General features: G+C 71.9%; 50 protein-coding genes and 1 tRNA gene (2 of these 51 running past the window's edge). 17 read left to right on the top strand and 34 right to left on the bottom strand.

From position 1 onward, the window contains the following. The 3 genes from meaB to POL72_RS30785 form a co-directional block, all read right to left on the bottom strand. On the bottom strand, positions 1-115 hold the start of the coding sequence (meaB, locus tag POL72_RS30775) for a methylmalonyl Co-A mutase-associated GTPase MeaB (protein WP_272099787.1). 962 nt of this gene lie to the left of the window's left edge; only the first 115 of its 1077 coding nucleotides appear in the window; it begins with the start codon at positions 113-115; the stop codon falls past the left edge of the window. 66 nt (positions 116-181) lie between these two features. Beyond that, positions 182-499 carry a hypothetical protein gene (locus tag POL72_RS30780; RefSeq protein WP_272099789.1) on the bottom strand — a complete coding sequence of 106 codons (318 nt, stop codon included), beginning with the start codon at positions 497-499 and terminating at the stop codon, positions 182-184. A gap of 62 nt (positions 500-561) precedes the next feature. Continuing rightward, entirely contained in the window at positions 562-1356 is a 795-nt protein-coding gene (locus POL72_RS30785) for an arginyltransferase (protein WP_272099791.1), read from the bottom strand. 385 nt (positions 1357-1741) lie between these two features. On the opposite strand from POL72_RS30785, the gene yhbY reads away from it, so the two are divergent. Then, on the top strand, positions 1742-2044 hold the full coding sequence (gene yhbY, locus POL72_RS30790; RefSeq protein WP_272099793.1) for a ribosome assembly RNA-binding protein YhbY: 303 nt from the start codon (positions 1742-1744) through the stop codon (positions 2042-2044). Between the two features lie 144 nt (positions 2045-2188). Here the strand turns inward: yhbY and POL72_RS30795 are convergent, their stop codons facing one another. The 5 genes from POL72_RS30795 to POL72_RS30815 form a co-directional block, all read right to left on the bottom strand. Then, complete coding sequence (locus tag POL72_RS30795; protein ID WP_272099795.1) at positions 2189-6028, bottom strand: FAD-dependent oxidoreductase; 3840 nt, start codon at positions 6026-6028, stop codon at positions 2189-2191. A 210-nt stretch (positions 6029-6238) separates the two neighbouring features. Further along, complete coding sequence (gene accC, locus POL72_RS30800; protein ID WP_272099797.1) at positions 6239-7585, bottom strand: acetyl-CoA carboxylase biotin carboxylase subunit; 1347 nt, start codon at positions 7583-7585, stop codon at positions 6239-6241. Between the two features lie 21 nt (positions 7586-7606). Then, complete coding sequence (accB, locus tag POL72_RS30805; protein ID WP_272099799.1) at positions 7607-8134, bottom strand: acetyl-CoA carboxylase biotin carboxyl carrier protein; 528 nt, start codon at positions 8132-8134, stop codon at positions 7607-7609. 39 nt (positions 8135-8173) lie between these two features. Then, the gene (locus tag POL72_RS30810) at positions 8174-8641 is read right to left on the bottom strand and encodes a type II 3-dehydroquinate dehydratase (protein ID WP_272100043.1); all 468 of its coding nucleotides are present in this window, start codon (positions 8639-8641) and stop codon (positions 8174-8176) included. Next, positions 8638-8985: a roadblock/LC7 domain-containing protein gene (locus POL72_RS30815; protein WP_272099801.1), complete on the bottom strand. Its 348-nt coding sequence runs from the start codon at positions 8983-8985 to the stop codon at positions 8638-8640. Before POL72_RS30815 ends, POL72_RS30810 begins: the two co-directional genes overlap by 4 nt. Positions 8986-9633: 648 nt before the next feature. Here POL72_RS30815 and POL72_RS30820 point away from each other — a divergent pair. Continuing rightward, a complete protein-coding gene (locus tag POL72_RS30820; RefSeq protein ID WP_272099803.1) occupies positions 9634-11520 on the top strand; it encodes an aconitase family protein in 1887 nt (628 codons plus the stop codon). A gap of 84 nt (positions 11521-11604) precedes the next feature. Here POL72_RS30820 and POL72_RS30825 read toward each other — a convergent pair whose 3' ends face one another. Both POL72_RS30825 and POL72_RS30830 read right to left on the bottom strand, forming a co-directional pair. Next, on the bottom strand, positions 11605-13698 hold the full coding sequence (locus POL72_RS30825; protein ID WP_272099805.1) for a hypothetical protein: 2094 nt from the start codon (positions 13696-13698) through the stop codon (positions 11605-11607). Positions 13699-13723: 25 nt separating this feature from the next. Next, positions 13724-14821, bottom strand: coding sequence for a hypothetical protein (locus POL72_RS30830; RefSeq protein ID WP_272099807.1), 1098 nt, complete (start codon positions 14819-14821; stop codon positions 13724-13726). 155 nt (positions 14822-14976) lie between these two features. Here POL72_RS30830 and POL72_RS30835 point away from each other — a divergent pair, with 155 nt between their 5' ends. Next, entirely contained in the window at positions 14977-16389 is a 1413-nt protein-coding gene (locus POL72_RS30835; RefSeq protein WP_272099809.1) for a sulfatase, read from the top strand. Positions 16390-16426: 37 nt separating this feature from the next. On the opposite strand, the gene POL72_RS30840 is transcribed toward POL72_RS30835, so the two are convergent. From POL72_RS30840 to POL72_RS30850, 3 genes are read right to left on the bottom strand one after another with little or no spacing between them, the layout of a single operon-like run. Continuing rightward, positions 16427-17461 carry a hypothetical protein gene (locus tag POL72_RS30840; RefSeq protein WP_272099811.1) on the bottom strand — a complete coding sequence of 345 codons (1035 nt, stop codon included), beginning with the start codon at positions 17459-17461 and terminating at the stop codon, positions 16427-16429. After that, positions 17458-17868 carry a hypothetical protein gene (locus POL72_RS30845; protein WP_272099813.1) on the bottom strand — a complete coding sequence of 137 codons (411 nt, stop codon included), beginning with the start codon at positions 17866-17868 and terminating at the stop codon, positions 17458-17460. Before POL72_RS30845 ends, POL72_RS30840 begins: the two co-directional genes overlap by 4 nt. Further along, positions 17865-18542: a hypothetical protein gene (locus POL72_RS30850; protein WP_272100044.1), complete on the bottom strand. Its 678-nt coding sequence runs from the start codon at positions 18540-18542 to the stop codon at positions 17865-17867. Before POL72_RS30850 ends, POL72_RS30845 begins: the two co-directional genes overlap by 4 nt. 191 nt (positions 18543-18733) lie before the next feature. Here POL72_RS30850 and POL72_RS30855 point away from each other — a divergent pair, with 191 nt between their 5' ends. Further along, positions 18734-19294: a hypothetical protein gene (locus POL72_RS30855; protein WP_272099814.1), complete on the top strand. Its 561-nt coding sequence runs from the start codon at positions 18734-18736 to the stop codon at positions 19292-19294. A 69-nt stretch (positions 19295-19363) separates the two neighbouring features. On the opposite strand, the gene POL72_RS30860 is transcribed toward POL72_RS30855, so the two are convergent. Both POL72_RS30860 and mutY read right to left on the bottom strand, forming a co-directional pair. Next, a complete protein-coding gene (locus tag POL72_RS30860; protein ID WP_020736650.1) occupies positions 19364-19519 on the bottom strand; it encodes a hypothetical protein in 156 nt (51 codons plus the stop codon). Between the two features lie 381 nt (positions 19520-19900). Continuing rightward, positions 19901-21253, bottom strand: coding sequence for an A/G-specific adenine glycosylase (gene mutY / locus POL72_RS30865; RefSeq protein ID WP_272099819.1), 1353 nt, complete (start codon positions 21251-21253; stop codon positions 19901-19903). A 136-nt stretch (positions 21254-21389) separates the two neighbouring features. Between mutY and POL72_RS30870 the strand changes: the two genes are divergently transcribed. From POL72_RS30870 to POL72_RS30885, 4 genes are all read left to right on the top strand, one after another. Continuing rightward, positions 21390-22172 carry a hypothetical protein gene (locus POL72_RS30870; protein WP_272099821.1) on the top strand — a complete coding sequence of 261 codons (783 nt, stop codon included), beginning with the start codon at positions 21390-21392 and terminating at the stop codon, positions 22170-22172. A gap of 244 nt (positions 22173-22416) precedes the next feature. Then, a complete protein-coding gene (locus POL72_RS30875; protein WP_012236567.1) occupies positions 22417-22923 on the top strand; it encodes a hypothetical protein in 507 nt (168 codons plus the stop codon). Next, positions 22920-23408 carry a hypothetical protein gene (locus POL72_RS30880; RefSeq protein ID WP_272099823.1) on the top strand — a complete coding sequence of 163 codons (489 nt, stop codon included), beginning with the start codon at positions 22920-22922 and terminating at the stop codon, positions 23406-23408. The genes POL72_RS30875 and POL72_RS30880 overlap by 4 nt, the downstream gene beginning before the upstream one ends. 135 nt (positions 23409-23543) lie before the next feature. Further along, complete coding sequence (locus tag POL72_RS30885) at positions 23544-24761, top strand: phosphodiester glycosidase family protein (protein WP_272099825.1); 1218 nt, start codon at positions 23544-23546, stop codon at positions 24759-24761. Between the two features lie 19 nt (positions 24762-24780). On the opposite strand, the gene POL72_RS30890 is transcribed toward POL72_RS30885, so the two are convergent. Further along, the gene (locus tag POL72_RS30890) at positions 24781-26979 is read right to left on the bottom strand and encodes an ATP-binding protein (RefSeq protein WP_272099826.1); all 2199 of its coding nucleotides are present in this window, start codon (positions 26977-26979) and stop codon (positions 24781-24783) included. A 25-nt stretch (positions 26980-27004) separates the two neighbouring features. Next, positions 27005-29533, bottom strand: coding sequence for a hypothetical protein (locus tag POL72_RS30895; RefSeq protein WP_272099828.1), 2529 nt, complete (start codon positions 29531-29533; stop codon positions 27005-27007). A gap of 257 nt (positions 29534-29790) precedes the next feature. Here POL72_RS30895 and POL72_RS30900 point away from each other — a divergent pair, with 257 nt between their 5' ends. After that, positions 29791-31296: a serine/threonine-protein kinase gene (locus POL72_RS30900; protein ID WP_272099830.1), complete on the top strand. Its 1506-nt coding sequence runs from the start codon at positions 29791-29793 to the stop codon at positions 31294-31296. A 26-nt stretch (positions 31297-31322) separates the two neighbouring features. Here the strand turns inward: POL72_RS30900 and POL72_RS30905 are convergent, their stop codons facing one another. Beyond that, positions 31323-32402, bottom strand: coding sequence for a peptidase associated/transthyretin-like domain-containing protein (locus POL72_RS30905; protein WP_272099832.1), 1080 nt, complete (start codon positions 32400-32402; stop codon positions 31323-31325). A gap of 252 nt (positions 32403-32654) precedes the next feature. Here POL72_RS30905 and POL72_RS30910 point away from each other — a divergent pair, with 252 nt between their 5' ends. Both POL72_RS30910 and POL72_RS30915 read left to right on the top strand, forming a co-directional pair. After that, positions 32655-34511 carry a serine/threonine-protein kinase gene (locus POL72_RS30910; RefSeq protein ID WP_272099834.1) on the top strand — a complete coding sequence of 619 codons (1857 nt, stop codon included), beginning with the start codon at positions 32655-32657 and terminating at the stop codon, positions 34509-34511. Between the two features lie 463 nt (positions 34512-34974). Beyond that, positions 34975-35238 (top strand): GlsB/YeaQ/YmgE family stress response membrane protein, encoded by a 264-nt coding sequence (locus POL72_RS30915; RefSeq protein WP_272099836.1) that lies wholly within the window; start codon positions 34975-34977, stop codon positions 35236-35238. Here the strand turns inward: POL72_RS30915 and POL72_RS30920 are convergent. From POL72_RS30920 to POL72_RS30940, 5 genes are all read right to left on the bottom strand, one after another. Next, on the bottom strand, positions 35199-36008 hold the full coding sequence (locus tag POL72_RS30920; protein ID WP_272099838.1) for a hypothetical protein: 810 nt from the start codon (positions 36006-36008) through the stop codon (positions 35199-35201). The two genes, POL72_RS30915 and POL72_RS30920, sit on opposite strands and share 40 nt — an antisense overlap. Before the next feature lie 146 nt (positions 36009-36154). Continuing rightward, positions 36155-37531, bottom strand: coding sequence for a serine/threonine-protein kinase (locus tag POL72_RS30925; RefSeq protein ID WP_272099840.1), 1377 nt, complete (start codon positions 37529-37531; stop codon positions 36155-36157). Between the two features lie 388 nt (positions 37532-37919). Next, entirely contained in the window at positions 37920-39368 is a 1449-nt protein-coding gene (locus POL72_RS30930; protein ID WP_272099842.1) for a flippase, read from the bottom strand. A gap of 305 nt (positions 39369-39673) precedes the next feature. Next, positions 39674-39746, bottom strand: a tRNA-Gly gene (locus POL72_RS30935). Positions 39747-39952: 206 nt separating this feature from the next. Next, positions 39953-40495, bottom strand: coding sequence for a hypothetical protein (locus tag POL72_RS30940; RefSeq protein WP_272099844.1), 543 nt, complete (start codon positions 40493-40495; stop codon positions 39953-39955). A 216-nt stretch (positions 40496-40711) separates the two neighbouring features. On the opposite strand from POL72_RS30940, the gene POL72_RS30945 reads away from it, so the two are divergent. Next, positions 40712-41032, top strand: a complete 321-nt coding sequence (locus POL72_RS30945) for a hypothetical protein (protein ID WP_012236580.1) — start codon at positions 40712-40714, stop codon at positions 41030-41032. 242 nt (positions 41033-41274) lie between these two features. Here the strand turns inward: POL72_RS30945 and POL72_RS30950 are convergent, their stop codons facing one another. The 6 genes from POL72_RS30950 to POL72_RS30975 form a co-directional block, all read right to left on the bottom strand. Next, the gene (locus POL72_RS30950; protein WP_272099846.1) at positions 41275-41913 is read right to left on the bottom strand and encodes a sterol desaturase family protein; all 639 of its coding nucleotides are present in this window, start codon (positions 41911-41913) and stop codon (positions 41275-41277) included. Positions 41914-42112: 199 nt separating this feature from the next. Next, positions 42113-43261, bottom strand: a complete 1149-nt coding sequence (locus POL72_RS30955; RefSeq protein WP_276597290.1) for an iron-containing alcohol dehydrogenase — start codon at positions 43259-43261, stop codon at positions 42113-42115. 2 nt (positions 43262-43263) lie between these two features. Beyond that, entirely contained in the window at positions 43264-44625 is a 1362-nt protein-coding gene (locus tag POL72_RS30960; RefSeq protein WP_272099850.1) for a glutamine synthetase family protein, read from the bottom strand. A gap of 108 nt (positions 44626-44733) precedes the next feature. After that, a complete protein-coding gene (locus POL72_RS30965; protein WP_272099852.1) occupies positions 44734-45348 on the bottom strand; it encodes a hypothetical protein in 615 nt (204 codons plus the stop codon). Next, positions 45341-47113, bottom strand: a complete 1773-nt coding sequence (locus POL72_RS30970; protein ID WP_272099854.1) for a serine/threonine protein kinase — start codon at positions 47111-47113, stop codon at positions 45341-45343. The genes POL72_RS30965 and POL72_RS30970 overlap by 8 nt, the downstream gene beginning before the upstream one ends. 207 nt (positions 47114-47320) lie before the next feature. Further along, positions 47321-47548, bottom strand: coding sequence for a hypothetical protein (locus POL72_RS30975; protein WP_272099857.1), 228 nt, complete (start codon positions 47546-47548; stop codon positions 47321-47323). 441 nt (positions 47549-47989) lie between these two features. Between POL72_RS30975 and POL72_RS30980 the strand changes: the two genes are divergently transcribed. Next, positions 47990-48463, top strand: coding sequence for a metallophosphoesterase (locus POL72_RS30980; RefSeq protein WP_272099859.1), 474 nt, complete (start codon positions 47990-47992; stop codon positions 48461-48463). On the opposite strand, the gene POL72_RS51905 is transcribed toward POL72_RS30980, so the two are convergent. Together POL72_RS51905 and POL72_RS51910 are read right to left on the bottom strand one after the other, a co-directional pair. After that, entirely contained in the window at positions 48415-48831 is a 417-nt protein-coding gene (locus POL72_RS51905; protein ID WP_373372252.1) for a type II toxin-antitoxin system RelE/ParE family toxin, read from the bottom strand. The two genes, POL72_RS30980 and POL72_RS51905, sit on opposite strands and share 49 nt — an antisense overlap. Further along, positions 48720-49007: an addiction module protein gene (locus POL72_RS51910; protein WP_373372253.1), complete on the bottom strand. Its 288-nt coding sequence runs from the start codon at positions 49005-49007 to the stop codon at positions 48720-48722. The genes POL72_RS51905 and POL72_RS51910 overlap by 112 nt, the downstream gene beginning before the upstream one ends. Positions 49008-49051: 44 nt before the next feature. Here POL72_RS51910 and POL72_RS51350 point away from each other — a divergent pair, with 44 nt between their 5' ends. The 3 genes from POL72_RS51350 (at position 49052) to POL72_RS30995 (ending at position 52968) form a co-directional block, all read left to right on the top strand. Then, on the top strand, positions 49052-50254 hold the full coding sequence (locus tag POL72_RS51350) for a prolyl oligopeptidase family serine peptidase (RefSeq protein WP_272099860.1): 1203 nt from the start codon (positions 49052-49054) through the stop codon (positions 50252-50254). Between the two features lie 348 nt (positions 50255-50602). Continuing rightward, positions 50603-52153, top strand: a complete 1551-nt coding sequence (locus POL72_RS30990) for a serine/threonine-protein kinase (RefSeq protein WP_272099861.1) — start codon at positions 50603-50605, stop codon at positions 52151-52153. Positions 52154-52230: 77 nt separating this feature from the next. Beyond that, positions 52231-52968 carry an ABC transporter ATP-binding protein gene (locus POL72_RS30995; RefSeq protein WP_272099862.1) on the top strand — a complete coding sequence of 246 codons (738 nt, stop codon included), beginning with the start codon at positions 52231-52233 and terminating at the stop codon, positions 52966-52968. 175 nt (positions 52969-53143) lie between these two features. On the opposite strand, the gene POL72_RS31000 is transcribed toward POL72_RS30995, so the two are convergent. Next, on the bottom strand, positions 53144-54070 hold the full coding sequence (locus POL72_RS31000; RefSeq protein ID WP_272099864.1) for a lysophospholipid acyltransferase family protein: 927 nt from the start codon (positions 54068-54070) through the stop codon (positions 53144-53146). Positions 54071-54433: 363 nt separating this feature from the next. Between POL72_RS31000 and POL72_RS31005 the strand changes: the two genes are divergently transcribed. Continuing rightward, positions 54434-55072: a response regulator gene (locus tag POL72_RS31005; RefSeq protein ID WP_272099866.1), complete on the top strand. Its 639-nt coding sequence runs from the start codon at positions 54434-54436 to the stop codon at positions 55070-55072. An 87-nt stretch (positions 55073-55159) separates the two neighbouring features. On the opposite strand, the gene POL72_RS31010 is transcribed toward POL72_RS31005, so the two are convergent. Both POL72_RS31010 and POL72_RS31015 read right to left on the bottom strand, forming a co-directional pair. After that, complete coding sequence (locus POL72_RS31010) at positions 55160-55387, bottom strand: hypothetical protein (protein ID WP_272099868.1); 228 nt, start codon at positions 55385-55387, stop codon at positions 55160-55162. A 364-nt stretch (positions 55388-55751) separates the two neighbouring features. Continuing rightward, on the bottom strand, positions 55752-56911 hold the 3' portion of the coding sequence (locus tag POL72_RS31015) for a pre-peptidase C-terminal domain-containing protein (RefSeq protein ID WP_276597293.1). It continues 436 nt past the right edge of the window; 1160 of the gene's 1596 nt are visible here — the last part of the coding sequence; its start codon lies off the right edge, out of view; its stop codon occupies positions 55752-55754.

Below are 56911 nucleotides of genomic sequence, written 5' to 3' on the forward strand. Positions count from 1 at the left end.
GGAAGAGATCCTTCAGGATCGCGGCATAGTCGCCGACGCGGTCGTCGACGAGCCGGCAGGCCCGCGCCGTCGCGCGCGTCTCGCGGGCGAGGACCTTGTCTGCGAGCGGATGCACGCGAGCGGCTTAGGCCCGGCGATGCCGGAACACAACCGGCCCGCGGCCAACGCCGCGCCGGCCTACCTACCCTGCCCCGCCGCCGGCCGTGCCGCCGCCGCCCGCCGTGCCATCACCGCCGGCCGTGCCGCCGCCGCCGCCCGCCGTGCCACCACCGCCGGCCGTGCCGCCGCCGGCCGTGCCATCACCGCCGGCCTCACCGCCGCCGGCCTCACCGCCGCCGCCGGACGATCCGGCGCCTGCTCCGCCCTCCCCGCCCGCCGACGAGCCGGCGCCCCCGGCGCCCCCGACGGCGTCGAAGATCGGCCTCGTGTCGCCGCACGCGACGACGAGCAGAGCCCAGAGCACAGCGCACGAGGTGAAAGCGAGAGCGCGATTCCACATGGGTACGTCCTTGCCACGAGACGCCGGGCGGCACGCTCGCAAAATTCAGCGACGTGCTCCTGTCATGGCGCCGCGCGCGGCTGCCGCTCGAAGCGCCGCCAGCGGCCATCGATGAGCCGCTCGTGCGGCAGGTACTGCGCCTTGTAGACAAGCCGCGAGCAGCGCTCGACGTACAGGCCGAGGTACAGGTAGCGGAGGCCCCAGGAGCGGCACAGCTCGAGCTGCTTCAGGATCGAGAAGACACCGGGGCTCAGCGGCTCCAGCTCGGGCTCATAGAAAGAGTAGACCGCGGACAGGGAATCCTGCCCCCGATCCACGACGGCGACCCCGACGAGACGGCCGCCGACGCGATAGCGCATCTCGAACGTCTCGCAGCAGCTGTCCACGAGGAACGCCTCGTACCCCGCGGCGCCGAGCGGGCCGTCGTCGCGCATCAACCCCCGGCCGTGCTTGTGCCGGTTGTACAGGATGATCTTCTCTCGCGTGGTCACGGGCGGGCCGATCTCCACGTCCACCACGCGCTCTCCACGGCGGAGCACCCGGCGCTGCGTGCGGCCGGGGACGAACTCACGAACGACGATCCGGATCGGCTCGCACGCGCGGCACGAGGGGCACTGGGTGCGGTAGAGCAGCTTGCCATGGCGACGGTTGCCCGCGACGAGCCTCTGGTCGAACTCCGCACGGGTGAGCGGGCGGATGGGCACGCGCAGCGGCATCCGGGCTTCGGCTTCGGGCAGGTACGGACAGGGGCTCACCTCGTCATGGACCGTGAGCTCGATAGGGTTCGCTCCCTCGTCCAGCCGAGGGAGCTCGGCGTCCTGCCCCGCTACCGAATCTCGCTCGCTCGATGAGCCCATGTCGGTGTCGATCCGAGCGCTCGATCCCCCCATCGAGCTCCCGGCCGCTAGATCAAGGGGATGCCTGTTGCACTGCCACGTCAAGCAAAACCCAGAGCGGCCCTGGCCCGCTGAGAGCTCCGCCCGCTTGCGCCCCGCTGGTCCGTGTCGCACATCTACCCACGCAAACCCACGTGCTACCCACGCAGGCTGCATCCTCCGGTTTTCCGGCTCCGGGCCTGGGCGATCCGGGCGTTGCGCGAAGAGCCCGAGCCCGAGCCCGCGCGGCGCGCCCTTTTCGCTCGGCCCGGAGGCCAGTATGACCGCGCGCGCGACCGCGACAGGGACGTCCCATCGACCATCGAGCGCCCGAGTCGCGCGAGCGCCTCAAGAAAGGCCGAACGCTTTGGATCTGACAGGAAAGCAGCGCCGCCACCTCCGCGCGCTGGGGCATCACCTCGACCCGGTCGTGCAGCTCGGCAAGGCCGGCTTGACCGACGGCGTCGTCGCGGCCGTCGACGCCGCCCTGGAGCGGCACGAGCTCGTGAAGATACGCCTGGGCACCGAGTGCCCGGACGAGCTGGACGACGTCGCGGACTCCCTCTCCGAGAAGCTCCGCGCCGCGGTCGCGCAGACGCTGGGGCGGACGATCCTGCTGTACCGGCGCCACCCCAAGGAGCCGAAGATCAAGCTGCCCGCGGGCAGCTGAGCGCAAGCGCCCGCCGCGCGCGCCCACCCCATGCGCGGCCTCGGGCGCATCGAGTCGACGAGACGTCGACGAGACGCCGCCGAGGCCGCCTTCCCACGTGCCGCGGCGGCGAGGCCTCGGATCGCCGAGGCCCCGGAGCCGACGTCACACGTGCCGGAGCGTGGGGCGCTCGGCCAGCAGGTGATCGAGCCAGGCGTTCGACAGCTTCTCCTGCACCGTGTTGGCCCGGAGCCTCGCGGCGAGGTTCTTGAAGTCGACGTGGTCGATGAGCTGGTCCTGGTTGAAGCACGAGAAGACCAGCGTCTCCTTGCCCGTCTCCGGGTCCACGTGCCGCTGGAGGCACTGCGCGCAGACCTCCTTCATCATGCACTGCATCGGCGAGTTGATGCTCGCGATGCCCACGTGCTTCGGATCCAGGTGCGGCGCCAGCACGCCGTGCCGCGCCTCGCGCACGGCGTTCATCATCTTGTCCGAGCCGATCGCGATGATGCGCCGGACCTCCGAGAGGGCCGCCAGCTCACCGCCGAACTGGCGCTCGGCGTAGGCCCGCATCGCCTGGACGATGTTGCCGCGGAAGTGGCGGTCGGTCGCGCGCCGCGGGGTGACCTCGGCGCCGCCGTCCGTGCACCAGATGACCTGGTCGGTCGCCACCTCGATCTCGTCCTGCTTGAAGAGATCCTCGCCCCGCCTGTAGCCGGCGAAGTAGATCACGCGGGCGCCGCGCGCCTTGAGCGCCTTCGCGATCGAGAACAGGACGGCGTTGCCGAGCCCGCCGCCGGCGAGCAGCACCGTCTCTCCCTCGGGGATGTCCGTGGGCGTCCCGGTCGGCCCCATCACGACGACCTCCTCGCCCGGGCGCAGCGCGGCGAGCAGGCGCGAGGACGCGCCCATCTCGAGCGCGATGAGCGACAGCAGCCCCTTCTCCTTGTCGACCCACGCGCCCGTGAGCGCGAGGCCCTCCATCGCGAGCCGCGTGCCGCGGATCACGGGCGAGCGCACCTCGTAGTTCTGCAGCCGGTAGAACTGCCCGGGCTCGAACTTCCGCGCCGCCGCGGGCGCGCGCACGACCACCTCGACGATCGTCGGCGTGAGCCGCTGGACCCGCTCGACCACCGCGCCGAGGTCGTGATCGAGGCGGGCGAAGAGGTCGCGCCGCCGCGCGTCGCGCGCGGCCTGCGGCTCCTCGCCGAGCCGGGCGATGTCGTGGCGGAACAGCGCGACGACGGACGGGTACGCGTCCTTGGCGCTCGCCATCGCCTTCACGACGCTCCCCGCGTAGTGGGGGTGGTTGTCGCCGTAGAAGCTCACCGCGTGCTCGCCGTCGTTGTAGCTCGTGAAGAAGCCCTCCCGCGGCTTGGCCGGCTCCACCTTGAGCGCGCCGCCCTCGTCGACGTAGGCGCGGTGCGGCTGGAAGAACTGCCGCCACTTGTCGAACACGAACGAGCCCGGGCGCTCCTTCTCGTACGTGACGTTGGGGCTCGTCCCGGCCGCGACGCACACGGTGCGGGCGGGGATCGAGACCGCCTGCCCCGCGCTCCGCCACTTGCCGTCCACGATCTCCTGCCGATCGAAGACGAGCGAGGAGACGCACCCGCGCTCGTCGAGCACCGCCTCGACCGGGGCGAGGTTCTCGACGTAGCGGATCCCCTCCTCGAGCGACTTGGCGACCTCCTCGTGGTTCAGCCGGTACGCCGGCGAATCGATGAGCCGCTTCCGGTAGACCAGCGAGACGCCTCCCCACGCGTCGATCAGGCCCTGGAAGCGCGGCGGGCGCCCCTCGCGCGCGGCGCGCGCGCGCTCGTCGCGGATCTCCTCCGCGTGGCGCCGCTGCTCGGCCAGGAACTCCCGCTCCTCCTCGTCGAACATCGCGAGGACGGCCGCCTCTCCGCGCTCCGCGACCAGCGCATCGAGCCGATCGGCCGTCTTCTCGGCCTGCACGACGTAGTACGCGGCGAGCTCCGTCGCGGTGTCGATCGCCGTGAGGCCGCCGCCGATCACCACCGCCGGCAGGCGCACCTGGAGGTTCGCGAGCGCCGAGCGCTTGTAGGCCCCGGCCAGCTGGAGCGCCATCAGGAAGTCCGACGCCTTGCGGATGCCGCGCGCGAGGTTGTTCTTGAGCGGGATGATCGTCGGACGCCCCGCGCCCGCCGCGATCGCGACGTGGTGGAACCCGAGCCGGAAGGCGTCGTCGAGATCGATCGTCCCGCCGAACCGCACGCCGCCGTAGATCCGCAGCAGCCGCTGTCGGGCGAGCGTAACGTACAGGACGGTGAGGAAGTTCTTGTCCCATCGCACCGTGATCCCGTACTCGCTCACCCCGCCGAAGCCGAGGAGGACGCGCTCGTCGAGCTCCGTGTAGAGCCGCTTGAAATCCTTGACCGGGCGCGGCGGGCGCGACTCGTCGCCCGTGAGCTCGACGGGCAGCGGCTCGATCTTCAGCCCGTCGATCGCCACGCATGCGAAGCCCTGCCGCGTGAGGTGGTGCGACAGCGTGTAGCCGGCCGGGCCGAGGCCGACGACGAGCACGTTCTTGCCGTTGTACGGCAGCGCGTGCGGCCGCAGCGCGTCGAGCGGGTTCCAGCGCGTGAGGAGCCCGTAGATCTCGAGGCCCCACGGGAGCGACAGCACGTCCGTGAGCACCGCGGTCTCGATCTGCGGGATGTCCACCGGCTCCTGCTTCTGGAAGACGCACGCCTTCATGCAGTCGTTGCAGATGCGGTGACCGGTGCCGGGGCACATCGGGTTGTCGACGCAGACGAGCGCGAGCCCGGCGATCGACTCGCCCCGCCCCCGCATGGTGTGCATCTCGCTGATCTTCTCGTCGAGCGGGCAGCCGTTCAGCTCGACGCCGAGCGGGTTCGCCTTGATCGCCCCGGTCTTGTTGTCGCGCAGGCCCTTCGAGCACGAGTCCTTGTCGCGATCGTGGCAGAAGAGGCAATAGTCGACCTGGCTCTCGACCTCGCGCGGCGGCGCGCGGCGGTCGGTCAGCGCGAAGCCGTCGCGATCCCTCCGCTCGTGCTCGGGGCCGACGAGGAGCTCGGCCGAGCCCGGGCTGCCGTTCGCGCCCTTTCTCTGCAGCTGGACGAGCTCCTGGTAGTCCAGCGTGCGCGGCGCCTTCAGCGTCGGCCACCGCCGCGCCGGATCGTGCTCGTCCGCGCGACGCGCCGCGAGCCACGCCTCGACGGCGTCGAGCGCGAGCGCCACGACCGCCCCGTCCTCGGCCTCCGTCGGCTCCGCGCCGGCGACCGCCACCGCCGGCGCCACGCTCTCGGCGAGCGCCTGGTCCTCCCGCAGCGCCGCGCGCACCTTCGCCGCCCGCTCGCGCAGCTCGTCCGTCCACTTCGCGCCGCCGGCCTTGGCGGCCTTGCGGGCGATCTCGTCGACCTCGATCAGGGCGAGCGTCGCGCGCGCGATCGCGAGCTCCTCCGCGGCGGAGCCGCCGTCGAGCGCGCTCGCAGGCGCGCCCACGGCCGCGAGCGACCGCCGCGCCGCGTGCGCCGCCTCGACGTGCGTGCCCCGCCACGCCTTCCCCGGGTTCGGCTTGAACAGGCGCTTCTTCGAGAACTCGCGCTTGAAGTCCCAGAGCGCGCTCCGCTCGAGGGTCGCGTCGATCTGCGCCTGCGTCTCCCGCTCGACCCGGAAGAGCATCGCCACGAAGCGGCCGACGTGGGGCGCCGCCGCGAGGAGCGCCTCCGAGACCTGCTCCGGCGTGAGCGCGGGCCGTCCCGCGCCGCCGCCCTCCGCGCCGGAGGCCTCCGCCTGCGCCGCGCGCAGCGAGGCCCGGTACGCGTCGAAGCGCGCGTAGGCGCCCTCGTCCGCCGCGTGGAAATACTCCTCGAAGCGCTCCGTCAGCTCGGCGAGCTTCGCGGGGTCGAAGAGGTCGGCGTAGCCGAAACCAGGGAGCCCGAGCTCGAGCTCGGAGGCATCCGAGGTCGCCTGCACCCACGAAGAGAAGTCAGCCTGCACTCCAGCGTTCGCTTCCATACCCGCGGCAAATGCTTTCTATTTCAAGGAGGGTTCGCTCACCCGACGATGGCCTGCCCACGCGGCCTCGAGAGCGACGTAAGGTAGCACCTGGCCGCACCTTCGACCTGTCGCTCGGGCAACAATCATCGCAATCGGATTGCGTCTGTCAGCTCGACGAACGCGCAACGGCTGCGCGCTCATCGACGCGGCTGCCGGCAGCGCGGAGCGTCAGAACCCCTGTGAGACGACGCGCTCGATCGTATGCGTCGAGATGTTGCCCGCGACGACCTCTGGATCGCGCAGCAGCGCCTGGTGCAGCGGGATGTTCGTGCGGATGCCGCCGATGATGAACTCGTCGAGCGCGCACCGGAGCCTGGCGATCGCCTCGGCCCGGTTCGCGCCGTGCGCGATCACCTTGGCCACCAGCGAGTCGTAGGAGCTCGGCACGCGGAAACCGCCGTACACGCCGGAGTCGACGCGGATCCCGACGCCGCCGGGCGAGTGGTACTCGGTGATGAGGCCCGGCCACGGCACGAACGAGCGCGCGTCCTCGGCGTTGATCCGGCACTCGATGGCGTGGCCACGGAAGCTCCAGGGCCGCGTGTCGGGCAGCGAGAGCCGCTCGCCAGCAGCGGCGAGGATCTGCTGCGCGACCAGATCGACGCCGGTCACCATCTCGGTGACCGGGTGCTCGACCTGGACGCGGGTGTTCATCTCCATGAAGAAGAGCTCGCCCCGCTCATCCATCAGGAACTCGAGCGTGCCCAGGCCGGTGTAGCCGGTCTCGAGGATCGCGCCCCTGATGATGTCGCCCATCCGGGAGCGCTTCTCGTTGTCCATCGCCGGGCTGGGCGACTCCTCCATCACCTTCTGGTGCCGGCGCTGGAGCGAGCACTCGCGCTCGCCGAGCGTCCACACGCCCCCGTGCTGATCCGCGAGCACCTGGAACTCGATGTGGCGCGGCGCCTCGACGTAGCGCTCGAGGTAGACGTCCGGGTTCTTGAAGCCGCTCAGGGCCTCCTGCGTCGCGATCTCGAACGAGCGCTGCACCTCGCCGGCCTCGCGGACGATGCGCATGCCCCTGCCGCCGCCGCCGCCGGAGGCCTTCAGGATCACCGGATAGCCGACGCGCTCGGCCTGCTCGGCCGCGTCCGCCGCGCTCTTGAGCACGCCCGTGCCGCTGAGCATGGGGATGCCGAAGCGCTTGGCGACCTCGCGCGCGGACACCTTGTCGCCCCAGGTCCGCATCGCCTCCGCGGTCGGCCCGATGAAGGTGAGGCGGCACTTCTTGCAAAGCTCGGCGAACTTCGCGTTCTCCGAGAGGAACCCGTAGCCCGGATGGATCGCGTCGGCGCCCGTGACCTCCGCGGCCGCGATGATCTGCGGGATGTTGAGGTAGCTCTTCGACGCCTCGGCAGGGCCGACGCACACGGCCTCGTCCGCGAACCGGACGTGCAGCGCCGCGGCGTCCGCCTCGGAGTGGATGGCGACCGTGCGGATGCCGAGCAGGCGGCAGGCGCGGATGACACGCATCGCGATCTCGCCGCGATTGGCGATCAGGATCTTCTGGAACACGGCACCCTCGCCCGGGCAGCGCTAGCTGCTCCGCACCTTGAAGAGACGCTGCCCGAACTCGACCGGCTTGCCGTTGTCGACGAGGATCTCGACGATCGTGCCCGGAGAGTCCGCCTCGATCTCGTTCATCAGCTTCATCGCCTCGATGATGCAGAGCGCCTGACCCACGCGGATCGCGCTGCCCACATCGACGAACGGGGGCGCGTCGGGCGACGGCGACCGGTAGAACGTGCCGACGAACGGCGACGTCACATACGAGATCCCCTCGTCGCTCGCCGCCGCGGGCGCGGCCGGGGCCGCCGGCGCTGCAGCCGGCGCAGGCGCCGCCGCGGGCGGCGCAGCCGGCGCGGCGACCGGCGCGCTGTGGATCTGGAAGGCGGCGGGCGCGAGGTGCTGCGCCGCGCCCTGCGGGATGACGCCTCCGCGCGTGAGGCGAATGCGAACGTGTTCGTCCTCGAACTCGAAGTCGCTCACGTTGCGCTTCTCTAAGATGCGTACCAGCGCCCGCAACTGCTTGAGGTTGATGTTCATGGAAGGACGTTCGGCCATCGATGTTTGCCGCCTTTCAACCAGAGTGACGGCGCATGTTCAACCTCTTTCGTCGGATCGCAGCTTCTCCAGATGCCCGAGCAGGCCGATCAGCCCAAGGACGTACGAGCTCGCACCGAAGCCCGCGACGCGCGCCATGCACGCAGGCGCGATGCGGGAGCGACGGCGGAACGGCTCTCGGCCGTCCGGGTTGGAGATGTGCACTTCGACGGTAGGAAGCGCGCTCGCGCGGATCGCGTCATAGAGCGCGATGGAGGTGTGCGTGTAGGCACCGGCGTTGAGGAGGATGCCGTGGAAGCCGCGATCGCCAGCGTGGCTGATCGCGGTCACGAGCTCCCCCTCGCAGTTCGATTGCATGCACGACACCGAGGCGCCGTGGCCCTTCGCGGCCTCCTCGACGGCGCGGTGGATGTCATCCAGCGTGGCCTTGCCGTAGATCGCTGGCTCGCGCTTGCCCAGTCGATCGAGGTTCGGCCCGGAGATGACCGAGATGCTGAAGCCGCTCAGGCGAGCTCCTTCAGCAGCACCGGCACCTTGGTGCGCAGGAGGTACCGGGCCTTGCCGATGTTCGCGTCGGGCGTCATCGAGAAGGCCACGAAGTACGAGTTGTTCACGACGCGGATCAGGGTCGTGACCTTCTCCGCCTGGATCGCGATCTCGGCGGCATTGCCCGCGTCGAGCATCTCGGCGGCGCGCTGGATCGACTTCAACACGACGCTGAACTCCGCGCCGATGGTGGTGATGTCGAACGCGGCCCCCGGCTTGGAATAGCTGTCGACCGGGATCCCCTCGAAATCCATGAGAAGGGTCGCGATGCCGCCCTCGGTGTTCTCTACGACTTCCTTCAGCACGGCCTGGAACATGCGCCGAGATTACCCAAGCGCGGCACGATCGGGAAAACAAACGAACCTGGGCCGGCATCTCGCGCCGCAGCCCGGGAGAGCCGGCGCTCATCATCGTCGCCCGACCCGCTCGGCCGCGCGCGAGCGGAGCCGATGGCGACCGGCCGCGCGCGGCGGCGGCGGCAGACGGCGCTGCGCGGCATCGGCGCGAGGGAGCGCGGGCGCAGCGCCACGAAAGCTCGATCCGGCCGCCTGCCACCGGACCAGCGGGACGAGCGCAACCGACGCAACCGACGCAACCGACGCAACCGACGCAACCGACGCAACCGACGCCACGAGACGCGACAGACGAAGCGCCGCGAAACGTTGGACCGGGCGGGCGCTTTGCCTCTTGCATCCTGGTCCCAGCCGGGCGATTCCCGCCCCTGGGGGCCCGCTCCAAAGCACGCCTTGACCCTCGTCCAGGCGAGCGGCTAACGTGCGGCCGTTCTTTCGCCTCGCGGCAAGGCCCGGAGGCGGATCCCACCGGCGCGTCTCGCCGGGGGGCCGACGTCAAACGTGGTCGGGAGCGGCGTGCGCCGTACCCGCCATCTCATCAAGAAAAACAAGGACGGCCCAACATCTATGCGTGCTCGAGCCGGGGATCCCCCCCGCACGATGCCCCAGAAGATCCTCGCCGGGCGGGCGGCGGATCCTCAGCTGCGCGGTGATCTCGTCCAGGTCAAGGTCGACCAGGTGATCCTCTCCAGGGCGCCGTCGCGCGCGCTGGCCGAGGCCATCGCCACGGGCATGAAGAAGACGCCGGTCGAAGTCGCCGTCGCCTACGACGGCACCTGCGTGGCCGACGCGAGCTCGCTCGCGGATATCGACGAGGGCAGCCCGCACTCGGTGTCGCCCGAGTTCCCGACCTACAACATCCCGATCGCGCGGCCCGGCATCGGCTTCCCTGCGCCGGTTCACCTGGAGCGCTTCGCGGCGCCGGCGCGGCTCGCCCTCACGGACGACCCGCGCCTCACGACCGTCGGCGGCATCGGCATGCTGTCGCTCGTCGTCTCGCCGAGCCAGCTCGGGCAGGCGCTCGCCACGGGCTCGGTCTGGCTCCGGCCGCCCCGCAGCGTGCAGATCCACCTCTCGGGCAGGGTGCGGCCCTTCGTCTGCGCCAGGGACGTCGCCCTCGAGCTGCTCCGCAGGAACCTCGACGAGGTGGTGCGCCGCATCGAAGGCGAGCACCACGCGCCGGTGATCCTCGAGTTCGCCGGGCCGAGCGCGCGGCTCCTCTCCGTGGGCGACCGCGCGGTGCTCTGCGGCATCGCGCCGCAGGTCGGCGCGGCGGCGGCGCTGTTCGTGAGCGACGAGAAGACGGAGGTCTTCCTCCGCGATCAGCGCCGGTCGAAGGCCCACCGCGCGCTCGTGCCTGACCCGGGCGCGCCGTGCGAGGAGGTCGTCTCGATCGATCTCGGCACGGTCGATCCGCTGCTCATGGACGAGGAGGGCGTGGTCCGGCCCGTCCGCGATCTCGCCGGCAAGCCCGTGGCGCAGGTCGTCCTCGGCGGCGACTCCGGCGTGACGTTGCGCGACATGCTCGCGGCCGCGCTGCTGCTCAAGTCGAAGCGCGTCCCGTCGCGGCTCGACCTGCTCGTCGCGCCGCCGTCGCGGCAGGTGCTCGAGGTGCTCGCGCAGTCGGGCGCGCTCGTCGATCTCGTCGCGACGGGCGCGCGCATCGTCGAGCCGGACAGGCGCGTCGTCACGTCGGAGATCTACCCGCCGCCGCCCGGCAGCCTGTCGCTGCGCACGGCGGATCCGGAGCCGCGCATCGCCGGGGCGCCGTCGTTCGTCGTGGCCTCGGCGGAGACCCTCGCCTACGCGGTGGCCACGGGCGCGGTCGGCGATCCGCGGTCGTTCAAGCGGCCGGTGCGGGTGACCGTGCCGCGGGCGCTTCCGACCGACGACGTGCTGATCCTCCGCGACAAGAAGGGGGAGCAGGTGAGCACGAAGAAGCCGCCGCCGGCGCCCGCGGCGGTGCCGTGGAAGGGGCCGCTGACGCTCGACGTGCTCGCCGGCGTGCCGAAGGTGAACGGACACGCGGCGGTCGGGGCACCCGGGCGCGCCGCCCTTGCGCCGGTCGAGGCGCCCGCGGCGGCCGCCGCGGAGCAGCAGGGGCAGGCCGCGCCGGCGGAGGGCAAGGCGGCCGGCGGCGTGGCGCTCGTCCTGTCGACGCTCGACGAGGTGCGGGCGGTCGCGGAGCGCGCGACCGATCTCTCGACGGTGCGCGCGGTGGTCGCGCCCTTCGTCCCGAGCACCGCGGTGTCGGCGTTCGCGAGCGAGGGGATCGCCACGTTCCTCGTCGGCACGGAGGCGCTCGGCAGCATCAAGGAGCAGAAGAGCGTGGAGCTCCCCGCCCCCGCGCAGTGGGGCGATCGCGTCGCGGCGATCTTCGGGAGCGAGCGCGTCGAGGTGGCCTGGCTCGCGACCGGCATGGAGCGGAGCTGGACCCACGCGGGCACCGTGCGGCAGCCGGCCAGCTCGAGCAAACCAGCGAGGTAGCCGGGCCGAGATCCCGGTGGCGAGGCCGCCCCCACAGCGCGGGAGCCGCCTTCCACCGGGGACCGGGGAGCGGGAGAGCAGCGCTCAGGGAGCCGCGCGCACGGGGGCCAGCGGGGCGAGGAGCTTGATCTCGTTCGTGAGATCGCGGAAGCGGATCTGCTGCTCGTTGATCTGCATCTCGAGGACGATGACGCGCTTCGTGATCTCGTCGAGGCGCGCCGACGCCTTCGCGAGCCGATCCGTGAGGTCGCGGCGGAGCTCGTCGGCGGTCTTGTTCTTCTCGATGGCCCTGAGGTTCTGGCGGAGCTCGTGGCTCTGCTGCTCGAGGCGCTGCTGCTCGGCGAGGATCCTGTCGCGCTCGTCGATCGCCGGGCGGAGCTTGCCCCGGATGTCCCAGGCCTGACCGAGCTGCTTGGCCACGGCCGCGTCCGCGCGCGGGTCCTTCAGGTAGCCTTGCACCGCGTCGTCCGCGAGCTGGTCGAGCCAGTCGATCTGCTGCCGGAAGAGCCGCCGCTCGTCCACGTCGAGCACCGCCGTCCCACGGCGCGGCACGTCGACCGGCACGAGCGCGCTGCCCGTGCCGACGTTGTCCTCCGTGCCCTTCGGGGGCGCGTGCAGGCGCGTCCCGTGCAGGCGGGGGTGCTTCACGAGCGTCCTCGCGGCGAGGTCGCCGCCGTTGCGGACGGCGTACTTCGTGTGCGTGACCCAGTCGCGCTCGATCTCGAGCGCGCCGGCCTCGATCTTCGCGATGCGCGCGCCCTCCGCGCTCTCCTCGCGCGTCGTGTCGACGGCGAGGCCCCGCTCCAGCGCGAACGGCACCGTCGTCGTGGCCCCCGGCGGCAGCGGCTCGACCATGCCCTGGCCGAGGAACGCGCCGTTCTCGAAGACGGCGATGGGGCCGCGCTCGAGGAGCCCCTTCGTGTCGTTCGTGAAGCGCGCCACCCGGAACGGGTGTGAGCTCGACGCGGGCACGCCGCCGTCGGGCGCGAACAGGAAGATCGACTCGCCCGGGACCTGCCTGGCCAGCAGCAGGACCATCGTCGCGCTCTTGTCGGGGATGTCGACAGGGAACGGGATGTCGTAGCGGGTCGTGCCCGCCTCCATCGCGACCGCGGCGAGGGCGCTCATGTTGCGCGGCGGAGAGGGGTTCATCGCCATGGGCGGCGGCGCCTGCGCCGCCGCCGGCGCTGACCGCTTCAGCTGCGGCCCCGCGTGTTGCCCGCCGACGCGCGCGTCTTCGCGGTCGGCTAGCCTCGGCATCGGCTTCGCGGCGGGTACCGTGGCAACCGTGCTCCGCCTCGCGGACCGCAGCTTGCCGCCGCCCTTCTCCATTTCGAGCTCGGCCTCGTCGGCGAACGCGTACCCCTCCCCGTCGTCGCCCGGCGCCGCGGGCGCAGGCGCGACGGGCGGCGGTGGCGGCGGCGCGGCCTCGGTGGCCAGCGTCGTCTCGCTCGTCGGCACGGACGCGATCACCTCGCCCTGGTCGCTGACGACGGGGCGCGGCGGGATCGCCGCCTGATCGAGCGTCGCCTGGAACGCGAGCGGCGCGCCCGCCACGAGCGACAGCTTCACCCCCTTCCAGTCCTCGCCCGAGAGGTTCTGCACGATGCCCCACGCCTGGAGGTGCGCCTGCTTCGCGTCCACGCGCGGCGCTGCGCCCTGCGCCCCGCCCGCGCCCATCACGAGCCGGTACGACGGCCTCCACACGGGCGTCTCCGCCACGTAGCCGACCACGAGATCGTGCTCCCGCCCATCCAGGGTGAGCTTCACCTTCTCGTGCTCGTCGTCGCGCTTCTTCTCCCCCGCGGCCGCGCCCTTGGCCTTCGGCGGCGGCGTCGGCGTCACATCGGGCCCGAGCTCATCCGGCGCCTCGTCCTCGCCGGATCCGTCGTCGACCTCGACCGGGAACGACGCGCTCCGGACGCTGCTGCCGCCGGCCTCGATGACCGCGAGCGTCGCGAGGAAATCTCCGACCTTCTCCTTGCGGACCCGGAAGGTGACCTGATCGGCGTCGATGAGCCCCCGGCGCTCGAAGTAAGCGACGCCGTTCCTGTAGATGACCACGCGCCGCAGCGCGAGCCCCGAGGCGTCCACATCGGGGCCGCGCGCGCAACCGGCGAGCAGCGTGAGAGCGAGGAGCAGGCCGGAGCCCGCTCTCGCGACGTCGTACCGTCTCATGAATGTCCCTGGGTTTTCGCTTGAGTCAGCTGTCGGAGGGCGCCGTCGAGGCGCGACGCCAGTCGGGCGGCAGGTCGAGAAAGCCCTCGTTGCAGAGGAACTCGTAGAGCCCCTCGCAGACCTCGCCGCAGATCATGCTGAAGAGGTGGGGATCGGTGATGAAGAGGATCGTCTCGTCGCGCTCGGCGCCCGCCGTGTCCGCGAGCTGGGCGACCAGCTCGTCCTCGGCGAAGCCGACGAGCATCACCATGAGGTGGCGCTCGAACGCGCTGCGGAAGCGGGGGAACGCCTCGCTCGTCAGCTTGTACGCGTACGCCCTGCCCTCGAACGTCCGCGCGTCCTGCACGACCCGCGCGGAGATCTCGCCGAGGCTCTGGGCGAGCTGCACGCTGAAGAAGTCGACGAGCACGGCGTGCACCACCGAGACGATGCGCCTGAGCTCGCTCGATCGGCGCGAGAGGAAGGCGTCCTGCATGTCCTTCGTGAGCTTCGCGAGCAGCTCGAACGACTGCTCCCGCGCGTCCTCGGACGCGAACTCGAAGCCGTCGAGCTCGGCCTCGATCCGGTTCTTGTAGCGGGTCAGCACGTAGAAGAGCGCCTGCTCGCCGTGGTGGATCACCTTCGGCGCGCCGTCGCGGCCGCGCGTCTTCTCGTGGAGCTCGGACTGGAAGAACAGGCGGGCGAGGTTCCTGTGGATCTTCTTGAGCCGCCGCTCGACGAGCAGCGAGATGCCGTCCTCGCGGATGACCCGCTCGAGCAGCGCGCAGAGCGTCCTCTCGTGCGCGTCGCGGATCGCGTCGCGGTTCTTCGCCCCGCGATCCGCGGCGCCCGCCGACGCCTGGATCACCTTCAGCTGGGCGACGACCTGCGCGGTGACCGCGTCGAGCTCGGGGTTGGTCTCGAGATCGGCGCGGTAGTGGACGATGCGGGCCTGCATCTGCTCCTCGAGCAGGCCGAGCGCCATCTCGGTGATGTGGTCCTTCAGCGCCTGGCTGACGTGCTCGCCGACGCGCCGCGGCGCGTCGGGCGGCAGCGGCCTCGGCGGCTCGGGCGCCGGCCTCCCCCCCGGTTGCGATCGGCCCGAGGGCGGCAGCGGCGGAGGGTTCCGAGGGACCGGGGCCATGACCCGACAGCATAGCGGAACTGGCCCGTGGTGTGCGGTTTTGGCGGAGCGGCGCGACTCGGAGTAAGACGGCGGCCATGCACACGCTCGCTTCATCAATGTGCGCCGGGGGACCGGAAGGCCCTCGGGCGCCCTCCTCGCCGGCCCCCTCGCCCATGGCGCACCCGCGCCTGGTTCGCCGGCGCGTCGCGGCGGCGCTCGCGCTCGCGCTCGCCAGCGCTGGAGCGGGCTGCTCTCGCGACGGCGACGGCCAGCCGCCGCCCGCGCGCACGCCGGAGCCCGCAGCACGGCAGGAGCCCGCCCCGGCGGCGCCGGCCGCCACGGCTGAGCGCGCCGGGACGACCGCCGCGACGGACAGGAAAGACGGCGCAGCGGCGGCGCCGGCGGCTCAGCGCGAGAGGTTGAACGTCCTCGTTGTCTCGATCGACAGCCTGCGCGCGGACATGCCGTGGAACGGCTACGAGCGCGACATCGCGCCCGCGCTCACCGCGTTCGAGAAGAAGGCGGTCAGCTACACGCGTCACTACGCGATCTCGTCGTACACCTCGATGAGCGTCGGCGGATTCCTCGCCGGCCGGTACCCGAGCGAGGTCGATCGCAGCGGCTACTTCTTCGGCAACTACCCCGACAGCGTCCTCATGTTCCCGGAGCTCCTGCAGAAGGCTGGGGTGCGGACGATGAGCGCGCACGCGCACTTCTACTTCGACCAGAAGGCGGGCTTCCGTCAGGGCTTCGACGTGTACGAGATCGTGCCGGGGCTCTCGGCCGACAACACGACCGACCGGAACGTCACGAGCCCGGGGCACCTCGAGCTCGCGATGAAGATGCTCTCCGACAAGGCGAACACGTCGGGCACCTTCTTCGCGTACTTCCACTTCCTCGATCCGCACGACGTGTACATGACGCACGAGGGGATCCCGCAGTTCGGCAAGCGGGCCCGCGACAAGTACGACGGGGAGGTCAGGTTCACCGACATGCACGTCGGCAAGCTGCTGGACTTCGTCGCGCAGCAGCCGTGGGCCAAGGACACGGCGATCATCGTGACCGCGGACCACGGCGAGGCGTTCGGCGAGCACAAGATGTTCCGCCACGGCTTCGAGGTGTGGGACGTGCTCGCCCACGTGCCGCTGATGATCCAGGCGCCCGGGATCACCCCGCGCCGGATCGACGTGCCTCGCAGCTCGATCGACCTGGCGCCGACGATCTTGGAGCTGACCGGCGCCCCGGCAGAGCCGTCCTTCCCGGGCAAGAGCCTGGTGCCCGAGCTCCACGGCGCGACGCCGGAGCCGCGCGACGTCATCGTCGATCTTCCGCGCACGAGCGACAACGACAGGCGCAGGGCGCTCATCCACGGGCAGTACAAGCTCATCGCGTACGGCGACGACGACGCGTTCGACCTCTTCGACGTGGTCGCGGATCCGGGGGAGACCAAGGATCTCAAGCGAGCGCAGGCGCCGGTCTTCGAGGAGATGAAGGCGCTCTACAAGGAGCGCTCCGCGGCCATCAAGGACGTGTGCCCGAAGAACACGGCGAAGCTCAAGGGGAAGAAGAGCAACAAGCGGTGCTAGCGCGCGGAGCGGAGCGGCGCGCCGCAGAGCAGCAGCGCTAGCGCGCCGGCGGGGCGACGGTGAGCGTCACGACGTCGTCCTCGCCCGCCTCGATCCCGGCGCGCGCCACGAGGCGGGCGCCTCCACACTCGAGGTGGAGCACGACGGGCGCCACCGCCTGGCGGCCGCACGACGGATCGCTCGAGACGCGCGCCGCGAAGGCGCTGCGCGCGAGCTCGACCGCCAGGGCGATGCCTCCGATGCGGCCCATCGCGTCGTCCGGGGCGACCTCGCGCGCCGAGCGCGCCTCCTCGAGGCGCGTGAAGAGGGCGGGCCCGCGGATCGTGACCTCGATCGGGCGGCCCGCCGCGTCCTCGAGGACGGCAACCTCGATCTCCGCCTGCCGCGGCGCGCTCTCGCCCTCGGCCGTCACCACGAACCAGAGCGGGATCCGCTTCGCGCAGACCGCCGCGCCCGGGCCCGCGCGCTCGTCGGCGGGCGCGCAGCGGGGAGGCGGGAGCGCCAGGCTGAACGGGACGATCACCTCCGCCGGCGCCTCTGCGAGGGGCCGCCCCCAGGCCCGCCTGTCCAGGAACCGGCGCAGCCACGCGGTGACCTCCTCGCCGATCCGCGCGCGCTCCGCCCGCTGCGTCGCGAGCTGCGCCTCCGTCTGCTGAGCGGCGCGCGAGAGGACGTCGCCTGTGTTGCGCTCGCGGACGAGCTCGCCCAGCCGGTGGGTCGCCTCATCGCGGAACGCGCCCCTGGGCAGCGTCGCGAGGTACGCGGTGAGGCCCGCGGCCGTCCTGCGCTTCGCTGCGTAATAGATCGGCTCGGCGCGCGTGAGGTAGGCGCGCACCTCGTCGACGAAGGCCCCGCGCGGATGGCGCTCCAGGTAGGCCGACGCCGCCGCGAGCCGCCCCTCGAGGGTCCTCGACACGCGCGTCGCCCGGTACGCCGCGTAGTCGTCGTAGCCAGCCAGGAGCGCCGGCGTCGAGGCGCACCCGGACAGGACGGCGACGAGCGCCGCGCACGAGAAAATCCGCGCGGAAGTCGCAAGGCGTCGGCGGGAGGCGACTGCGCCACGCCCGCTCATGGCGCCTCTTCCAGTGGGCAAAAATTGCACTCCGTCGGGGTCGACGCGCCTTCGTCGGCCATGTGGCCGCGGTACTCGTCGCAGCTCGCGAACTTGAGCTTGTGCAGGCACACCTCGCCGTCGTGGACCAGCGGATAGCAGCCGGTCGGGAGCTCCGGCGCGGCCTCGAAGCCGCAGGCGGCGTCGCAGGCGCGCGTGCGCAGGCCGCACTCGTCGCACCGGGCGCAGTCGATCTGCGCCTTCAGAGCGAAGAACTTGTAGGGGTCGAGCTCCTCCGGCGCCTGGCCGCAGCTGCCGATGTCCCCGACCACCGGCGCGATGCCAACGAAGAGCAGCAGCGCCGCCGCGCCGGCGATCTCCTTCGCCCGTGGGCGCCCGCCTCGACGCTCGCGCTCCGGCAAGCTCATGGAAGGAGCTCGTGATCGATCATGAGCCCGAGCTGCGCCGAGACGACGGGGTAGACGGTGTACGCCGCGTCGTACGTCGCGGCGCCATAGAAGAGATCCCCGACGATCTCGCCCGAGAGCGCGACGCCCGCGAGCAGGGAGTACCCTAGCCCCAGGGCGAGCTCGCCTCCGACGTTCACGTCGGGCTCGATCAGGATCGCCGTGCCGAGCCGCCCGTACCCGAGCACGCGCGTGAGGCCGCGGTAAGCGACGAAGTAGCTCGGCGTGAGCGACTCCTGCGGGACGCCGCCGACGGCGACCGAGAAGCGCAGCGCCCCGCCGTGCTGGACGCCGTCGGCCGGCCCCAGCGCGAGCGCGACCCCGAGATCGAGGTACCCCGCGGTGAGCGAGAGCGACTCCGCCGTATCGCCGAGCTGCGTCTGCAGCCGGTAGGGGTTGTTGAACCGGATCCCCTTCCCCATCGCGACGGTCGACACGACCCGCGCCGCCGTCCCCGGTGGCCGCGCGAGCGCGCGGTACGCATCGAGCTCGGCGCCGCCGCGAGCCTCGCCGGACAGCGACACCGCGGCCCCCTCGGCGCCGCTGTCTGCGGCAGGCTGGGCCGCGGCGGCGCGCCCCCAGGATGCCCCGAGCAGAACCGCCACCAGCGCAAGCCCGGTCCGGAGTTCCAGCATTGCCACGAGCCTTCTACCCCGACGCAGCGCCCGCTGGCACGCTCAATTGCGTCCCGCCCGCACGCCGCGCGAGCCTCGCCGCGGCATCGCCGCCCGGCGACGGCGCGCCGCGTGCCCCCGGCACGGTGCTCGCCACCGCTGCGTATCCGCCCGCTTCACCTGCGGACCGGACCCTGCATGGTGAGACCACCGTGAGCAATTCAAGCACCCGAGGCAGGCAAGGCACCGCCGCACAGCCGTCGGCGCTGCGCGCGCCGCGCGCCAGCGCGACGCGGCGTCGAGAACGAGAAGATCGCAGCGAACCGGGAAGGCCGCGCAACCCGGCCCAGGACGCCGCGTGGACCGGCGCGGGCGAGCTGGACGAGCCGTTCGTCGACATGCTCGACGCCGCGGCGGCGCCCCCGCTGCGGGGCAAGGTGAACCCGCGCAGCGAGATCAGCGACGTGATCCCGACGCTCGACGACGAGGTCCGTGGCTACCACCACCACCCGAACGACGCCGGCTGCACCGAGTTCGAGGTGAACCCCGACGCCGCCGACGCCGCCGCCGATCTGGCGAGCGATCTCGGGGCGGAGTTCCTGGAAGGCGCGACGAGGGGCCAGGACATCAGCGACGTCGTGATGTCGCACGACGATGACGACGGCGACCTGCCCTATCTCCTGGAAGACGAGGACGTCGAGTCCGTCGAGCCAGACGCCGAAGGAGAGGACGAGCAACCGGTCACCCAGCGGATGCGGCGGCACGCGGGCTGACGGGCAGCGCGCGACGGCGCGAGGTCGCGGCGCGCCGCCACGCGCAGCGCGCGACGAGGTCTGGCCCGGTCACGCCTGACCGAGCACGGGCAGCTCCGCCACCACCTCTCCGTCGATGCGGATGAAGGCCAGCAGACCTTCGTCCTCGTAGGCCAGCACATCGAGCACGATCCGCTCGCACAGCGGCAGCACGTACAGCGCTCCGTCGTCCGCCATCACCGTCATGGATCGCACAGGCGCGCTCGCCGTGGGCAGCGTCTCTGTGGTCCGTCGTCGCGCATCCATGTCGCTTGAGCTCCCAGGCTTGAGTCGAGCTCCGGCCACCGCCGGCGCCGCGAGGCTAGAGGGCCTGCCCGTCATCTCACCAAGCGCCTTCCATGCCACGACGCTGGCGCAGCAGCGCCGGAGCCCGCGGCGTTCCACGGCGACATATGGCTTTCGCCCTGGCCCGCGCCGCTGCGTCGCTGCGGCTCAGCCGCGAGCGGCGCCGCTCCCCGCCCGCAGCGGAGCGCGGCGCGCCCGGAGCGCCGCAAGAGCGCGATTTCGAGCCGTCTCTGGCCTCTCCGACGGCCGAAGCGCGCAGGCGTTCAGCCTGCCCGCGCGCGGTCATCGCGGTCTTCGCGCCGTTCCGACGTCCGGCGCCGATGCCGCGGACAGGACCTTTCGCGCGAGCTTGGAAACGCCGATATCCAGCGCGCCCGGATCGAGCCACGCCGCCTTCTCGTAGGGGGAGGCAAGCTTTGCCCGGATGCGCCAGGGGGCCGCCACCTCGGCGCGCGCCACCGTCACGTCGAGGCGCCGGTGCGTGAGGATGTGGCGCACGCGGCCGACCTCGCGGAGCGGCGCGTCACGCACGACGCCCACCAGCTCCAGGAGCGCGCGGGCGTCCGCGAGCGAGCGCGCCTCGACCATGGGCGGCTCCCAGAGCCCGCCGAAGAGACCTCCCTCGGCGCGCCGGACGAAGAGCACGCGATCGCCCGACCGCACCACGGCGGCGACCATCGCGACCGCCGGGACGTCGCGTTTCGGGGCGATCACCGGCAGATCCGCCTGCCGCCCCGTGGCGCGCGCGACGCACGCGCCGTCGACGGGGCAGGCATCGCAGCGGGGGTTCCGGGGCGTGCACACGGTGGCGCCGAGCTCCATCAAGGCCTGGTTGAAGCGTCCGGGATGGACGCTGCTCGGCGCGCCCCGCACGAGGCGTTCGGCCGTCGACCAGAGCTTGCGCGTGCCCGAGGCGCTGCGGATGTCGTCGTCGATGCCCTCGATGCGGGAGAGCACCCGGGCGACGTTGCCGTCGACGAGCGGCACCGGTTGATCGTACGCGATGCTCGCGATCGCGCCCGCGGTGTACGCGCCGACGCCGGGCAGGGCGAGCAGCGCGGAGACGTCGCGAGGGAGCGCGCCGTCGTGGCGGGCGGTGACCTCGCGCGCGGCGAGGTGGAGCACGCGGGCGCGGCGGTAGTAACCGAGGCCGCTCCAGAGCGAGAGCACGTCGTCGATCTCGGCGGAAGCCAGGGCGAAGACCGTCGGGTAGCGGGCGAGGAAGCGCTCGTAGTACGGGATCACCGTCTCGACGCGGGTCTGCTGGAGCATCACCTCGCTCAGCCAGATCGCGTAGGGGTCGCGCGTCCTCCGCCACGGCAGATCGCGCGCGACGCGGCCGAACCAGGCATCGAGGGCGGCAGCGATCTCCCGGTCGCGCTCGCCCGGGTCCAGCGCTTCCGGCGGAGGGGCGCCCGCGCCCTGCTCGCGGGACGAGGCGCGGCGACGCGGAGAGCGCTGCCGCTCCTGATCATCCTCGCGTGCGCTCGCACGGCTGCGCGCGGGTTCTTGCTGGTCTGCGCCCGCGCGCTTGCGCGCGGGTTCTTGCTGGTCTGCGCCCGCGCGCTTGCGCGCGGGTTCTTGCTGGTCTGCGCCCGCGCGCTTGCGCGCGGGCGGCCGCGACGTCGTGCTCACGCGCGAAAGGCCCCGCCTCTGCGCTGTCGACGCGGATCGCCGAGGTCGCACGGATCGCTGAGGTTGCGCGGCTGCCGCTCGCGGTGCTCAGAAAACGCTTCCATCGCGCGGGACTCTAGCGCAAGAGCCGACCGCGGTGTCGTCCCGGCGCCCCTGCCCACCCCAGCTGCTCCCTCGGGCAGCGCGCCTCTGCGCCGCGCTGTTCCTCGGGCTCGTCGCGCCCGGGTGCCACGACGAGCCGCGCCCCTGGGAGGGCAAGCCAGGCCCCGCGGTCGTGCTCTCGGCAGCGCCGCCTCACCCTGCCGCCACGATCGGGACCGGCGAGCTCGCGGACGCCGACGCGGGACAGGGCGACGGCGACGCCGGCGCGCGCACGGATCTCGATCTGCCGGTCCTTCCGGTGCGCGTCGGCGGTCCCTGGGTACGCTGCTATGGGAACTTCAGGATCAGCGGCGATCCGCTGAAGGACGTGACGCGCCTGTCGCTGCTCTGCGGCCCGGAGAACGGCATGCGCCGGATCTCGCCGAAGCCGATCGAAGGTCAGGTGGCCGAAGGCGGCGCGATCGTCACGGAGAAGCTGCAGGCGGTCCGGGGCGCGTGTTACCGGGTATTCGCCGTCGGCGGACCGGGGGTCCTCAACCTGGACGTCGCCGTGCGGAGCAGCCGCGGGGCGATGATCGCGAGCGATGGCACCGAGGACGCATGGCCGATCGTCCAGCCGGATCGGCCCTTCTGCCCGCTCGAGGACGACGACGCCACCGTGGAGATCAGCGCCCGCCGCGGCAATGGCCGGTTCGCAGCGGAGGTCTGGATGCTGAAATCCTACAAACGAGCGCGCCAAGGCGACGCCGGCACCGAAGCGGGAGAGGACGAGACGTACGAAATGAACAACGAGACGGACACCTACGAGGAGCTCTGAGCTGGCGCCCTCTCGACCATCGCCCGAGCCACAGACATCGCGGCGTCACGATTTCCGTCCGGGTCACTGCAGTGTCCGCTGCCGACAGCTGCAAGGCAGAGCTCTGCTGGCTGCCGGACGCGCGCGAAAGGCTCCCCATCGTCATCAAAATCCGGCAGATCCATGGACCATGGCGCGACGCCGGCACCCTGCACGCACCCCTGCATTGACGTGGCCGCCCCGTCCCGCTAGGGGAGCCCGAGCCATGGCCGACGACACCGAGCCGCTCCGCGAGGACGAAGGGGACAAGGTGGAAGGCGAAGGCGAGAAGAAACGCCTCTTCGAGCGCGCTATCCCCGAGATCTTCAAGCGCGTGGTCGAGCGCGCCGTCGAGAGCGGCATCGACAAGCTCAGCGAGGGGCCCGAGAACCTCCGGCACTTCGTGGGCGACCTCAAGCTTCCCAAAGAGGTCCTCCACTACCTCTATACCCAGATCGACGAGACCAAGAACGGTCTCTACCGGGTCGTCGCGAAGGAGATCCGGGACGTGCTCGAGCACACCCAGTTCGCGGACGAGATCACGAAGGTGCTGACGAAGCTCTCCTTCGAGATCAAGACCGAGATCCGCTTCATTCCCAACGAAGCGGCGAAGCGAGACGACAGCCAGGACGAGCCGAGGACCGGGTTGCCGAAGCCGGAGGTCACCGCTCAGGTGAACGTCAAAGACCGAAGCAAAGAGACCGGGCGAGACCGGCGCCGTGAGGAGAAGTGACGACGAAAAAGCTTAGGACAGGCGGCGAAGTCGACGCCTGGTGCACCAAGTGCCGCCTCGATCTTACCCATCGGATCATCGCGATGGTCGGCGACGTGGTGAAGAAGGTCGAGTGCAAGACCTGCATGTCGCACCACCTCTACCGCCAGCCGAAGAGCGAACGGGAGAACCGCGCGGCGGCCCGCGCCTCCGCTCGCAGCAGCAGCGAGCCGCGGGCGGCGTCGAGCTCGCCGCGCGGCGGCGTGGAGCGCCTCACGGCCGCCCAGCGCGCCGAGCGCGATCAGACGCTCGCGTGGGAGCGCGCCATCGCGGGGCAGCCGTCCGGCGCGTTCAAGCCGTACCGCGTGACGCTGACCTTCGGCGAGGGCGAGCTGATCCACCACAGCAAGTTCGGCGACGGCGTGGTCGCGAAGGTCATCGATCGGGGCAAGATCGAGATCCTGTTCAAGGATGGCCCCCGGACGATGGCGCACGGGCAGCCGTAACGAGCGCCGCGGCGCTCGCTCGAAGCCCGAAACTTGGGGCTACCCGCGCGATCGGGTAGCCTCGGCATCGCCTTGGACAACCCTTCGCCCCCTCCTGCGAGCGGGTCCCTGCGCAGGCGGCGATCCCGCGCTCGCTTGCCCGAGCGCGCGCTGCGTTGCGCGGCGATCTGCGCGATCGCCGTCGAGGCGCTCTGGTACGGCATCCACGAGGTCCGCGGCTTCGGCCCGGCCCTCGCCGACGGCGTGCGCGCCGTGGTCGGTCCTGCGCCTGTCGCGTGGGCCGAGGACGTGGCCTACGGCGTCGCCGATCGGCTGAACCGTGCCATCTACCGCCACGCGGCGCCGAAGACCTTCTGGGAGCCCCCGCCCGCCGCCGTCGCCGCGGAGGCCGCGAAGAGCGCCGAGGGCCCGGAGGCGGAGCCGGTCACGTCGCCCGCCTCGTTCCAGCCGCCCTTCCCCGAGGTCGCGGCCACCGGTGATGGCGTCTGGACGCCGATCGCCGACAGCGCCGCACGGCCCGGCGAAGCTCAGGTGCTCTGGAAGAGCGTCGTGCACCCCGACCCGAAGCGCGTGTTCGCGGCCATCGCGGTGGTGGCGATCGATCTCGGGCGCGTCGACCTCCGGCTCGTCGCGGGCACCAAGGAGCCGTTCTCGCCGGACATCCCGGCAGAGCGGCGCCCTGGGCTCGTGCCAGGAGGCGACGCCGCGGAGCTCGTCGCCGCCTTCAACGGGGGCTTCAAGGCGATGCACGGCCACTACGGGATGATGCTCGACGGCGACACGTTCCTGCCGCCGCGCGACAGGGCGTGCACGATCGCGCTCTACCGCAGCGGCGCGGTGCGGATCCGGACCTGGCCCGAGCTGCGCGACGGCGAGGCCCGCATGGCCGCGTACCGGCAGACGCCGCCTTGCCTGGTCGAGCAGGGCGAGCTCCACCACGCGCTGTACGACTCGAACCGGGACTGGGGTGCGACGGTGAGCGGCGAGACGGTGATCCGGCGCTCGGCGCTCGGCGTCGACGCGACGGGCAAGCTGCTCTTCTACGGGCTCGGCGAGGCCGTCACGGCCCGCAGCCTCGCCCGGGGGATGAAGGCCGCGGGCGCGCACGACGTGGCGGAGCTCGACGTCAACCACGCCTACCCGCGCTTCCTCCTGTACGCCCGCGGCGCGGACGGCGCGGGACCGCGCGCCAGCTCGGCGCTGATCCCGGACGTGCAGTTCAAGCCCGAGGAGTACGTCGCGGAGCCGGCGCAGCGCGACTTCTTCTACCTGCGACGCCGTCGACCGCCGGCGCCGCTCGGGATCGCCGATCCGGCGCCCGAGAGCGACGTCCTCGATCGCGGCGGGCGGTGACCACCGGCCCTCGCCGCGACTAGCGGCGATCGAGCAGGTCGCGCAGGCGCTGCGCGAGCGTCTCGGGGGTGAACGGCTTCTGCAGCAGCGCGAGCTCGCGATCGGGCTCGGCGCCCGCGAGGACGTCCTCGGCGTAGCCGGAGATGTACAGCACGCGGGCGCGCGGGTGGATCGCGACGGCGCGCTCGGCGAGCTCGCGGCCGTTCATGCCCGGCATCACGAGATCGGTGAGCAGGAGGTCCACGGCGTCTTCTCCCTCCCGCGCGAGCACCGCCAGCGCTTCCTCACCGCTCGCGGCCGAGAGCACGCCGTAGCCTCGCCGCTCGAGCACATCGACGATGAGCTTGCGGACGGCGTCGTCGTCCTCGACGACGAGCACCGTCTCGTCGCCGCCCGCCGGCGACGGCCGCGCGCGGGCGGGCGCCACCTCGGCGCGCTCCTCGACGCGCGGGAAGTAGACGCGGAACGTCGTGCCGCGCCCGGGCTCGCTCTCGACCTCGATGAGCCCGCCGCTCTGGCTCACGATCCCGTACACCGTGGCGAGGCCCAGCCCCGTGCCCTTGCCTCGCGCCTTCGTCGTGAAGAACGGCTCGAACAGGTGCGAGAGCGTGTCGTGATCCATCCCGTTGCCGCTGTCGGTCACCGAGAGCACGACGTAGGGAGGGCCCCCGGCGGCGGGCGCGTCGTCGTCGTCCCGCTCCGCCGGCGCGAAGGACCTCGCCGCCGGGCTCTCGCCTGGCTCGCCCAGGGAGGTCTCGACGACGAGCTTGCCGCCCCTCGGCATCGCGTCGCGCGCGTTCACGACGAGGTTCAGGATGACCTGCTCCAGCTGGCTCTTGTCGACCTTGATCGAGCCGAGATCCCGGTCGACGTTCGTCTGCAGATCGATGTCCTCGCCGATGAGGCGCTGCAGCATCGTCTGCATGTCGAGCACCACCGCGTTGATGTCGAGCGCCTCGCGCTGCAGCGCCTTGCGGCGGCTCATCGCGAGGAGCTGCCGCGTGAGCGCCGCGGCGCGCTCCCCGGCCTTCGTGACCTGGAGGGCGTCGCGCCGCAGCGCGCTGTCGGGCCCGAGGCGGCGGATGAGGAGCTCGCCGTAGCCGAGCATCACCATGAGCATGTTGTTGAAGTCGTGCGCGATGCCGCCGGCGAGCCGCCCGAGCGCCTCCATCTTCTGCGACTCGCGCGAGCGCTCCTCGCGCTGCCGGAGCGCCTCCTCGGTGCGCCGCCGCTCGGTGATGTCGCGGACGAGGACGAGGACGTGCCCCTCGAGGAACGGCATCACCCGCGCCTCGACGTGCCGCTCTCCGCCGGCGCTCGCGACGGCGTGCTCGAGCGCGACCACGGCGCCCGCCTCGTGGGCCTCCTGGCTCGCGCGCTCGAGCCGCTCCCCGAGATCCAGCGGGAGCACCTCGGTCATGCGCTTGCCCGACAGCGCCTCCGCCGCGACGTGGAGCTCGGAGAGCCGCGGCTGGTTGAAGTCGACGATCTGCAGCTCGGCGTCGAGGCGGAAGCAGAGATCGGGGATCGCGTGAAATAGCGCGCGGAGCTCGCCCGCGGCGCGCGCGCCCTCCCGCTCGGCGCGCCACCGCTCGACGCTCTGCCCGATCTGGCTGCCCACGGACGCAAGGACGCGGAGCAGCTGCTCGTCGCCGCGGTGCGGGGCGCGGCTCCTTAGCTCGATCACCCCGGCGACGCGGGAGCCGCACGGGATCGGGACGGCGCACGCCGCGCGCTCCCAGTCCGGCGCGCGCGCGGCATGCTCGCCGACGTCGACGACGCCCACGCTGGCGCGGAACACCGGCGAGCCGCGCCGGAAGGCCTCGCCGACGAGATCGGACTCGGCGGCGAGGGTCGGCCCCTGGCGGAGCACCTCCGCGAGCGCCTCGCGATCGACGTGCGCCGCCGACCGGGCCTCGACGCAGCGGAGCGCGCCCGCCCTCGCCGCGGATCGCGGCGCGTCGCCCGCGGCGCTCGGCTCCGGCTCCGCGAGCCAGAGCGCGGCGACGTCCCAGCCGAGGTGGTCGATCAGCGCGGCGAGCACGCGCGGAGCAGCCTCCGCGAGCGAGGCCGCCCCGCACAGCGCGCTCGTCGTCGCGAGGTGCGCGGCCAGCCGGGCCTCGGCCTGCCGGCCCTCGGTCGGATGGACCTCGCCGAGGCCGCCTGGCGCTGCGCCGGCGTAGGCCTGTCCCTCGGGATCGAGATCGTCGTGTGGCACGTGAAGCCGCGGAGCCCCCATGCGCTCAGCCGCCGGTCTTCTCTGCGGCGCCGCTCTCGAGGTGCACCGTCCAGCATACGGCGCCGGAGGCCGGCTCACCGCCGGGCGGCCCCACGCTGACCTCCGCGCGGGCCGGCCCGACGGCACGGACGTAGAGCCGCTGTCCGACGGCGCCGCGCCCGAGCGCGCAGATCGCGCGGCGCACGCGCGGATCGTCCGCCGCGACCTCTCCCTCGTCGGCGGCCATGAACAGGAGCTCGACCTCGGGCTTCAAGCAAGCGCCGACCTCTCGCCAGACGTCGTAGTCGACGGACGGATCCAGGACGTCGGCGAGCTGCCCGTGGCGGGCGCGCCCGACGCGGTAGCGGAACGCGTCGCGCTTCTCCGCGCGGAGCGTGGCCCCGATCCGATCGAACCGGAGCGACAGCGCGCCGAGCGCGGCGGCCATCTTCACGGTGGGCGCGCCCAGGTTGGCCTTGTCCGGCTCCTTGAACCGGTGCACCTGCACGCCCGCCGGCATCACGCCGGCGAGCAGCTCCGCGAAGCGCTGGTTCATCCCGAGGCGCCCGCCGAGCAGGATCCGGAGCCCCTGGTAAGGATCCGGCTCCCTCCCGATCTTGGCCACCGCGCCCTCGAGGTGCCGGCGGACCACCTCGACCCCGTCCCGGAACCACGCGTCGATCGCGCTGCTCAGCGCTCCGCGATCGATCGAGAGCGGCACGACGACCGGAACCCCGTCCAGCCCGACCAGCGAGAGCCGCTCCGCGACCGTCGCGCTCGGCCCCCCCTCGAGGAGAGGCCGCAGCAGCTCCTTGAGAGCCCACGCGTTGGCGCGCCCATCGGGGGACGAAACGAGCAGATCTTCCGCGCCGTCGATCGGGTCCTCCTCGGGCGGTCGCTCGAAGGGGATCCGGTGATCGAGCATCGCGGCCTGGCTGGACGAGTACACCCTGTAGGCGATCCGGTGGAGGAGCCGCTCGCCCCCGAGCCACGGGATCGCCGTGGGCTCGAGGTATTCGACCATCCGCTCCAGCCCCTGCGCGGCCTCGTGCGCCTTCGCGCTCCGCAGGATGCCGAAGGCGAGCCCCGCCTCGCTGGCCCCTGCGTCGACGACGCAGAACGGGACGCCGCCGTCCCGCGGCTGGATCCCGAACATCCGGAACGCCTGGACCGCATAGGCAATCGCGGACGGCCCCCCGTCGACGACCTGCAGGCCGTCGAGATCGTGGTACTCGCAGAGGCCCGCGGGCAGGCTCCGGAACAGGCCGCGGCGGAAGGCGATGAGCACGCTCTCGCGGCGCTCGGGCGACCAGCCCGTCGGCATCGTGATCGCGTAGCGCGTGGAGAGCCCCCGCGAGCGCTGGTTCAGGTGCAGGCCGACGTAGTACGCGTAGAGCTCGAGCGGATCGAACGGGTCGTGCGCGCCGATCCCTTCCTCGTCGATGATGGGCGGCGCCGGCTTCTTCAGCGCCTCCGTCGTGTCGGGGTCGCTCCTGCCCCGGAGGCGGAACGGCTCGCCGCGCTCGGTCCGCTCGCGCAGGAGCGGGAGGGCCGGCAGGGAGGCCGCGGCGCGCTCGTGGACGTCGGCGCCCGGCCGGAGGCGCATGTCGCGCGCTGCGTGCCCGACGAGCACGTCGCCCCAGCGCGTCATGGGCAGGATCACCCGATCGCGCCAGGCCTTCGTCGTCCGCGCCAGCGCCTCGAACGCGACCTCGCTCGGGTTCTCGTTGTCGGCAGACACCCGGACCGGCGCGTCGGCGCCGATCCGGACGAACTCGGCGCCGCCGCGCTCGCCCCGGACGGCGACGGCCGTCGACGCCGCGCCGACGTCCACGGCGACCCAGTCGGCCCGCACGTCGAGCCGGGGATCGCGCCGCTTCACCTCGGGCGGGATCGGGTCCTTGTCGGTCTTGCCGGTGCGGCGGTGCAGCCCGACCACGCGGCCCTGTCGGACGATGGCGATGGACGTCGCGCCGAGGAAGCGCGCGCCGGTCCAGAAGCCCTGCGCGGGATCGACCAGCGTCGTCCCCTTCACCGGATCGAGGTTCGCGACGACCTTGGGGAAGAAGTCCGCGATGTGCTCCGGCGAGGCCACCCCGTCGTAGCGCTCGACCTTGATCGGCGGCGAGTAGTAGTTCTGGAGCCCTTCACCGTAGATGCGCGGACTGACCTGGATCAGCTTCAGGTAGGGGATCGGGCAAGTCTGCTCGTCCAGGCGGAACTCCTGGTAGAGCGCGGTCGGGGCGATCGTGTTCTCCATCTCGGGCGCGATGCGAGGCACGCTCGCGCTCATCTCGGTGCCGAAGTACATGAACTTCGTGCCGGCGCCCCCGGTGAAGGCGGCAATCCTGACCTCGTTGAACGTCGCCTGCCCGACGATGAGCGGCGGTAACGCGATCACGTAGTCGAGCACCAGCGTCGTGAGCCAAGGTTGGTCGAAGAGGCGCGATTCCCAGCGCATGACGAGCGTCGGGAACGCGCGGCCCTCGAGGGAGACGATCTTCTCCGCCTCGCGAACCAGCGCACCATCGACGGACAGCTCGTAAACCGGCATACGTGGGCGACGTTATCACGAAGATCCCCTGCGCCGGCCCGGGGATCGCGGGAGCGGGGCGTCGGTTGTCAGGCGCTCAGGCGCTCAGGCGCTCAGGCGCTCGCGCGCCCACGCCATCGATCCTCCCGTGGGTGTCCACGCCGCACGGCGGCGGGCGAAGGCGACGCCCGTCGTCGCGCTGCGAGGCCGTAGGCCGGGCTCGGGCGACCGTGCTAGCCTGGCGGCGTGATTTGCTTCTCCGGACCGGGAACGCTGTCATGAATCCGTTGGTCGGCGAGATCATCGACGGCAAGTACCGGATCGTCCGGCTGCTCGGCCAGGGGGGCATGGGCGCGGTCTTCGAAGGCGAGAACGTGCGCATCCGGCGCCGCGTCGCCATCAAGCTGCTGCACGCGAACATCTCGAGCCAGGCCGAGTCCGTCGCGCGCTTCGAGCGCGAGGCCCAGGCCGCCGCCCGCATCGGCTCCGATCACATCTGCGAGGTGCTCGACCTCGGCGTGCTGCCGGACGGCACGCGGTACATGGTCATGGAGTACCTCGAGGGAGAGACCCTCGGGGCCAAGATCGAGCGGATGGGGCGGCTCGGGCCCGAGATCACCGTGCCGATCATGGTGCAGGTGCTCGAGGCGCTCGGCGCCGCGCACGCCGCGGGGATCATCCACCGCGATCTCAAGCCCGACAATATCTTCGTCATCCCGTCGAAGGCCGGCCTCAGCAACTTCGTGAAGGTGCTCGATTTCGGCGTCTCGAAGTTCTCGCAGCTCGCCGGCTCGGAGATGAGCATGACGCGCACGGGCGCGGTGGTCGGGACGCCGTACTACATGTCGCCCGAGCAGGCCCGCGGCTCCAGCCCCGTGGATCAGCGGACCGACATCTACGCCATGGGCGTTCTGCTCTTTCAGGCGACGACCGGTCAGGTGCCGTTCGATGCGGCGACCTTCAACGAGCTGCTCTTCAAGATCGTGCTCGAGCCGGCTCCCCTGCCCCAGCAGCTCGTGCCCGACCTCGACGCCGAGTTCTCCGGGATCATCCAGAAGGCGATGGCGCGCGAGCCGGGGGGCCGCTTCCAGAGCTGCGCGGAGTTCAAGAACACGCTCCTCGCCTGGGCCGCAGCGCGGCCCAGCCTGGCCTTGCTGACCACGGGACGGACGTCCTTCCCCCGGCTGTCGCTGCCGTCCCAGCCCGATACGACCACACCTCCGCCCACCCGCACCGAGCCGCCATGGGGTGGCCAACATGGGGCGGCGGTGCCCGGCATGGGCCAGACGCCGCAGCTGACCGCGAACTCGTGGGGCGCCTCGTCAGGGGTCACGGGCCGCTCGACGCGCCCGGCTTCCAGGATGCCGCTCCTCGCCGCGATCGCCGGGGCGGCCAGCTTGTTCGGCGCGGGCGTCGCCGTCTGGCTCGCCTTCGGACACAGCGGGACGACGGGCGCGGCCAGCGCGGGTCCGAGCGCTGTCGGCGCGACCGCCATCCCGGCGCCCTCGCCCCCTCCTCCCGCACCACCGACCGCCCCGCCGACCGAGCCGATCGTCACCGCGAGCGCCACGGTCGCAGAGCCTGCTCCGTCCGTCACCGCCGAGCCCGTCGCAGCGCCGACGGCCTCCTCGGCTCAGGTGAAGCCGCTCCCGCCGCGCCCGCAGCCTCCCCAAACGAAGCCGTTGCCGGTCACGAGGCCGCCGCACACGGCCCCGTCGACGAAGCCGAGCACGTCACCCCAGAAGCCGCAAAAGCCGGGGGTACCGGGCGACTTCGGCTACTAACGCCCGCGCCGCGCAGAGCGCTGGGATCAGAACGCGCCGCGCAGCCCGAGCCCGGTCGGCGTTACGTAGGGGGCGATCCAGGCGGAGCTCGAGGGCTCTGGCTTGGACGTCAGCTCCAGCACGAGCAGCGTCACGCCGCCGGCGAGCAGCACGCCACCCCCGATGAGGCCGGCCGCGCCGATCGTCTGCTGTGACGCAGCATCGGAGTCGAGCGACTTGATCTTGGCCTGGATCAACGGGCCGCACTCCGCGCCGACACCGCTCTGCGATTCGCACCCGCGCGAGGCGCTGAGATCGTTCGCTTCCTTCTGCGTACCGCTGCTCTTGGCCAGGAACACCGAGCCCATCACGACGCCGCCGAGCCCGAGCGCCGTGGCCGCGATGCCCCCGCCCAGCATCGCCGCGTTCGTCTTTCGCTCCGGGGTGCCGTGCGGGGCGACAGGGGGCACCTCGGTCTGCCCACCGCCCCAGGTGCCCTGCCCCTCGACCGAGCCTCCCGGCGGGGGGACCACGGCCGGGCCTTCCGGGACCGGGATCTTCAGCTCCTTCCGCTCGCCGTCGCCGATGGTGACCCCCTGCTCGATCGGCGCGAGGCCCGGCGGAACCACGGTGACCACGTGATTCCCCGGATCGATCGGGCGATGCACGCCGAGCAGCGCGTCCGCGACCGGCTGGCCGTCCAGCTTCACGCCGATCTTCCGGCCGGCGGCGCCCTCCAGCGCGATGCGCAGCGACGCGATCTTGGGCTCGATCGCGGCGAGCTCCTCCCTCGCGTCCTGCTGCGCCCTCTTGAACGGAGACGGCGCGGTGGGCAGGAGCTCCTCGCGGACGATCCTCAGGTAGGTCTCCTTCGCAGCGACGAGCCGGCCGAGGCGCACCTGTGCGCGCGCGATCAGCAGGAGGTGCGTCGGAGCGTGCACGAGCGCCTCGGCCCGACCCAACAGATCGATCGCCTCCTCGAAGCGGCCGGACGTGAACGCTTCGGCGCCCTGCGTGGCCAGCGACCGCGCCGCTGCTCTGTCCTGGTCCGACTGCGCAAGTGCCTCGCCCGTCGGGAGCAGCAGGAACAGCGCCGCAGCGAACGGAACGCATCGTCTCAAGAGCACTCAGGCCTCCTCGCGCGCCACGCTATCACACGCCGTCGACAACGGAACAAATCAGCCCTCGCGGCGCCCTTGCACGGGCGTAGGCGGCGCTTTCCCTCGCGAAACGCGCGCGGCGAGCTGGCCGCTCGGCCCAGCGCCGCGAGCGCCGGCGCAGGGCGCCCGCGGCGCGGCCGCGCCCGACGCTCCGCCTCGCGGCCCCTGTGAACCGTCCGCACAGCGCGATGGCACCCATTCTGCTGCGTGGAACGCGCCATGGATTGCCTCCGCTCCTCCGCGCCCCTCGACGCGGGACTCCCGTCCTCGGAGCGATTCCTCAGGGGACGCCTTCTCGGGGGGCGGTACCTCGTCGAGCACATGATCGGCGCCGGCGCGATGGGGCGCGTCTACCGCGCGAGGCACCTCGGGCTCGGGCGCGCGTGCGCGGTGAAGGTCATCCACGAGCGCGTCGCCGCGCCGCGCGTGGGCGGCAGAGCGAGCCACCGCGTCTGCACGACGCGCGTCGCCGCGTCGCCGCGCGGCGAGGGAGCCGGCCATCGAGGCTCGAGCGGCGTGAGCGAGAGGTCGCGCTCCGAAGAGAGGTCGCGCTCCGGCGGCGTCCGCGCCGGAGACGCCGTGCTGAGGTTCCATGTCGAAGCGCTCGCGGCGAGCCGGCTCGATCATCCGAACATCGTGCGCGTCCTCGACTTCGGCTGCGAGCCGGTGAGCCTGCACGGCGCGCTCGGGGCGAACGCCGGCGGACACGAGGCGGAGCCGCCCAGCCTCTGGTACCTGGTCACCGAGCACCTCGACGGCGAGGACCTCATCGACCTCCTGAACGCCACGCCGATCCTGCCCCCGGAGCGCATCGTCTCGATCATGCGCCAGCTGTGCTCCGCGCTGCAGCACGCGCACGATGCGGGGGTCATCCACCGCGACGTCAAGCCCGAGAACATCCGCCTGGTGCCTCGCTTCGACGACGACGGGGCGCCGTTCGAGCAGGTGAAGCTCCTCGACTTCGGGACGGCGAAGCTGCTCCACGACGACCGATCCGGCGCGTTCGGCGGCTCGCCCCTGCTCCCCGTGCCCGACGAGGACAACGGCAGGCTCGTCATCGGAACCCCGGCCTACATGAGCCCGGAGCAGGCCGCAGGGCAGGCTGTCGATGCGCGGAGCGACGTCTACGCGTGCGGCGTGCTGCTCTTCGAGATGGCCACGGGGCGGCTCCCCTTCGAGCGCCCGACGCCCGTCGCGCTCGCCGCCGCGCACGTCGAGTCCCCGCCGCCCCGACCGAGCGCGCTCCATCCGGCGTTCGATCCGGATCTGGAGGCGCTGATCCTCCAGTGCCTGCGCAAAAATCCAGAGGACCGCCCGCAGAGCGCGCGCGCGCTGCGCGAGGCGCTCGGGCACATCGCGCTTCGCCGGGCGCGCTCCGCCGCCGACGAGCACGCCGCGGTCAGCGGCTCTCCGCGCCCCTCGGAGGGAGGGCGCCCAGCGACGGCGTCCTCGTCGCGTCGGAGGTCCTCCGCGGAGGACGCCGCCACGGCGCGCTCGGCGGGAGCCTCGACGTGGGTGGGCTATCGCTCGCCGTCTCTGCCGGAGAGCGCGCACCTCGATCGCCCCGGCTCTCCGCCGACCACGCAGCGAGACGAGTCGTCCGCTCCAACGTGGGTCGGCCACCGCTCCACGCCTTGTCTCCCGGCTGCGCTCGTCGAGACGGCCTCGCCCCCCGCGCCGGCCGGCGCGCCGCCGGTGGACGCGGCACCCCCGCCCACCGAGGCGCCGCCTCCCGCGCACGCTCCGGCCAGCGCCCAGCGCGCACCGGCGCTCGACGCGGCGATCGAGCCGCTCTCCTTGCTTCGAGCGCACCGCTCCTGCGGATCGCGGAGCCTGGTCGCGCTCCACCGGCGTCGGCGCGGGCGTCTCGCGCCGGTCGTGATCGGCACCGTCGCTGCCACGGTGCTCGGCGGATCGCTGTGCCTGCTCTTCAACGCTGCAGGCGCGGCGCTCGCCACGCTCACCTCGCCATCGCCGGAGCGCGAGGGCGAGGCGCCCCCGACCGCCGAGGGACGCGCATGGCCGGCGCGCGCGCCAGAGCCGGACCCCACCTGCCCTGCGGGACCGCCGCGGTGAACGCCCCAGCCGGGCCGCACGCCGGGTACGCCCCGGGGCACGGCGGGCCGACGGGCGCGGGAGACGCGCCCGCGCCCGCTCACGCGACGCCCGGATCGGGCTCGGAGCGCTCGAGGAACGATACGAAGCAGACCGACGGCGAGGGCCGAGGCGCGCGCGGTGCGAACGAAGCGCTCACCCCGCGCCAGGAGCGCGCCGAGCGCGCCGCGATCCTCGATCCCGCCCGCGCCGCTGCGCGCCGATGTACAGCCGATGCCCAGCGCAGCGCGCCTGATGGCGACGCAGTTCACGCTGGCCACCGGGTCTCCGCTTCATGGCGGTGCGAACGGAGCTCACCGCGCGCGGCACGTCGTCTGCAGACGCTGGCGCAGATGCTGGCGCCGGGCGAAACGCTGGACGCTGGCCTCCGCGTCGACGCGGGAGGACGGCCCTCGGCGTCACGCGGTGTCGAGAGGAGCGAACCATGTCCGTGCTGTTGTGGATCCTGTTTGGCCTCATCGTCGGCGTCATCGCCAAGCTGCTGACCCCTGGCCGCGACCCGGGTGGCTTCGTGGTCACAGCGCTGCTGGGCGTGGCCGGCTCCTTGCTCGGCGGCTTCATCGGCCGGGCGATAGGGCTCTATCCGTCGTATCAGTCGAGCGGCGGCTTCTTCACGTCGATCCTGGGCGCCATCGTCATCCTCGCCATCTACAACGCGACGATCGGCCGGCGAACGATGAGGCCCTGATCGCTCCCACCATCGACGGGCTCGCCCCGCCGCGAGGCAGAGAGCTGCCCGAGCAGCGCGGCGGCGGGCACCACGCGGGCCGGCGCGGCGCGCCGATCCAGGCGGAAATCGAGCGCGACGTCCGGCGGCAGCGGCCGGATGGCGCCCGCGCCGTAGCAGCGGTGATAGACGAGATCGCCCGGCCCAGCACCCCGCCCGCCGAGCTGGTGGCTCCACCACCGCGAGTAGACGGTAGGGCGTTCGGGATCGACCGAGAGCAGATCCGAGCGCTCGAGCCGCACATCGCCGTGATCGCCGCCGTCCGCTGCGCCGCGCTCCGCGGTGAGCCGCCCCCCGTCGCCAACGCTGTAGACGATCCTGAACCCCTCGACATCGCCCTTGCCGTAGACGGCGCGCTGGACTCCCGGAGCGAAGAGCAGAGCGTGCGTGTAGACGAGGTCCACGGCGAGCGCGGGCAGCACGGTCCAGGTCAGCCAGTTGTTGCCCCACGGCCGTTCCTCCGAGAAGAACGCGTAATAGCCGACGGAGACCTCGCCGCGCTCTCCGATCGAGCTGCGGTAGTACAGGACGTCGCCGAGCTCGCCCGCGCTCGCGACCGTCGAGCCGACACAGACGGGCTGCCGCTCGATGGCCGCGCCGAGCTCCGTCGGCTCCGCCGGATCACGGGCGACCGTGCGCGGCAGCGCGCTCCCGCCCGTGGAGCTCGCGAGGAGGGAGACGGCCAGCGCAGCGATCGGGAGAGAACGGCTCAGGAGATTCCGGACGGGCATCAGGGCGGACAAGGCTAGCGAGCCCGTCGCTACCCGCGCCAACGCCAACGGCCGTTCTCGTTCGACGACTCACAACTGCGGCGCCGAATGGGGATCTCCGCGGGCTCACGGCTCTCCGCGCTGCGGCGCCGGCCTTGGAACGCTCGTCACTCGCGGGGCGCGCCGCCGCTCGCCGGCGCAACGCCGCCGTCGAACGCGCCGATCGCCCTGCCCGCGAGCGCCCCGGCGGCGAAGGTCACCGCCGCGATCACGAGCCAGGGAAGGAGTCGAACGCGCCGCAGCGGACGCGCGTCCCTCCAGTGCGGCGTGACGGCGCTCCTGGCCTCGCTGCGCTCGCTCCCTTCTTCCGGCGCACATGGGCGCGCGTCCGTCCCGCGCAGCGTCGGCGTCACCTCGCCGCGATCGTCCCCTGAGCGGCCTGCGGCGGTCCGCCGCGCGCCCGTGCGCCCGCGAGACCCGGCGGATCTCCGGCAGCCCCGCACGAGCAGCGACCGGTGCCGATCGCGCCCGCTCGCGACCTCGCGCACGAGCGCGGCGATCTCCTGGCCCGCGAGCAGCCCGCGCTCGCTCGAGCTCGGCTCGTCGCCGCCGCTCGGCGCTCGGCGCAGCGAGGCGAGCACCTCGGCGAGCGCCTCTTCCATCTGCGCCGCGGTCTCGAAGCGGCCCTCGGGATCGCGCGCGAGCGCGCGCCGGATCGCCTCCTCGAGCAGCGCCGGGCACGCGGGGCGGAGCGGCGCGATCGCCGGCACCTCGCCGGAGAGCACCGCGCCCATCGTCGCGCCGTCGTCCTTGCGGTGGAACAGGCGACGCGCCGTCAGCAGCTCGAAGAGGATCACGCCGACCGCGAAGAGATCGGCCCGCGCGTCGACCCTCTGCCCGCGCAGCTGCTCGGGCGCCACATAGCCGAGCTTGCCCTTCACCGTGCCGCCGCCGCTCGACGGGGCCGCGTCGTCGGACGAGCACGGGGAGCCGAAGGGGTCGGCGTCCTCCGCGCTGCTCATCGCCGTCATCTGCGCGACGCCGAAGTCGATGAGCTTGATCTCCCCCTCGAGCGAGAGGAGCACGTTCTGCGGGCTCACGTCGCGGTGCACGAGACCGACGAGCTTCCCGCCGTCGTCGCGGAGCCCGTGCGCGTGCCCGAGCGCCCGCAGCACGCCCAGGCCGATCTCGATGGCCGCCTCGAGCGGGAACGGCCGCCCCTCCGCGAAGAGAGAGCGCGCCGCGGCGGCCAGATCGCAGCCCGGGACGTACTCGATCACGAGGTGATGGCGTCCTTCGTGAACGACGAAGTCGTGGAACCGGATCACGTTGGGGTGCTGAAGCCGGGCGCTGATCCAGGCCTCCCAGAGGAACATCCGCACGATCGACGGATCGCGCCTCGCCTCGGGCCGAAGGCGCTTCACGACGACGGGGTGGGCGATACCTGCCGGCCCGCGCCGGCACGCGAGGAACAGCTCCGCCATGCCGCCCGCCGACAGGCGCGCGAGCAACGCATAGCCGCCGTCGCCCATGGGCAGGTCCATCTCTCGACCCCTCCACGGCAGCTCTGCCGCGCCCCCCTCGCTCCGCGCCGGCATCCCGAACGCGCGAAGCGAGGACGGCCGCCGCGCCATCCACTGCCGGAGTCGCCCCACCCCGGCCAGCCCCCGGACTTGCCCGCGCCGCCACATCGCGCCTTCGCTATTCACGCTGCATGCCACGGAAAGTGCCGCGGCACCGTCACCTCCGAGCCATGGGCGTCGCGCGGTCCTGCGTGGATCCCGCCGGATGAGAGCGCATGTCGGCAGCCGCAGAGACCCGCGGCGAGCGCTGCTCCCGGCGGAAAATGCGGAAAACTCGATGGCCCCGTGTTCCACACAGCGGCGTAGAGGAGCGCGCGCAGCGCCGGGCCCGCCCGCGATGGAACGCAGGTCAGGCCACGGTGGCCGGTGAGGCGCGGACGCGGCGCGCGAGCAGCGCGCGCAGCTCACGGAAGGAGACGACGCGCAACGCGAGGAGGAGGACGGCGTAGACAGCGACGCCCACCGCGATCGACGCCCACATGCCCGCGAGGACGCGCGCGACGTAGGCCGCGGTGACCATGGCCGCGGTCGCGGCGAGGACCGCGAGGATGCGGCCGAGCTGCACGACGTGGGCCCAGCGCGCGGAGATGCCCCACGACGCGATCAGCGCGCCGGCGCTCACGGCCAGCGTCGCGCACGCGGCGCCCATGGCGCGGTAGCGAGGCAGCAGGAGCAGGTTCAGCGCGACGTCGACGACGAGCGCCACCGCGAGCAGCTTCACCATCGCGACCTCGCGCTTCGCCGCGAGCAGCGGCAGCGTCACGACCTGGAACGCGAACGTCACGGGGACGCCGCACGCGAGGATCCGGAGGACGTCGGCCGCCGGGGCGTAGTCGCCCGCCCCTCCGTAGACGAGCTGGATGACGTCCGGCGCGAGCAGGAAGATGCCGGCGGCGACGGGCAGCCCGAAGAGCGCGGCGACGAGCATGCAACCGCCGTAGAGGCGCCCGAACGCGTCGCGATCCTGGACGTAGAGGCGCATGCCCGCCGCGAAGGCGGCGCCGAGCAGGACGTCGGGGAGCATCCTGAAGTTCTCGCTCAGCACCCAGGCGGCGCTGAAGACCCCAACGGCTTTCTCGTCGCAGAGGGCGCGGAGCATGACGCGGTCGATCTGGAGCAGCGCGCTCGAGAGCGCCCCGAGCGCGCCGATCGGCAGGCTGAGCTTCGCGATTTGCCAGAGCTCGGCGGAGGGCGTCGTGAGCTCGGGCCGGTAGAGGCGGGAGCGGAGATAGTGCGAGGTGATGGCGAGCTCCAGCACGTTGCCGAGCAGGAACGCCGCGGCCGCGGCGACGACGCCGAAGCCGAGCGCGAGCAAGGCGGCGGAGAGCGCGATGACGAACAGCCGCGCGCCGAGCTCCGCGTACAGGATGTACTGGAACCGCTCGTGGGCCTCGAACGAGAGCCACATGGTCGAGTAGAGCAGCGTCGCGAGCTGGGAAGCCGCGGCGAGCACGATGAGCTGCGCGCCGAGCCCCGAGCGCGTCGCCAGCACGACGGCCACGGTCGCGCCGAGCACCACCGTCCCGGTCACGCCCCGGATGGCGAGCGCTGCGCCGAGGTGACGCGGCCCGAGCTCGGGCTTCACGGCGACCTCCCGGGCCAGATATCCCCTCACCCCGACGCCGGCGGCGATCGTGACGATCCCCGCGATCGCGAGCGACGCCTGGAACTCCCCCCAGGCGGCGACCCCCACCTTCCGCGCGAGATAGCCGACGAACACGACGCCAAGGACGGCCATGATCGCCTGCTTCAGGAGCATCAGCGCCGCGTTCAGCGCGATGCGCCGGCCATCCTTCATGAACACCTCCTGGTGTTCCCCATGCTGTCGGGCACCGCTGTCCGCGCAGCGGGATCGGCCCCCATTCGAGCGTCGTGCGCCCCCAGAGAGCGTCCGTCTCGCGCAGCGAGCGCTGCCCGGCCGCGGGAGCGCAGCCTCCGCTCAGCGGGCGCCGTCGCTCGGGCTCGGCACGAAGCGCCGTCCGAGACGCCGCTCGATCAGGAAACGCCGTTTGAAACGGCGCTCCAACGCGAGCCGTCCCTCGACCTCGAAGCACCCGAAGTGCAGGAGGATCGCCAGCGCAAAAGGGGGTCGGCGATCCTCGGAGCGGGACACGGGATTCGAACCCGCGACCCTCAGCTTGGGAAGCTGATGCTCTACCAACTGAGCTAGTCCCGCGCGAGGTGGAGGAAGCTTCTACCGAATCCGGGGCCGCTTAGCAACCCCTTCATTTCGTTTTCGATCCCGACGTCTTCGCGCCTTCGCGCCTTCACGTCTTCGCCTGGTTCGACGGGCGCCGGGGCTCGGCGCGCGCTCCACGTTCGTTCCAAGCCGCGCCGTTGGCGCCCAGCCGCGCCGCCAGCGGCCCACGCCCAGCCGCGGCGCTACCGGCGCGCGCGCGCGCGGAGCGCAGACGCGTCGAGCGTCTCACCCGGCAGCGGCGAGCGCGCGCGGATGGCGCTGTCGCAGTCGCTGGTCGCCGCCGCGATCGCGCTGGAGATCTCGATCGTGCCCGCGTCCGGCGGGATCCAGGGCAGCTCGTGCAGGATGGGCCTGTCCGGCGGCAGCCAGCGCAGGCTCCGCGTGACGAGCACGACCGGGTGGTTGCTGTCCACGAGCTCGCTCGCGAGGCGCGCGCCGCCGAGCGGGGCCGGCGGAAGATCGAGGCAGACGAGGCACGCGTCGAACCGTTCGGTCGCCGACGCGAGCAGGGCGTCGTCGATCGACGAGGCGTCCACGATCTCGACGTTCGTCAGCGCACCCTCGATCGCACGGGCGAGCGCGTCGCATGTCGCGGCGCGGGCGTCGTGCGCGAGCAGGATCCTGAAGCCGCGCACCGAGCGCGGCCCAGGCCGGCGGGCCTCGACGACCTGCAACCTGCCCGAGGGCGGCGTCTCGCGCTCACGAGGTGCACGTCGAACGGTCATGGACTCCCCTTCCTCAGCTACACCAGGGCAACCGTGCCCCAGGCTAACACCCCTTGAGCTCAAACTGACCAACCTTTATATGAGGGCGCGCTTCTTTCCTCGTCGCCGGTTCTTGGTTCTCGTTCGTCTTGGTTCTCGTTCGTCTCGGTTCGCAGCCACGCCGCGACGCGGCATGCCAGCAAGGTCTACGGAAACATCTACGAAGGACGGTCACGCATGAGTCGGTTTCTCATCTCCACTCCTTGCGAGTGCCAGGCAAGCCTGTCAGCCACCCTGGACGAGCACCGGCACGTCACCGCCGGGTGGGCCACCCGGAGTCCCCGCGGCCGGTCGGCCGCCGGTGAAGCCGACAAGGAGCTCGCGCCGGCGCACAGCATCAACGCTCACCTCGACCGGTTCGACGTGGCGTGGTTGTGCCCCTACTGCGGGCGCAACACGCTCCGCACCTTCGATGCGGGCGCCATGAGGCGGCTGCCTGCGGCGAGCGCATCGCCCGCGGCAGGGCTCGTTCCTCCCGGCACGACCTCCTCGCCGTGAGCCCCCCGATGCGCCGCGACCTCCTCGGTCCGCGCGTCGCGCCTATCCATCCGCCGCGCGCCTGAGCCTGTGCGGGCGCCACGCTGTCGCGGCCGCGCGGCCCCGCGCGGCGCCGCTGCGCAGCATCTCCCGCGCAGGCGCGAGCATCCGGGCGCGACCGATTCATGGCCCCTCAACCTGCCGCGCTCGGGGCCCATTCCCGCCCTGTCGATGATCGGCACCGGAGCGCGCCGCTCTCCGGCTCAGCTGCCTTTTCCCGCCTGCGACGTGCCCATCGTGCCGAAGATCCAGTCCCAGAGCGGCGACGACACGCCCCACCGGGCATTTTCTCCCGTGTGGTGATGGACCATGTGATGGCGCTTGATCCACTTCCCCCAGCGCGAGCTCATCCGGAAGTGATGAATGGCATAGTGCGTCCCGTCGTACACGAGGTATCCGAGGCCGAAGCCGACGAACAGTGGATCCGCCGGAACAGGCCCAAAGACGACGCGGAACAGCGTGTAGAACGCGATGCCGAGGGGGATGCTCGCGCCGAGCGGCATCACCAGCCGGTCGGCATCTTGCGGAAAATCATGGTGCACCCCGTGGAGAACGAAGTGCATCCGGCGCTGCCACAGGCGCGGCCCGACGTAGTGAAACACGTATCGGTGCAGGACGTACTCGGCCAACGTCCATAGAAACAGGCCGACCAGCACGAGCCCGAGCCCGGTCAGGAGGCCGACACCATGCCGGGCGGCGCGGACGCCCAGATAGCTGTAGACCGGCAGCCAGAAGACGAACGGCGTGATCGGATGGATCCGCGAAAACCGCTCGATGAGCGGCGTCTCGAACATTTGGCATGTCGCTGGACGCGCGGTGCGCTCGGTGGAGGTGACGGTCATCGTGCACCCCTGGTACCGCATTTATCCATTGTCGGCCAGCGGTAGCCCGACGCCCAAGGGCCCGCTGGACGCCGGGAAATGACCATGATCCCGTCACGGTGAACGCTCGCCGGCGCGATCCTTCCGCGGCGGCGACGCGTTCGGGTCGCGCCTGCGTCCGCCCCGAGGCGCGCGGCGCGCCCGGGGCATGCGCGCGCGATCAGCTCGCGAAGGAGGCCTCGTAGAGATGGCGGAGATCGTCGCGCGAGCAGGGGCGCGGGTTGCTCGTGTGGCACGCGTCCTGAGCGGCGAGATCGGCCAGCGCGTCGAGCTTGTCGCGGGGGACGCCCGCCTTCTCGAGGCCGGCCGCGAGCCCGATCCGGGCGCGCAGGGCGCGGATGGCGTCGGCGCACGCGGCGGCGTCCTCGGGGGCGCCGAGCAGGGCCGCGACGCGCGCGAGGCGCGGCCCGGCCGCGGCGACGTTGAACTCGACGACCGGCGGGAGGCAGAGGGCGTTGGCGAGGCCGTGGTGCAGGCCGCACTCGCTCGAGAGCGGGTGCGCGAGCGAGTGGCACGCGCCGAGCCCCTTCTGGAACGCGACGGCGCCCATCATCGCCGCCTTCATCATGCCGCCGCGCGCCTCGAGGTCGTCGCCGTGCGTGACCGCCCGCGCGAGGTGCGCGGCGGCGAGGCGGATCCCCTCGAGCGCGATCCCGTCGGCCATCGGGTGATCGCCCTTCGCGACGTACGCCTCGATGCAGTGGGTGAGCGCGTCGAAGCCCGTCGCCGCCGTGAGGAAGGCCGGCATCGACCGCGTCATCACCGGATCGAGCAACGCGGCGTTCGCGAGCAGGTGCGGCGAGAAGATCACCGTCTTCCGGTGGTTCACGTCGAGCGTCACGACGCCCGAGCGGCCGACCTCGCTGCCGGTCCCGGCCGTCGTGGGGATCGCGAGCATCGGCGGCACGTCGGGCGTGATGAAGCGATCGCCGCCCGTGGCGTCGTCGTAGTCGACGAGCGGCCGATCGTGGTTCACGCCGAGGCGCACGAGCTTGCCGACGTCGAGCGGCGAGCCGCCCCCGAGGGCGACGACGAGATCGGCGCGGGCCGCGCGGAACGCGGCGACGCCGTCGTGCACGTTCTTCTCGATGGGGTTGCCGAGGACGTCGTCGAAGACGGCGACCTCGAGGCCCTCCTTCCGCAGCGACGCGGCGACGGGCTCCAGCAGCCCCGAGCGGACGACGCCCTTGTCCGTGACGACGAGCGCCCGCGCCGCGCCGAGCCGGCGCGCCTCGGCGCCTGTCTGCTCGACGACGCCGGCGCCGAAGAGGATGCGTGTGGGAAAGCTCCAAACCGTGAACTGGCTCATGATCACACCGCCTCGAAGTAACGCTTCAGCTCCCAATCCGTGACCGCGCGCTCGTACTGCCGCACCTCCCAGTCGCGCGTCAGGACATAGTGCTCGACGAATTTCTCGCCGAGGATCTCGCGGGCCATCTTGCTGCCCGCGAGCATCCGGGTCGCGTCGGCGAGCGTACGGGGCAGCGACAAGCGCGAGGACTCGGCGGACGACGCGTCTCCGGAGGCCTGCGCCGGCGGCTCGACGCCGTGCTCGATGCCGTAGAGCCCCGCGCCGAGGCACGCGGCCATCGCGGTGTACGGGTTGATGTCCGCGGCCGTCTGCCGGTACTCGACGCGCGCGCCAGGCGTGCCGAGGCCGATGAGGCGGATCGCGGCCGTGCGGTTCTCGACGCCCCAGCTCGCGGTGAGCGGGGCCCAGACGCCGGGCACGTACCGCTTGTAGGCGTTGATCGTCGGCGAGTAGATCGCCGTGAGCTCGGGCATCAGGGCGATCTGGCCGCCGACGTAGTGGCGCAGCGCCGCCGGGATCCGATCGGGCGACGACGCGTCCTCGAAGACGTTGCGGCCGTCCTTCCAGAGGCTCTGGTGCAGGTGCCCGCTCGATCCGGGGAGCTCGGCGTTCCACTTCGCCATGAACGTGACCGCGAGGCCGTGCTCGTGGGCGATCTGCTTCATGGCGACCTTGAAGAGCGCGGCCTTGTCCGCGGCGCGGAGCACGTCGTCGTAGCGGATCGCCGCCTCGTACACGCCCGGGCCGGTCTCGGTGTGCAGGCCCTCGATCTCGACGTCGAAGGCCTGCATCTGATCGAGGATGGCGGCCATGAGCTTCTTGTTCTGCCCCTCGCGGACCCACGAGTAGCCGAACATGCCGGGGCTGAGCGGCGTCAGGCCGGCGAACCGCTTCTCGTGCAGCGAGCGCGGCGTCTCCTCGAAGAGGAAGAACTCGAACTCGCACGAGAACTTCGCCGAGAACCCCATCCGCTCGCCCTTCGCGATGACGCTCCGGAGGAGCGAGCGCGGGCACGCGGGGTGCGGGCCGCCGCGCTCGTCGCGGAAGTCGGCGAGCATCGCGACGGTCCCCGGCTCCCACGGGATGTCGCGCTGCGTGCTCGGATCGAGGACGGCGTGCGCGTCCGGGTAGCCGGTGTGCCAGCCGGTGACCTTGGCGTTGTCGTAGAGGACGTCGGCGATGTCCCAGCCGAAGATGACGTCGCAGAAGCCGAAGCCGCTCTTGAGCGCGCTCTTCAGCTTCTCGAGCGAGACGTACTTCCCGCGGAGGATGCCGTCGATGTCAAACCCGCCGATCTTCGCGCGGGTGATGCCCCGCGCTTCCAGATCGGAGAAGAGCTTCTCGGAGGTCGAGGCGGTCATGGGCCGCGACGATAGCAGGGGAACGGGGCGGCATGGCAAGCGCCCGCGCGAGCGCGCGCGACGACCGCACGGCGCCCCGCCGTCTGGAAGCGCGCGTCCGGCGCGCGCTCACTTCACCCGGACGACCTGGATCGGGTAGCGCTCCGCGAGCGGCACGAGCACGCGCTCGACGAGCTCGCGGACGCGCGCGTAGCGCTGGTGGTTCGTCGCGGCCGGATTGCGCTTCGAGTCGACGACGCCGATGCGGATGTCCAGCGTGCGCGCGTCCTCGACCCCCCCCGTCACGAACGCGTCCGGGTGCACCTTGTCGAGCTCGACGTTGAGCTCCGCCGCCTCCGGCGCCGCGCCGACGAAGGTGACCTCCAGCGCCTCGCCCAGGCCGTTCAGCACGGCGTTCAGGTTCTCCACCGGGAACGGCTGGCGCGCGAGCCACGCGACGACCGCGCGACGCGCGCCGCGCAGCGCCACGCTGACGACGAGCGCGACCGAGATGGGCGCGAACACGAGGACGCCGAGCGCGCGCGCGACCTCGGGGCCCGCGTCGCGGCCGAGCGCCCCGAGGAAGAGGAGCAGGAAGACGCCGGAGGCGAGCGCCACGAGCGGCGGATCGGTGAGCACGCCCCACCGCGAGGTCGACGCGTTCATCAGCCGCGTGAAGCGGGCTGACACGCTCTGATCGGCGCGCTCGCCCGCGGCGGCGCTCCCGTGCGTCAGCTCAGGCATCTCCAGCATCTCCGAGCATGCGCCAGAAGAACAGCCCGACGCCGAAGAGGAGCAGCACGCCGGCCACCCAGAACGAGCGTACCGGGCCGAAGCTCAGCGCCTCGCCCGATTGCTTCATGATGAGGTCGGCCACCGTGACCACGCACGCGAACACGATGCAGACCACGGGCAGCGCGAGCTGCTGGAGGAGCGTCGGCCCGGTGAGCGGCTTCGGATCCGGCGGGCGCGGCCGCGCGTCCGCCGGCGGACGCGCCGTCGGCCGGTACCTGCTCGACGGCATGTCCGACAGCGAGCGCACCGCGGCCGGCGCTACCGACGTCGTCGTGCGTGGCGCGACGCTGAGCGCCATCTCCAGCGGCGGCGTGCTCTCGATCATCCCGCCCATCCCGCCCCCGCGCGCGAGCATGCTCGGCGCGGCGCTCTCCATCCCGCCGCCGCGCGGGAGCGCGCCCACGGGCGTCGCCTCCGCGAAGCCGGCGCGACCTCGCGCGCTCGTCGGCACGCTCTCCGGGACGAGCGCGCCCATGCCTCTGCTGTGCGGGCTCTGCGGCGCCTCGGGGAGGTCCATCTCGAGCCCGGCCGAATCCGAGGGCGGCGGCGGGCGCACGCTGCTCGCAGGGCCTTCGCGGCGCCCTCCCCTCGGCGCGCGCATCGAGGCCGGGGCCACGTCGAGATCGAGCTCGAGCGACCCGGCGTCGCTGGGCGTGTCGAGCCACACGTGCGCGGCGCGCTTGACCTGCGGGGCCGCGCGCATCGACGACGACGGCGGCGGCGGGACGGAGTACGCGTCGTCCTGCGCAGACGTCCGCCCGAACGTGGACGGCAGCCCCATCGCCGCCTCCAGCTCCGTCCAGAAGGCCTCGATGTCGCGCGTACGGTCGCGCGGGCTCACCGCGAGCGCGCGCTCGAACACCGCGTCGACCTCCGGCGGGACGTTGGCGCCCTCGGCCCGGGGCGTGGGCCGACGCTTCACGTCGAGCGCCGTCCCCATCATCGCCTGCGCCTCGCCGTCGATCACTTGCCGCCCTACGAGCGCCTCGACCATGGTGAGCGCGAGACCCCAGACGTCGGTCCAAGTTCCCGCCTGCCCGAACCGCTTCGGCGCCCACTGCTCCGGGGCGCCGTACGCCGGGGAGAACGCGTTCAGCGGGTCGCCGTTCGTCACCCGTCCGACCGCCTGCTCGGCGAGCGTCTTCGCCTGCGCGATGCCGTAGTCGAGGATCTTGAGGCGCTCCGTCCCCTCTTGCGTCGTGATGAAGATGTTCTCGGGCTTGAGGTCGCGGTGGATGATCGACACCGTGCCGTTCGGGCTGGGGAAGCGGTGCGCGCGCGCGATCGCCTGCGCGATGGGGCGCATCATCTTCATCAGCCTGTGGAGGGGGATCGGCGGCTCTCCCTTGAGCCTCCGTCGATCGATGACCTTGTCGAGCGACTCGCCCTCCAGCCACTCGAGGGCCAGGAAGGGGACGAACTCCCCTCGCTTCAGGTGCAGCACGTCGACGTGGAGCGGGCGGACGACCTCCGGGATCGAGGCCGAGAGCCGGAAGAGCAGCTGGGCCTCCTCGCGGAACTTCTCGAGGAAGAGCTGCCGCTCGCGCGGGGTCTTCGCCTCGGACACCTTCAGGCATTTCAAGGCGACAGGCGCGCGGAAGCCGGCGTGGAGCGCGCGGTACACCACGCCGAACCCTCCCTCCGCGACCACCTGCTCGACGTGGAAATTACCCGCCTGCGTGGTCCCGACGATGCCGAAGACGTCGTCCGCCATGCTCCCTGAGCCATAGCGCACGGGGCCGCTGGACCGAAGGGTGAAACCTAATTTTCCTGTTCGATCGTCCCAGGTCCACCGGTCCCCCCGCGTTGGGGAGGGGCCGGGGTGACCAGATGGGCGTAGAGGACGGAGAAGGGAGCGAGGCCGGCCGTTCAACGCGACCGCACGTGGCCCGAGGCAGCCGCGCGGCCGGGAGGCGCCGGCTCAGCTCCGGAGATGGGAGGAGGCGTCGCGGTGGGCCCGGTCCTCCTCCTGGAGGATCGTGAACACCAGGCCGGCGCCGATGATCGGCAGGAGCCAGACGAGCTGCGCTTGCCAGACCTTCTGCTTGGGCTCGTAGACGCGGCTCCGGAAGACGCGCACGGTGACGTAGACCTGGAAAGCAAGGACCGCCGCGATCGCGGCACCGACGAGGATATCGAAGAGCGTCATGGGTGGGCCGCGGACAGCCTAGCCATGAAGGGCCTCCCTGCAAGGCAGCGGCGCCTGCCGTCGCGATTTCGTCCCCGGCGGGCACGGAGCCGACGCACCGGCGGGCGGGCGACCGAGCGAGGCCGTCCGCGGCTGCGTCACGTCGGGCACGGTCTCGCGGTTCGTGAGCCGATCGGGATCGACGCTCGCCACGGAATTGTTGAAGGAGAGCGCCATCGACGTCGATCGCCACCCAGGGCGCCTCGCCGCATTCCGGCTGCTGCCGCTTGCCTGCCGACAACACTCTAAAGCAATTCAGATTACACAGATCGCCCACCGAGGGCGCCTCGCCGCATTCCAACTCGAGCGGATCGCCTCCGCTAGCACTTCCTGACTCCCCTGCGACCCGCTCCTTCTGACTGTGTCCAGACAAGGGGCCAATGTGCCCCCGTCGGAGCGAGCATGGGCCATCAGCGCGAGCACAGGCTGCGCGTCCTCTACATCTCGGATCTCTACACGCGCGGACCGCGCGCAACGGAGGGCTGGCCCCGGCGGCGCGTGATCGGTGAGGCGTGGGAGAGGAACCTCGATGATCCCGTGAAGGATGGGGTACCGATCGATCTCGTCTGCTTCACGGGCGATGTCGCCGACCACGGAACCCCGGAGGAGTACGGGCCAGCGACGGAGTTCGTGGAAACGACGCTCGCGTGGCTCCACGTGCCGAAAGAGCGGTTCTTCTTGTTGCCAGGGAACAACGATATCCATCGCAGGAAGAGTCAGGCTGCGTGGAGCGCGCCTCTTCCCTCTTCAACGCGCACCGCGCTCGGCTCGTTGCCAGCGGGACATTTGAGCACAGGGCTGCGATCGGGTGGAGATCGCGAGGCCGCTCACTGGCTCGAAGGTCGTATCCAGTACCCGGGCCGCCGCTTCGCGTGAGCGAACGCGACGATCTGGATCCCAGCGCCTTCGGCCGTGAAGAACACGACAAAAGGGAAACGGCGCAGAACATATTTTCGGTAGGGGTAGCCAGCCTGCCATCGAGGCCATGATTCGGGCGCCTCGGCAATCGCGTCGAGGGCAACCTCGATGGCTGTCACGAACTCGACCCCGAGCCCAGGACGGCGACTCTCATACCAGCTCGCAGCTTCTTCCAGCTCCGCCCGCGCGTCGACGCGAACGATGATCGGCCGGGTCAACGAGCGCCCAGTCGCGCGAGGACCCGCGCCCGAACCTCGGACCACGCGTCCCCCCCGCTTCCCCCATCGCGCACGGCCTGTTCCCTGCGCTCGAGCTCCTCGAGCCACGCAGCGTTCCAAGAGTCGTCGTACGGCTCCTCGACGCTGGCGAGCAGCTCCGACGCGATCCTGAGGCGTTCTCCTTCAGGAAGGGACAGGGCGGCAGCGAGGATGTCCTGGGTGGGATGCGCCATGGGGTGTCCAGCGTACCTCGGCTCGCGTCCCGGATCGACCCGTCGAGCCATGCCGGCCGGTTCAGCGCGACAGCTGTACGTACTACAGTGCGCGCGTGCCTCAACCCCAGCCCCGGCGCCGCCCGTACCGAACCTCGACGCTGGACCTTCCCGGCGTCCGGCACTGCCGTGCTCTGCTCGCCGGCGCCGCGGCGTGGCTCGCGGCGGCGTGCTCCACGCCCTCGTCGGGGGTCGACGGCGGCGACCTGCTCGGCGTCTTCGAGCAGGACGCCGGCGCAGCCGCGGCCGATGGCGGGCAGCCGCGGCCTTCGGCGGCCCGGCAGGACGCGGGCGCCCGCGCGGCCGGTCCGGCCAGCGCGGCCGCGCCGCCGACGAAGCCGCCCGAGGCGAGGCCGCCCAGCGAAGGGAGCTGCGTCGCCGAGCAGGGGCGCCCCGGACGAGAGCTCCGCAAGACGCTCGGCAGGCCGCCCTGCCGCGGCGCCCAGGTGCTGGAGACGCGCGACGCCGAAGGATCGCCCCGCTACGCCTGCGTGATCGCGCCGAGCGGCGTGGAGACGCGCGCGCCGCTGCCGCTCATCGTCTTCTTCCACGCCGACGGCGACAACCCGACGAGCGTCGACAAGGAGACGGGCCTGCGCAAGCTCGGCGCCACGTGGAACCTGACCGGCGACCCCGCCCACGCGGGCTTCATCGTGCTCGCGCCCCAGGGCCGCGCGTTCAAGACGCCGAGCCAGGCCGAGCGCGAGCGCGGCACGAAGATGTACACGGCGACCGCGCCGTTCGACGTCGAGTTCACCGGCGAGGGCAACGTCGACGTCGTGACCGTCGACGCCTTCGTCGACCAGCTGCTCGAGAAGAAGCTCGTCGACAGGCGGCGCATCTACGCGCTCGGCGGCTCCTACGGCGGCCACATGGCGGCGACGTACGCCATGATGCGCGCGGACCGCGTCGCGGCGTTCGCCACCTTCGGCAGCGACGCGCCGCCCGCCGAGTGGGCGTGCCCCGGCCCTCCCCCGCCCGCAATGGCCGTCTACCGCGCGTGCGACGACATGTTCCCGTGTGAGTCGGTCGAGCGATGGCTGCGCGCGCGCGACGCGCTCTCCGCGAACACCTCGTTCCTGCGCCTCGACGAGGCCAGCAGGGACGAGCCCCACTGCGCACTCCGGAACCGCTGCTCCGCGAAGAAGGGCGCCATCAACCACGCGCGCTGGCCGAAGTCGCGCGAGACCGACCTGCTCCGCTTCTTCGCAGGGCACGTCCTGGCGCTCGGCGCGGACGCCGCCGCCCGAGACCGCTGAGCGCCCCCGGACGCAGATCGACACCAGCGCGCGCTGACGGACGCCGGCCGCCGCACCCGGACGCAGACGCACGCAAACGCGCGCCGACGGACGCGCACGGACGCTGACCGACACCAGCAGGCGCAGACCAGCGCAATCGCGCGCTGAACGCGCGCTGAACGCGCGCTGACGGACGCTGACGCCGCAAGCGCACGCCGTCACTGCTCGTCCCACGTTCGCGCCAGGCTTCGCCGCACGTCGACACTGCAACGTTGCGGTGCGGCGTTGAGCGGACCCGGCGTGTTGTCGTAGTGTTCGTCCCCGATGTCTTCTCAGGTTCAGCCCCTGCTCACACCCTTGCCGGCCGGAATGTCCATCCCCGCCGGCACGCTCCGCGCCGAGATGGAGTCGCGCCGCGCGACCGGTCGCCGCTTCGACATCCGCGAGGCCATCGGCCTCGCCGTGCCGCTCTGCACCCAGCTGCACGAGCTGCACGCGCAGGGGCGGACCATGTTCGTGCACCCCTCGAGCCTCGGTCACGGCGCGAACGGCACGATCCAGCTGATCGAGGAGCTCGCCCACACCCCTCCGCTCCTGCCGCGCGACCGCGCCTGCCTGGCGCCCGAGGAGCGCAAGGGCAACGAGGGCGACGCGCGCGCGAGCGTCTTCGCGATCGGGGCCATCCTCTACGAGATGCTCACGAACAGCAGCGTCGGCCCCGGGATGCGGCGTCCGGCGGACGTGATCCCGGACCTGCCGCCCGCGCTGGAAACGGTGCTCGGCAAGTCGCTCGTGGCCGATCCGAAGCACCGCCCGGCGGATCTCGCCGCCCTCGCGCAGGCGCTCTATCAGATCGTCCCGACCGCGTCGGAGCAGCCCCCGAGCGCCGACACGTCGCACCTCGATGCCGACGGCGAGTTCGAGGTCGACGTCAACCTCTCGATGATGCCGCCGACCGGGCACCAGGAGGAAGCGCGCGTCCCGTCGGCGCCGTCCGTGCCGAGGATCCAGGCGGTCTCCGGGGACGGACCGTTCGCGGTCGCCATCCCGGTCAACCAGCCGCAGCGCCTGCACGGCAACGATCCGACCCGCAAGCTCGCGGATCTCAAGGCCGCCCTCGAGTCCGATCCGCGGCCGCGGTACGTCGTCATCAAGGACGGCATGGACCATGGGCCGTTCTCGTCCGTGGAGCTGCTCCAGCAGATCGCGTCCGGCTCCTTCACGGGGGATCAGGTGCTGCGCGACACGTTCTCCGCGGAGGAGCGCGCGATCCAGGACTGGGAGGAGTTCGCCCCGTTCGCCGAGCAGGCGAAGCTGAACCGGGACATCGTTCAGGAGAAGCGCGCGCTCGACGCCGTCGTGTCGGCCGAGAAGCAGGGCACGCAGTACAAGGCGCTGCTCGGTCTGGCCCTGATGGGCGTCATCCTCGCCGCGGGCGCGGGCTGGTGGTACCGCGAGCGCAGCCACAAGGAGCAGGAGCTCGCGGTGCAGGGCGCCACCGACCGCGTCGCGATCGAGGTCGACGCCGGCCTCGGCAGCGGTAAGACGGGGCGCGCCGGGGGCGGGGCGCGGCCGGCCGGCGGCGGCAGCTACCCGACGCTCGGCGGCGGCCTGAGCTGTGAGGCGGCGCAGGCGCGCTACGTCGAGGAATACAAGATAGGCAACAACGGCGCGCCCGATCTCACGGCGGGCGCCTACGGCAACGTCCTGAACCGCGGCACGTACCTGAATGCGTGCAACGTGCCGTCGAGCATGGAGGTGAACGTCTGCGCCGCGGTGCAGAACGGCCGCGCCGTGGGGGTCACCGTCACGACGAGCCCGTCGAACCCGAGCATCGCTTCGTGCATCTCCGGGCAGATCCGCGGGATGTCGTTCCCTTCCCACCCGCGGCTCGACGTCGCCCGGACGAGTTTCAAGTAAAGGAGACCGGCGCGCCCCTCCCCCGCCGAACGACGAGGCCGGGGCGCCCCTCCCCGGCGACCGTGTCCACGCGACCGATGATCCAGATCGAGCAGCTGACGAAGAGCTTCGGGGGCATGCCGGTCCTCCGTGGCGTCGACCTCGACGTGCCGGCCGGCTGCCTCTACGGGCTCATCGGGCCGGGCGCCTCGGGCAAGAGCGTGCTGCTCAAGATGATCACCGGGCTCCTGCGGCCGGATCACGGGCGCGTGCTCGTCGATGGGAAGGACGTCCACGCGCTCAGCGAGCTCGAGCTCCAGACGTTCCGCCTCAAGTTCGGGATGCTGTTCCAGAACAACGCGCTGTTCGACTACATGACCGTCGGAGAGAACATCGCGTTCCCTCTGCGCCGCCTCTACGATCTCAGCGAGGACGAGATCGAGGAGCGGGTCGCGGAGCGGCTCCGCGCGGTCTCTCTCGCGGGCTTCGAGGGGCGGACACCGGCGGGGCTGTCCGGCGGCCAGAAGAAGCGCGTGGGCGTCGCCCGCGCCACGATCGCGCGCGGCGAGATCGTCCTTTACGACGAGCCCGCGGCCGGCCTCGACCCGGTCACGTCGCAGCGCATCTTCGACCTGCTCCGCGCCGAGCAGAGGGCGATGAACGCGACCGTGGTGATGGTCTCGAGCGATCTCGACCGGCTGCTCACGGTCACCGACCGGGTGGGGATGCTCTACCGCGGACGGCTCATCTTCGACGGCACCACCGCAGAAGCGAAGGCGAGCGATGACCCGCGCGTGAGGCAATTCGTCCACGGGCTGACCGAAGGGCCGCTGTAGAGCAGCGCCCGCGCCGCGCAAGGCGCCCCTGGAACAAGAGAGAAAGGCGCCAAGGGGAGACGGAGAGGAATCTCTGCTCTCGATGTCTCCGGCGTTCTTTCGGCTCGTATCCTTCTCTCCTCCTTTGCGTGCTTTGCGCTCATCGGTCCACTTGCTGCCTTCTCCGCTGTTCAGCTCAACCCGCCCCGCCCTCGGCCGGCGCGACCGGGCCGTCGCCAGAGAAGTGGAACCACTGCGTCGGGTGAGCCCGGACGAAGCGCTCCAGGGCGCCCATCATCTCGGCCGCCGCCGCGTCCCGTTCCTCCTCGGTCGCCCGGCGGGCGAGCCGGATCGGCGGCGCCACGACCGCCTCGTAGTCGAGGAAGCCCAGGCGGTGCGTGAAGACGGGCAAGATCGGCGCGCCGCTCATCGCGGCGAGCGCGATCGGCCCCTCGGGCGCTCGCCAGCGGCCGCCGAGGAACGTGACCTCCCGGCTGCGCATCCCGGGCGGCGCGCGATCGATCTGTATCGCGACCGCGCCGCCTCGCTGCAGGTGCTTGAGGAGCGGCAGGGCGTCCAGCGGCCCTTCGCCGATGTGGACCACCTGGACACCAGCGCGCTGCCGCGCCGCATCCTGGATAGCGCGCGCCTCGGCGTCCCGTTCCCGCTGCATCGCCAGCATGACGCCCGCCGGGTGCACAACGCCGAGGATCTGGCCGGCGATGTCCCAGCCCCCTGTGTGCGCGGTGACGATGATGACCCCCCGGCCTGCCGCGGCGCACGCGTGGTAGTGCTCGACGCCCCGGGAGCGCCGCACCACCGTGTACCCGCGATCGCTCGCGAGCAGCAGCGCCTCGGTGATGCAGCTTCCGTAGGCGGCGAACACCGCGCTGCTGTCGAGCAGGTCGATGAGGCGCGACCGCGGCCCGCGAACGCGGCGGAGGTTCTCCTCGACGCGCCGGCGCAGCTCGGGGAGCGCGGCCGCGAAGATCACGCCGAAGAGCGGAGGGCTATGGCGCACCAAGGGGTCCGGCCCGCGCGTGACACCCGCGGTGAGGGCGCGGCGCCAGAAGGCCGAGTCATGTCGTAGACCGGAGAAGAGCGCTCCGCGCGGGCGAGCCATGGGGCATGCCTATCTACCGCAAACATAACGGCCAAGGGAGAGGCATCGAGCGCGGGCCCCGCGCCGCCGTGGCGAAGGCTGCCGAGGGCTCGTCACGAGACGCGCGGGCTGCGGGCTGCAGGCTCCAGGAGCGCGTGCGTCCCCACCGAGGCACAACGCCCCGCTCGGATGAAACGACGCTCCAGGACCATCGTCCCGACGTCGATTTCTCTCCTGCGCTCGTCCAAGGCGATTCGGCGAGGAGCCCAGTCCAGCACCACAGGAATCGAATCGCCGTCGCCAGGCGAACCCTTACCGAGAAAACAGGTTCATGGAGCTCAAAGTAGTCTGTTACAAGGCCCTTTGGTAAGGGGGGACTTCGACATGAATATCCTGCTCGTCGATGACCAGAACGTCGTCCGGGAAGCGCTGGCGTACGCGCTGACGTCGCAGCCGGGGGTGAGCGAGGTCGTTCAGGCTGCAAGCGGGCAGGAGGCGCTCCGAGCGCAGGAGGTCCACCGCTGTCAGGTGGCGGTGATCGAGCTCGGCCTCGCCGACCGCAGCGGCGTCGACCTCATCCGGGAGCTCAAGGGCATCGCGGAGCTCCGCGTCATCGTGCTCTCGATGCACCGCGATGAGTTCCGGGTCGCCGAGGCGATGCGGGCTGGAGCCGATGGATATCTGTCGAAGCAGAGCCGGCTCGCCGATCTCGTGGAGGCGCTGCGCACCGTCGTCCGGGGGCGCACGGCCGTATCGCCGGACGTGAGCGCCGCGATGGTGCGCGCGCTCCAGCGGCGCGACGGCGCCGCCCGCGGCGACATTGTGGCCGCGCTGAGCGACCGGGAGCGGCAGGTGCTCCGGCTGCTCGCGATGGGTCTCTCGGCGAAGGAGGTCGCCGTCCAGCTCTCGATCAGCGTGAAGACGGTCGAGACGCACCGGGCGCGGCTCTGCGCGAAGGTGGCGACGCACAGCGTGGCCGACCTGACCCGCCTCGCGGTGCGAGCGGGCCTCGTCGAGGCCTAGGATGCGGCGTCGCGCGGGGGGCGCGTGGCGAGCTCTGGAAGCTCGCGCGCCGCCCTCACCGCGCGTGGCGTGCAGCGCGGCGCTGGCTCACGCCGCCGCGGTGGAAGCCCGCGGCGCGGCCCGGAGCGCCGGCAGCGTCTTTCCGATGAGCGCCGAGCCGATGGCGAACCCGGAGAGCGTGAGTCGCATGTGGAGCACGTCCAGCATGCCCTGGCGGTGGAGCAGGGTCAGCGTGCCGCGGACATCCCGGCGGCGAACGCGCAGCTTCTCGACCAGCGAATCGAGTGTCTCGGAGCGTCCTTCGCGTTGAGCCATGGCCAGCGCCTGCAGGAGAGTTGCGGCTAAAATTTTCTTGTCCATGAGAGCACCCTAGGAAGGGTTCACTTGAGGTGCCCAATTTTCGGTGACGATTTTTGTGCAGAATGTCGCTCGCAGATTGGACGATGGACTCTCCGTACTCTGCTCATCCTGCGCCTGATACCCACCTCCCCGTATCGAGGGTTCGTCAGCGGTGGTGTCCAGGCCGCCGCCAGCAGAGGCGCGTCGCGTCACGTCGAAAAGATGCCGTCGATGGGTGGGAGCACACCCGGTTGGGCGACCATTCGGCCAATCCATTGCCTCGGATGGCCCGGTGCGTCAGCGGGGCCCCGCGGAGCGCATGAAGATGCGCTCCGCTTTTTCAAGGAGCCGTGTAGGTCGCGCTGAGCTGATATGTGCTGGCCGCGAAGCCGTTCACCGAGAGGAAGGCCTGCGTCTGCCCCGCCGGGACCGTCAGATTGCAGGTCTCCGCGGCGCCGTCCAGATACGGACGGCAGTCGTACGAGGTCAGGGTCGGCGCGGCGCCGAACCTCACGTAGAGATCAGGGTCGCCGGTGCCGGTCATCACGAGCCGGAAGCTCGTGCCAGGAACCACCGAGAGGGGCCCGTGCGACGCCGATGCGCCCGCCGCGAGGCGACCGCTGAAGGTGGCCGACGTGGCCGTACCGCCGCCGCTGGCGTCGCTCGGTCGGGTATAGGTCACCGCCACGTTGCAGGTGGCCGCTGTGTACCCTCTGACCTTGACGTACGCCTTGGTTTGCCCTGCCGGCACGGTCAACGTGCAGGTCTCGGACGCCCCGGAGAGGTACGGGCGGCAGCTGTACGAGGCGGTCGTGGGCGCCGATCCGAACTTCACGTAAAGGTCGGGATCGCCGGCGCCCGTCATCACCACGGTGAGGCCCGTCCCCGGCGTGACAGCGAAACCGGCGCTCGATCCGATGTCCACGAACGCACCAGCGTTGACGCTGCTGCTGAAGTTCTCGGTCACCGTCGTGCTGCCGCCGCCTCCACCAGCGCCGCCGTTGCCGCCGCCTCCACCAGCGCCGCCGCTACCGCCGGCTCCACCGCCACCGCCGCCTCCACCAGCGCCGCCGTTGCCGCCGCCTCCACCAGCGCCGCCGCTACCGCCGGCTCCACCGCCACCGCCGGCTCCACCGGCTCCGCCGCCTCCACCAGGCGGGCCGTAGAGCGCCTGGGCGCCCTGGATGTCTCTTGCTGTCAGCGCGAAGCCCCAGTCGCCGGTGCCGTTGCACTGGGGATAGTGCATAACGGAATCCGAGTCATACGTGGTCAGCGCGCGCCACGCGTTGTCCTCGAAGCAGACGCCCGCCTCGGGGCGCGTGTGCTCGTGCCGGAAGCCGAGCGTGTGGCCAAGCTCGTGCCGGAGGGCTGCCTCGAGCGCGACGCCGGATCCCTCGAGCTCGTTGAAATCGATCAGCACGTTCCGCACCGCTCGCGCATCGTTGGGAAAGAACGCCCGCGCGATGTACTGGCCGCCGGAGTTCGTCGGCCTCACGTCGA

Origin of the sequence: Sorangium aterium (genome assembly GCF_028368935.1) — a bacterium.
Classification (GTDB): domain Bacteria; phylum Myxococcota_A; class Polyangia; order Polyangiales; family Polyangiaceae; genus Sorangium; species Sorangium atrum.

Bases quoted from the DNA above. Each gene is read 5' to 3' on its own strand.
- POL72_RS31005 (WP_272099866.1), top strand. From the start codon at position 54,434: ATGAATATCCTGCTCGTCGATGACCAGAACGTCGTCCGGGAAGCGCTG.
- POL72_RS30980 (WP_272099859.1), top strand. From the start codon at position 47,990: ATGGGCCATCAGCGCGAGCACAGGCTGCGCGTCCTCTACATCTCGGAT.
- accB (WP_272099799.1), bottom strand. From the start codon at position 8,134: ATGGCCGAACGTCCTTCCATGAACATCAACCTCAAGCAGTTGCGGGCG.
- POL72_RS30820 (WP_272099803.1), top strand. From the start codon at position 9,634: ATGCCCCAGAAGATCCTCGCCGGGCGGGCGGCGGATCCTCAGCTGCGC.
- POL72_RS30835 (WP_272099809.1), top strand. From the start codon at position 14,977: ATGGCGCACCCGCGCCTGGTTCGCCGGCGCGTCGCGGCGGCGCTCGCG.
- POL72_RS30920 (WP_272099838.1), bottom strand. From the start codon at position 36,008: ATGCCCGTCCGGAATCTCCTGAGCCGTTCTCTCCCGATCGCTGCGCTG.
- POL72_RS30850 (WP_272100044.1), bottom strand. From the start codon at position 18,542: ATGCTGGAACTCCGGACCGGGCTTGCGCTGGTGGCGGTTCTGCTCGGG.
- POL72_RS30830 (WP_272099807.1), bottom strand. From the start codon at position 14,821: ATGGCCCCGGTCCCTCGGAACCCTCCGCCGCTGCCGCCCTCGGGCCGA.
- POL72_RS30965 (WP_272099852.1), bottom strand. From the start codon at position 45,348: ATGCCTGAGCTGACGCACGGGAGCGCCGCCGCGGGCGAGCGCGCCGAT.
- POL72_RS30845 (WP_272099813.1), bottom strand. From the start codon at position 17,868: ATGAGCTTGCCGGAGCGCGAGCGTCGAGGCGGGCGCCCACGGGCGAAG.
- POL72_RS30875 (WP_012236567.1), top strand. From the start codon at position 22,417: ATGGCCGACGACACCGAGCCGCTCCGCGAGGACGAAGGGGACAAGGTG.
- POL72_RS30945 (WP_012236580.1), top strand. From the start codon at position 40,712: ATGAGTCGGTTTCTCATCTCCACTCCTTGCGAGTGCCAGGCAAGCCTG.
- POL72_RS30955 (WP_276597290.1), bottom strand. From the start codon at position 43,261: ATGAGCCAGTTCACGGTTTGGAGCTTTCCCACACGCATCCTCTTCGGC.
- POL72_RS30930 (WP_272099842.1), bottom strand. From the start codon at position 39,368: ATGAAGGATGGCCGGCGCATCGCGCTGAACGCGGCGCTGATGCTCCTG.
- POL72_RS30860 (WP_020736650.1), bottom strand. From the start codon at position 19,519: ATGACGGTGATGGCGGACGACGGAGCGCTGTACGTGCTGCCGCTGTGC.
- POL72_RS30975 (WP_272099857.1), bottom strand. From the start codon at position 47,548: ATGACGCTCTTCGATATCCTCGTCGGTGCCGCGATCGCGGCGGTCCTT.
- POL72_RS31010 (WP_272099868.1), bottom strand. From the start codon at position 55,387: ATGGCTCAACGCGAAGGACGCTCCGAGACACTCGATTCGCTGGTCGAG.
- POL72_RS30795 (WP_272099795.1), bottom strand. From the start codon at position 6,028: ATGGAAGCGAACGCTGGAGTGCAGGCTGACTTCTCTTCGTGGGTGCAG.
- POL72_RS30900 (WP_272099830.1), top strand. From the start codon at position 29,791: ATGAATCCGTTGGTCGGCGAGATCATCGACGGCAAGTACCGGATCGTC.
- POL72_RS30995 (WP_272099862.1), top strand. From the start codon at position 52,231: ATGATCCAGATCGAGCAGCTGACGAAGAGCTTCGGGGGCATGCCGGTC.
- POL72_RS30910 (WP_272099834.1), top strand. From the start codon at position 32,655: ATGGATTGCCTCCGCTCCTCCGCGCCCCTCGACGCGGGACTCCCGTCC.
- POL72_RS30970 (WP_272099854.1), bottom strand. From the start codon at position 47,113: ATGGCGGACGACGTCTTCGGCATCGTCGGGACCACGCAGGCGGGTAAT.
- POL72_RS30785 (WP_272099791.1), bottom strand. From the start codon at position 1,356: ATGGGCTCATCGAGCGAGCGAGATTCGGTAGCGGGGCAGGACGCCGAG.
- POL72_RS30940 (WP_272099844.1), bottom strand. From the start codon at position 40,495: ATGACCGTTCGACGTGCACCTCGTGAGCGCGAGACGCCGCCCTCGGGC.
- POL72_RS30780 (WP_272099789.1), bottom strand. From the start codon at position 499: ATGTGGAATCGCGCTCTCGCTTTCACCTCGTGCGCTGTGCTCTGGGCT.
- POL72_RS30960 (WP_272099850.1), bottom strand. From the start codon at position 44,625: ATGACCGCCTCGACCTCCGAGAAGCTCTTCTCCGATCTGGAAGCGCGG.
- POL72_RS30825 (WP_272099805.1), bottom strand. From the start codon at position 13,698: ATGAGACGGTACGACGTCGCGAGAGCGGGCTCCGGCCTGCTCCTCGCT.
- POL72_RS30950 (WP_272099846.1), bottom strand. From the start codon at position 41,913: ATGACCGTCACCTCCACCGAGCGCACCGCGCGTCCAGCGACATGCCAA.
- POL72_RS30990 (WP_272099861.1), top strand. From the start codon at position 50,603: ATGTCCATCCCCGCCGGCACGCTCCGCGCCGAGATGGAGTCGCGCCGC.
- POL72_RS30840 (WP_272099811.1), bottom strand. From the start codon at position 17,461: ATGAGCGGGCGTGGCGCAGTCGCCTCCCGCCGACGCCTTGCGACTTCC.
- POL72_RS30925 (WP_272099840.1), bottom strand. From the start codon at position 37,531: ATGGACCTGCCCATGGGCGACGGCGGCTATGCGTTGCTCGCGCGCCTG.
- POL72_RS31000 (WP_272099864.1), bottom strand. From the start codon at position 54,070: ATGGCTCGCCCGCGCGGAGCGCTCTTCTCCGGTCTACGACATGACTCG.
- POL72_RS30915 (WP_272099836.1), top strand. From the start codon at position 34,975: ATGTCCGTGCTGTTGTGGATCCTGTTTGGCCTCATCGTCGGCGTCATC.
- POL72_RS51910 (WP_373372253.1), bottom strand. From the start codon at position 49,007: ATGGCTCGACGGGTCGATCCGGGACGCGAGCCGAGGTACGCTGGACAC.
- POL72_RS30895 (WP_272099828.1), bottom strand. From the start codon at position 29,533: ATGCCGGTTTACGAGCTGTCCGTCGATGGTGCGCTGGTTCGCGAGGCG.